54 protein-coding genes and 1 tRNA gene (2 of these 55 cut by a window edge) are annotated in these 57,671 nt (G+C 52.4%); 25 read left to right on the forward strand and 30 right to left on the reverse strand.

Features of this window, described 5'->3' with window-relative positions; genetic code table 11:
- From miaA to MUG09_RS09900, 8 genes are all read right to left on the reverse strand, one after another.
- Positions 1-526, reverse strand: the 5' portion of a protein-coding gene (gene miaA, locus MUG09_RS09865) for a tRNA (adenosine(37)-N6)-dimethylallyltransferase MiaA (RefSeq protein ID WP_244771256.1). The gene continues 299 nt to the left of window position 1, outside the view; only the first 526 of its 825 coding nucleotides appear in the window; the start codon lies at positions 524-526; its stop codon lies beyond the left edge, outside the window.
- Entirely contained in the window at positions 492-695 is a 204-nt protein-coding gene (locus MUG09_RS09870) for a hypothetical protein (RefSeq protein ID WP_244771257.1), read from the reverse strand. Before MUG09_RS09870 ends, miaA begins: the two co-directional genes overlap by 35 nt.
- A 79-nt stretch (positions 696-774) precedes the next feature.
- Positions 775-1,242: a hypothetical protein gene (locus MUG09_RS09875; RefSeq protein WP_244771258.1), complete on the reverse strand. Its 468-nt coding sequence runs from the start codon at positions 1,240-1,242 to the stop codon at positions 775-777.
- Complete coding sequence (gene cmk, locus MUG09_RS09880; RefSeq protein ID WP_244771259.1) at positions 1,229-1,753, reverse strand: (d)CMP kinase; 525 nt, start codon at positions 1,751-1,753, stop codon at positions 1,229-1,231. Before cmk ends, MUG09_RS09875 begins: the two co-directional genes overlap by 14 nt.
- 11 nt (positions 1,754-1,764) lie before the next feature.
- Positions 1,765-2,634, reverse strand: coding sequence for a YicC/YloC family endoribonuclease (locus MUG09_RS09885; protein ID WP_244771260.1), 870 nt, complete (start codon positions 2,632-2,634; stop codon positions 1,765-1,767).
- On the reverse strand, positions 2,631-4,079 hold the full coding sequence (locus tag MUG09_RS09890; protein ID WP_244771261.1) for a glutamate ligase domain-containing protein: 1,449 nt from the start codon (positions 4,077-4,079) through the stop codon (positions 2,631-2,633). The genes MUG09_RS09885 and MUG09_RS09890 overlap by 4 nt, the downstream gene beginning before the upstream one ends.
- A gap of 68 nt (positions 4,080-4,147) precedes the next feature.
- A complete protein-coding gene (locus MUG09_RS09895; protein WP_244771262.1) occupies positions 4,148-4,324 on the reverse strand; it encodes a hypothetical protein in 177 nt (58 codons plus the stop codon).
- A gap of 79 nt (positions 4,325-4,403) precedes the next feature.
- Positions 4,404-5,480: a hypothetical protein gene (locus tag MUG09_RS09900; RefSeq protein WP_244771263.1), complete on the reverse strand. Its 1,077-nt coding sequence runs from the start codon at positions 5,478-5,480 to the stop codon at positions 4,404-4,406.
- Positions 5,481-5,573: 93 nt separating this feature from the next.
- Here MUG09_RS09900 and MUG09_RS09905 point away from each other — a divergent pair, with 93 nt between their 5' ends.
- From MUG09_RS09905 to MUG09_RS09925, 5 genes are all read left to right on the forward strand, one after another.
- A complete protein-coding gene (locus MUG09_RS09905; RefSeq protein WP_244771264.1) occupies positions 5,574-7,055 on the forward strand; it encodes a Mur ligase family protein in 1,482 nt (493 codons plus the stop codon).
- Entirely contained in the window at positions 7,052-8,134 is a 1,083-nt protein-coding gene (locus MUG09_RS09910; protein ID WP_244771265.1) for a D-alanine--D-alanine ligase, read from the forward strand. Before MUG09_RS09905 ends, MUG09_RS09910 begins: the two co-directional genes overlap by 4 nt.
- Before the next feature lie 5 nt (positions 8,135-8,139).
- The gene (gene dinB / locus MUG09_RS09915; protein WP_244771266.1) at positions 8,140-9,336 is read left to right on the forward strand and encodes a DNA polymerase IV; all 1,197 of its coding nucleotides are present in this window, start codon (positions 8,140-8,142) and stop codon (positions 9,334-9,336) included.
- 155 nt (positions 9,337-9,491) lie between these two features.
- Positions 9,492-9,899 (forward strand): YbaN family protein, encoded by a 408-nt coding sequence (locus MUG09_RS09920; RefSeq protein ID WP_244771267.1) that lies wholly within the window; start codon positions 9,492-9,494, stop codon positions 9,897-9,899.
- Positions 9,900-9,932: 33 nt separating this feature from the next.
- On the forward strand, positions 9,933-10,361 hold the full coding sequence (locus MUG09_RS09925) for a YbaN family protein (RefSeq protein ID WP_244771268.1): 429 nt from the start codon (positions 9,933-9,935) through the stop codon (positions 10,359-10,361).
- Here MUG09_RS09925 and MUG09_RS09930 read toward each other — a convergent pair.
- On the reverse strand, positions 10,290-11,438 hold the full coding sequence (locus MUG09_RS09930; RefSeq protein WP_244771269.1) for an MFS transporter: 1,149 nt from the start codon (positions 11,436-11,438) through the stop codon (positions 10,290-10,292). The two genes, MUG09_RS09925 and MUG09_RS09930, sit on opposite strands and share 72 nt — an antisense overlap.
- Position 11,439: 1 nt before the next feature.
- Positions 11,440-12,264 (reverse strand): undecaprenyl-diphosphate phosphatase, encoded by an 825-nt coding sequence (locus tag MUG09_RS09935; protein WP_244771270.1) that lies wholly within the window; start codon positions 12,262-12,264, stop codon positions 11,440-11,442.
- Positions 12,265-12,398: 134 nt separating this feature from the next.
- On the opposite strand from MUG09_RS09935, the gene MUG09_RS09940 reads away from it, so the two are divergent.
- From MUG09_RS09940 to MUG09_RS09955, 4 genes are read left to right on the forward strand one after another with little or no spacing between them, the layout of a single operon-like run.
- Positions 12,399-12,899, forward strand: coding sequence for a tRNA (cytidine(34)-2'-O)-methyltransferase (locus MUG09_RS09940; protein WP_244771271.1), 501 nt, complete (start codon positions 12,399-12,401; stop codon positions 12,897-12,899).
- Positions 12,900-12,901: 2 nt separating this feature from the next.
- Entirely contained in the window at positions 12,902-13,717 is an 816-nt protein-coding gene (proC, locus tag MUG09_RS09945) for a pyrroline-5-carboxylate reductase (protein WP_244771272.1), read from the forward strand.
- Positions 13,718-13,727: 10 nt separating this feature from the next.
- Positions 13,728-15,008, forward strand: coding sequence for a serine--tRNA ligase (serS, locus tag MUG09_RS09950; protein ID WP_244771273.1), 1,281 nt, complete (start codon positions 13,728-13,730; stop codon positions 15,006-15,008).
- An 11-nt stretch (positions 15,009-15,019) separates the two neighbouring features.
- The gene (locus MUG09_RS09955; protein WP_244771274.1) at positions 15,020-16,471 is read left to right on the forward strand and encodes a nicotinate phosphoribosyltransferase; all 1,452 of its coding nucleotides are present in this window, start codon (positions 15,020-15,022) and stop codon (positions 16,469-16,471) included.
- A 1-nt stretch (position 16,472) separates the two neighbouring features.
- On the opposite strand, the gene MUG09_RS09960 is transcribed toward MUG09_RS09955, so the two are convergent.
- The 5 genes from MUG09_RS09960 to MUG09_RS09980 are packed head-to-tail and all read right to left on the reverse strand — an operon-like array spanning position 16,473 to position 21,182.
- A complete protein-coding gene (locus MUG09_RS09960; protein ID WP_244771275.1) occupies positions 16,473-17,069 on the reverse strand; it encodes a GyrI-like domain-containing protein in 597 nt (198 codons plus the stop codon).
- 13 nt (positions 17,070-17,082) lie between these two features.
- The gene (locus MUG09_RS09965; protein ID WP_244771276.1) at positions 17,083-17,826 is read right to left on the reverse strand and encodes an N-acetylmuramoyl-L-alanine amidase family protein; all 744 of its coding nucleotides are present in this window, start codon (positions 17,824-17,826) and stop codon (positions 17,083-17,085) included.
- A complete protein-coding gene (locus MUG09_RS09970) occupies positions 17,823-18,743 on the reverse strand; it encodes a glycosyltransferase family 2 protein (protein ID WP_244771277.1) in 921 nt (306 codons plus the stop codon). The genes MUG09_RS09965 and MUG09_RS09970 overlap by 4 nt, the downstream gene beginning before the upstream one ends.
- A complete protein-coding gene (gene proB / locus MUG09_RS09975) occupies positions 18,733-19,857 on the reverse strand; it encodes a glutamate 5-kinase (protein WP_244771278.1) in 1,125 nt (374 codons plus the stop codon). Before proB ends, MUG09_RS09970 begins: the two co-directional genes overlap by 11 nt.
- Complete coding sequence (locus MUG09_RS09980; RefSeq protein WP_244771279.1) at positions 19,854-21,182, reverse strand: glutamate-5-semialdehyde dehydrogenase; 1,329 nt, start codon at positions 21,180-21,182, stop codon at positions 19,854-19,856. Before MUG09_RS09980 ends, proB begins: the two co-directional genes overlap by 4 nt.
- 152 nt (positions 21,183-21,334) lie before the next feature.
- Here MUG09_RS09980 and MUG09_RS09985 point away from each other — a divergent pair, with 152 nt between their 5' ends.
- From MUG09_RS09985 to MUG09_RS09995, 3 genes are read left to right on the forward strand one after another with little or no spacing between them, the layout of a single operon-like run.
- Complete coding sequence (locus tag MUG09_RS09985) at positions 21,335-22,438, forward strand: ABC transporter substrate-binding protein (protein ID WP_244771280.1); 1,104 nt, start codon at positions 21,335-21,337, stop codon at positions 22,436-22,438.
- Positions 22,435-23,451: a FecCD family ABC transporter permease gene (locus tag MUG09_RS09990; RefSeq protein WP_244771281.1), complete on the forward strand. Its 1,017-nt coding sequence runs from the start codon at positions 22,435-22,437 to the stop codon at positions 23,449-23,451. Before MUG09_RS09985 ends, MUG09_RS09990 begins: the two co-directional genes overlap by 4 nt.
- On the forward strand, positions 23,448-24,203 hold the full coding sequence (locus MUG09_RS09995) for an ABC transporter ATP-binding protein (protein ID WP_244771282.1): 756 nt from the start codon (positions 23,448-23,450) through the stop codon (positions 24,201-24,203). Before MUG09_RS09990 ends, MUG09_RS09995 begins: the two co-directional genes overlap by 4 nt.
- On the opposite strand, the gene ade is transcribed toward MUG09_RS09995, so the two are convergent.
- On the reverse strand, positions 24,193-25,938 hold the full coding sequence (gene ade / locus MUG09_RS10000; RefSeq protein WP_244771283.1) for an adenine deaminase: 1,746 nt from the start codon (positions 25,936-25,938) through the stop codon (positions 24,193-24,195). The genes MUG09_RS09995 and ade overlap by 11 nt on opposite strands.
- Positions 25,939-26,229: 291 nt before the next feature.
- On the opposite strand from ade, the gene MUG09_RS10005 reads away from it, so the two are divergent.
- Entirely contained in the window at positions 26,230-27,516 is a 1,287-nt protein-coding gene (locus MUG09_RS10005; protein ID WP_244771284.1) for an NCS2 family permease, read from the forward strand.
- A gap of 107 nt (positions 27,517-27,623) precedes the next feature.
- Positions 27,624-28,628, forward strand: a complete 1,005-nt coding sequence (locus MUG09_RS10010) for an NAD-dependent epimerase (RefSeq protein WP_244771285.1) — start codon at positions 27,624-27,626, stop codon at positions 28,626-28,628.
- Here MUG09_RS10010 and MUG09_RS10015 read toward each other — a convergent pair.
- Complete coding sequence (locus tag MUG09_RS10015; RefSeq protein WP_244771286.1) at positions 28,616-29,197, reverse strand: hypothetical protein; 582 nt, start codon at positions 29,195-29,197, stop codon at positions 28,616-28,618. The genes MUG09_RS10010 and MUG09_RS10015 overlap by 13 nt on opposite strands.
- Positions 29,198-29,259: 62 nt before the next feature.
- Here MUG09_RS10015 and MUG09_RS10020 point away from each other — a divergent pair, with 62 nt between their 5' ends.
- Entirely contained in the window at positions 29,260-30,465 is a 1,206-nt protein-coding gene (locus MUG09_RS10020; protein ID WP_244771287.1) for a BaiN/RdsA family NAD(P)/FAD-dependent oxidoreductase, read from the forward strand.
- Between the two features lie 9 nt (positions 30,466-30,474).
- Positions 30,475-30,837 carry a VOC family protein gene (locus tag MUG09_RS10025; RefSeq protein ID WP_244771288.1) on the forward strand — a complete coding sequence of 121 codons (363 nt, stop codon included), beginning with the start codon at positions 30,475-30,477 and terminating at the stop codon, positions 30,835-30,837.
- A gap of 58 nt (positions 30,838-30,895) precedes the next feature.
- Here the strand turns inward: MUG09_RS10025 and ygeW are convergent, their stop codons facing one another.
- The 4 genes from ygeW to MUG09_RS10045 form a co-directional block, all read right to left on the reverse strand.
- Positions 30,896-32,095, reverse strand: coding sequence for a knotted carbamoyltransferase YgeW (gene ygeW, locus MUG09_RS10030; RefSeq protein ID WP_244771289.1), 1,200 nt, complete (start codon positions 32,093-32,095; stop codon positions 30,896-30,898).
- A gap of 110 nt (positions 32,096-32,205) precedes the next feature.
- Positions 32,206-35,085 carry a molybdopterin-dependent oxidoreductase Mo/Fe-S-binding subunit gene (locus MUG09_RS10035; protein ID WP_244771290.1) on the reverse strand — a complete coding sequence of 960 codons (2,880 nt, stop codon included), beginning with the start codon at positions 35,083-35,085 and terminating at the stop codon, positions 32,206-32,208.
- A complete protein-coding gene (locus tag MUG09_RS10040) occupies positions 35,082-35,915 on the reverse strand; it encodes an FAD binding domain-containing protein (RefSeq protein ID WP_244771291.1) in 834 nt (277 codons plus the stop codon). Before MUG09_RS10040 ends, MUG09_RS10035 begins: the two co-directional genes overlap by 4 nt.
- Positions 35,912-37,300: an 8-oxoguanine deaminase gene (locus tag MUG09_RS10045; RefSeq protein WP_244771292.1), complete on the reverse strand. Its 1,389-nt coding sequence runs from the start codon at positions 37,298-37,300 to the stop codon at positions 35,912-35,914. The genes MUG09_RS10040 and MUG09_RS10045 overlap by 4 nt, the downstream gene beginning before the upstream one ends.
- Positions 37,301-37,371: 71 nt before the next feature.
- Between MUG09_RS10045 and MUG09_RS16540 the strand changes: the two genes are divergently transcribed.
- On the forward strand, positions 37,372-37,494 hold the full coding sequence (locus tag MUG09_RS16540; protein ID WP_280529362.1) for a hypothetical protein: 123 nt from the start codon (positions 37,372-37,374) through the stop codon (positions 37,492-37,494).
- Positions 37,495-37,618: 124 nt separating this feature from the next.
- On the opposite strand, the gene MUG09_RS10050 is transcribed toward MUG09_RS16540, so the two are convergent.
- Genes MUG09_RS10050 through ygfK form a run of 3 tightly spaced genes read right to left on the reverse strand, consistent with a single transcriptional unit; the run spans position 37,619 to position 43,475 of the window.
- Positions 37,619-38,833 (reverse strand): YgeY family selenium metabolism-linked hydrolase, encoded by a 1,215-nt coding sequence (locus tag MUG09_RS10050; RefSeq protein ID WP_244771293.1) that lies wholly within the window; start codon positions 38,831-38,833, stop codon positions 37,619-37,621.
- A gap of 47 nt (positions 38,834-38,880) precedes the next feature.
- Positions 38,881-40,203: a putative aminohydrolase SsnA gene (gene ssnA, locus MUG09_RS10055; protein WP_244771294.1), complete on the reverse strand. Its 1,323-nt coding sequence runs from the start codon at positions 40,201-40,203 to the stop codon at positions 38,881-38,883.
- Between the two features lie 11 nt (positions 40,204-40,214).
- Positions 40,215-43,475, reverse strand: coding sequence for a putative selenate reductase subunit YgfK (gene ygfK, locus MUG09_RS10060; RefSeq protein ID WP_244771295.1), 3,261 nt, complete (start codon positions 43,473-43,475; stop codon positions 40,215-40,217).
- Between the two features lie 376 nt (positions 43,476-43,851).
- Here ygfK and MUG09_RS10065 point away from each other — a divergent pair, with 376 nt between their 5' ends.
- The 5 genes from MUG09_RS10065 to MUG09_RS10085 all read left to right on the forward strand — a co-directional run bounded on the left by MUG09_RS10065 (position 43,852) and on the right by MUG09_RS10085 (position 48,576).
- On the forward strand, positions 43,852-45,321 hold the full coding sequence (locus MUG09_RS10065; RefSeq protein ID WP_244771296.1) for a pyridoxal-phosphate dependent enzyme: 1,470 nt from the start codon (positions 43,852-43,854) through the stop codon (positions 45,319-45,321).
- 59 nt (positions 45,322-45,380) lie between these two features.
- The gene (locus MUG09_RS10070) at positions 45,381-46,604 is read left to right on the forward strand and encodes a threonine synthase (RefSeq protein WP_244771297.1); all 1,224 of its coding nucleotides are present in this window, start codon (positions 45,381-45,383) and stop codon (positions 46,602-46,604) included.
- Positions 46,605-46,708: 104 nt separating this feature from the next.
- Positions 46,709-47,179 (forward strand): hypothetical protein, encoded by a 471-nt coding sequence (locus MUG09_RS10075; RefSeq protein WP_244771298.1) that lies wholly within the window; start codon positions 46,709-46,711, stop codon positions 47,177-47,179.
- 6 nt (positions 47,180-47,185) lie between these two features.
- Positions 47,186-47,269: transfer RNA gene (locus MUG09_RS10080), tRNA-Leu, on the forward strand.
- A gap of 194 nt (positions 47,270-47,463) precedes the next feature.
- Positions 47,464-48,576 (forward strand): transposase, encoded by a 1,113-nt coding sequence (locus MUG09_RS10085; protein ID WP_244771299.1) that lies wholly within the window; start codon positions 47,464-47,466, stop codon positions 48,574-48,576.
- Positions 48,577-48,834: 258 nt separating this feature from the next.
- Here MUG09_RS10085 and MUG09_RS10090 read toward each other — a convergent pair whose 3' ends face one another.
- On the reverse strand, positions 48,835-49,779 hold the full coding sequence (locus tag MUG09_RS10090) for an SDR family NAD(P)-dependent oxidoreductase (protein WP_244771300.1): 945 nt from the start codon (positions 49,777-49,779) through the stop codon (positions 48,835-48,837).
- Positions 49,780-49,787: 8 nt separating this feature from the next.
- Entirely contained in the window at positions 49,788-50,228 is a 441-nt protein-coding gene (locus MUG09_RS10095; protein WP_244771301.1) for a nuclear transport factor 2 family protein, read from the reverse strand.
- Positions 50,229-50,421: 193 nt separating this feature from the next.
- On the opposite strand from MUG09_RS10095, the gene MUG09_RS10100 reads away from it, so the two are divergent.
- Positions 50,422-52,395 (forward strand): TRAP transporter permease, encoded by a 1,974-nt coding sequence (locus tag MUG09_RS10100; RefSeq protein ID WP_244771302.1) that lies wholly within the window; start codon positions 50,422-50,424, stop codon positions 52,393-52,395.
- Positions 52,392-53,375, forward strand: a complete 984-nt coding sequence (locus MUG09_RS10105; protein ID WP_244771303.1) for a TAXI family TRAP transporter solute-binding subunit — start codon at positions 52,392-52,394, stop codon at positions 53,373-53,375. Before MUG09_RS10100 ends, MUG09_RS10105 begins: the two co-directional genes overlap by 4 nt.
- 29 nt (positions 53,376-53,404) lie before the next feature.
- Here the strand turns inward: MUG09_RS10105 and MUG09_RS10110 are convergent, their stop codons facing one another.
- Genes MUG09_RS10110 through MUG09_RS10120 form a run of 3 tightly spaced genes read right to left on the reverse strand, consistent with a single transcriptional unit; the run spans position 53,405 to position 55,780 of the window.
- Positions 53,405-54,250, reverse strand: a complete 846-nt coding sequence (locus MUG09_RS10110; protein WP_244771304.1) for an ATP-binding cassette domain-containing protein — start codon at positions 54,248-54,250, stop codon at positions 53,405-53,407.
- Positions 54,250-55,131, reverse strand: a complete 882-nt coding sequence (locus MUG09_RS10115; protein WP_244771305.1) for a glycine betaine ABC transporter substrate-binding protein — start codon at positions 55,129-55,131, stop codon at positions 54,250-54,252. Before MUG09_RS10115 ends, MUG09_RS10110 begins: the two co-directional genes overlap by 1 nt.
- Positions 55,124-55,780: an ABC transporter permease gene (locus MUG09_RS10120; RefSeq protein WP_244771306.1), complete on the reverse strand. Its 657-nt coding sequence runs from the start codon at positions 55,778-55,780 to the stop codon at positions 55,124-55,126. Before MUG09_RS10120 ends, MUG09_RS10115 begins: the two co-directional genes overlap by 8 nt.
- A 96-nt stretch (positions 55,781-55,876) precedes the next feature.
- Here MUG09_RS10120 and MUG09_RS10125 point away from each other — a divergent pair, with 96 nt between their 5' ends.
- The gene (locus tag MUG09_RS10125) at positions 55,877-56,908 is read left to right on the forward strand and encodes an acyltransferase domain-containing protein (protein ID WP_244771307.1); all 1,032 of its coding nucleotides are present in this window, start codon (positions 55,877-55,879) and stop codon (positions 56,906-56,908) included.
- A 7-nt stretch (positions 56,909-56,915) separates the two neighbouring features.
- Here MUG09_RS10125 and MUG09_RS10130 read toward each other — a convergent pair whose 3' ends face one another.
- Positions 56,916-57,671, reverse strand: the 3' portion of a protein-coding gene (locus tag MUG09_RS10130) for a phytoene desaturase family protein (RefSeq protein ID WP_244771308.1). The gene runs 1,065 nt beyond the window's last position; the window shows 756 of its 1,821 coding nt (coding positions 1,066-1,821); its start codon lies beyond the right edge, outside the window; it ends in the stop codon at positions 56,916-56,918.

The following is a 57,671-nucleotide window of genomic DNA, read 5'->3' on the forward strand; positions in this document are numbered from 1 at the left end:
GAGCACGGCTTACCCGGTACATATCACTGGGGTGGATGCGCCCGGCACTGACGGGATCGACGTGCTGCAGGTATTGGTACGCCCAGGTCCTGCCTTCCTGTTCAATACGTTGAGCCAATGCATTGCGAATGGTTTCATCACTGGGAGGGGCTTCACTGAGCCCGTAGAGAAAGTGCTTGAAGTAGTAGGCGGTTCCCCCGCTGATCACAGGAATTTTTCCCTGCTCGTGAATCAGAAGACAGGCCTTGTCGGCTTCCTCGATGAAGTTGCCGACCGAGAACTGCTGCCAGGGGTCGCGAATGTCGATCAAGTGGTGTTCAATGGCACAGCGGACCGCCTGGGATGCCTTGGCGGAACCAATATCGAGATAGCGGTAGACTTGAATCGAATCTGCATTGATAACAGAAAACCTCTGCGGATCAAGATCCAGCAGAAGTTCTGTCTTTCCGACCCCCGTGGGGCCGAAGATGAAAATACTGTGTTCGAATGCGTTACTCTTCGTCGGGTGTTTCGAAATGGATTTCACCTTTCAGAGCTCTCGTGAGGACTTCACTGACAATCTTGCCATTGTTCTCCTCGATTTCTTTTCCGCCGCATCCGGGATTGCTCAGGATATTCGCCTCTTTGATCGCCACGCAAGTAATCTGATAGATATTGCCCTCATAATCAATAAGGCTGTTCAATGGAATGCTCACCGTTCAACTCCTTGTCCCTAAAAGACGGTAATAATACAACTCTCTTATCATAGAGATTTTCCCTAAAAATGTACAGACCTTAGAAAACCTGACGGTAGCCGAAGCGTACATACTGCCTGACCATGTCCTGAACCACCGGATCGACTGCCGTTCCTTGAGCGGTTATCCAAGGCAGATACGAGCCCTCCACAAAGACAATTCCCCTGGAGAAGAGGAACTCATAGGAAAGTGAAAGAGCAAACCCCAACCCCAGCTCATAGCCGACGTCCGACTCCCATCCTATGCGGGCCTTCATACCCAGGCCGATCATCACCGGAGAGAGATGTGCGAGCCTGTAGAGCATCGTCGTCTCTACGCTGGGAGTCTTGAAGGACGGCTGGGTCGTCGGCAGACTCAAAGCCAAGTTCTGCTCAAAGGTTCTGCTGAGCATTCCCACCTCCACGCCGGTTGACATCAACGATTGGGAAACTCCTGCATAGGGTCTTGCCCATAGGCTGAAACTTCCCAGAAGGAGGATGATGACAAGCGTAGTTCTAGCGTGCTTCACGGGCCCTGGCCTCCTTGATGATGAGCCGGGCAACTTCCTCGGCTTCCAATGCGGAGGTATCGATCACCATGTCCGCAAACGATGTGTCGCTGTTGTCGATGTCGTACAGCCGCTTGTACCGTGCACTGTCGTTGGCGTCACGACGCCTTGTCTGTTCGAGGCGCTCTTCAAGGGAGCCTCCCTCCCGTTGGGTAATCCTGCGGGCCCGCTCGAGTGAACTTGCAGTGAGGTAGATCTTCAAGTCCGCCTCCTTGAGCATCCAGATGGCCAACCGGCTGCCCAATACACAATTCGGCTGGGCCAAGGCCATCTCAACCTGCCGCCGGTCCACTTCAAGGTCGAACTCATCACTCTCCTCTGCCATTCTGCAGAATGTCCAGAACTCTATGCCCTTCTCTTCGCTGAGTGTACGGAAAGTAAAATTTATCATGGGATACCCCAGTTCTTCAGCCACCATGTGCGAGACCGTGGTATTTCCACAACCGCTCTTTCCACTAATAGCAATACGCACACAATCCCCCGTTACTCAATGTTCCGAATTTGTTCGCGAATATTCTCCAGGCCGTCCTTCATCTTGACCACCTGGATGTTCAGTTCAACCATCTGGCTCTTGCTGCCGATGGTATTGATCTCCCTATTCATCTCCTGACAGAGAAAGTCAAGGCGCTTGCCTACCGGTTCTTCTTTTTCAAGCAACGAGAAGTACTCCTTCAAGTGTACCCCCAGGCGCTTGATCTCCTCATGCACCGAATACTTTACAAGCATGACCGCCACTTCCTGCAGAATCCTGTTCTCGTCATAGTTCTGGTCGCCCAGCATCTCGTTGAACCGAGCACGCAAGGTATCCTTGACCATCTGCTCCAACTCATTCGCATGGCTCTTGACCACTTGAAGACCGTCGTTGACGATGCCTCCCAACCGGGCGAGATCACGCTTGGTGGACTCACCCTCCCGCAGCTTGCTCTCATTGAACTGAGATAAGGCAGTCTCGAGTGTTTGAAAGAGAACCAGGCGATACCGTTCGCTGTCGTTGCCCTTCAAACTTACCAGCACTCCCTCGCTGCCCAGGTAATCGGCAAGTTGGGGTTTGAGAGCCTTGCCCGAGAGAGCGGCAATCGTTGCAAAGGCTTGGGTGTAGTTCTTCACCGCCTGCTCATCCACGTGCAACGCTACATCGCTTGACAGGTTCTTGACACGGATGTTGACTTCCACATGGCCCCTACTGGCGACCTTGGCGATGTATTTGTCGATTTCCATCTCATAGGGGGCAAGCATGTATGGAATATTGTGATTGATATCCAAGTAACGATTGTTGTACGACTTCAGCTCCACGGCAAGCTGGAACTGCTCGCCTACGGATTCACTGTAACCGTACCCGGTCATGCTCTTCATGAAAGACTCCTTCTCTGACGGGCGATACGCTCGCACAGGCTGCGGTTATTGCCCGCACCCATCGTAATACACAACCACCGCTCTTGCAACCAGAGGGAGGCTAGGCTCATGGCTGTATAGTCGTCTTTTGCGTAGGAACTTATACAGGACGCCTGGCAGGCGAGAACCTCGGCGGGGTCCATGCCCGATGGACCATCACCTCGAGCCGAGGCATACGTAGCCTGCACAATGAGGGCATCGCACCGAGACAACGCCCGTGCAAACTCATGTGAAAAAGCAAGCGTCCGGCTTGCGGTATGAGGGCAGAAGATCACCAGGACCTTATGGTCGGGATAGCGTTGGTGAAGCTCATCCAAGGAGGTTCGGATTTCCGTAGGGTGATGGGCGTAATCGTCGATGTAGACCACCCCATCCTGCTGCAATAGCACTTCGGTTCTGCCGGTGCAGGCGGTGTAGGAGCTCAGATGGCGTGAAAGGCTTGCCGCCAAGGTCGGCAGTATCTCATCGGTGATAAGGCTCTGGTCCTGCATGTAGAGCCTGGGCTTAGGACGGTCGAGCAGCATGGCAAGAGAAAGGACCAGAGCCCCGATATGATCGCATACCAGCGCTTTTGCCTTGGCCCTGACAACAAAGGGACGGTCCTGTAGGAGAGCAAGCGTATACAGGTCCGGCCCGTTTTGCATGATCCGAAATGGAGGAGGGGCTGAAAAACCATAGGCAAGAACGGTCAGGTCCCTTCGATGGGTTGCGACATACTCTGACAGGCCGCAAGCTCCCTCATCATCTGCACAGTAGATGAAAATTCCCCCTCCTTTGAGCCTATCGATCAGAGCCTCGAAACTACGCTTGACGTCCTCCAACGAACGGAAGTAGTCAGGATGGTCAAATTCAATGGATGTCACCAAAACCGCCCTCAGATCATAACCAAGGAAGTGGTCTTGATACTCGCAAGCCTCAAAAAGCGCGCATTCGCTGCCGTAATAAGGAAAGTACTGCCCGCCGGTTTGTGATGAACCGTAGACTGCATAGAAAGGAAAATCAGAATCCGAGGCCTCCCTCAATAGATGGGACGCAACCGAACATGTGGTGGTTTTCCCATGGGTGCCCGCAACAGCATAACTGTCTTGAAGGCTGGTGAGTTCCGCTATGAAAGCCGGATACGAATACAGAGGAAGGTTTCTTTTCTTTGCGGCTTGGAGAACGGGGGTGTCAAGCGGATAGGCACTGCTGTAAATAACCAGGGAGGTGTCGCTTTCCAACAGATTCTCAGAGAATCCGATGTCACATATCAGGCGCTCCTGGTCCAGTATGGCATCGGTGAAAAATACTTCATCGCGGTCGCAACCTCGTACACGGCAACCCATGCGGGCGAGCAGGACTGCAAGACTGGCCATACCTGTGCCCTTCATTCCTACCAGATAACAATGCTGTGCATGCAAGTCCATTGCGGCTCCCGGTTCAAAATGAAAAAAAAGACTGCCACACAGGACAGTCTCATTTCCAACAGTTTCCCTTATTTGGATGCAGTTGCCTTGAGGTGTGCATTGCAAGGCTTGCAAATCTTGGTTTTCTGACCGTCAATGGTCACTTCATACATAACCTTGACTTCGGTTCTTTTGCAAACGGGGCACTGACCACGTCCATGGTTCACTTCGCTCCTGATCCCACTGCCTCTATGTGCTTTGGACATATACTCTACTCCTTACAGGTTCAAACGTTCTACCGTTTGACTATATAGTGGTCATACGTGTGTGTCAAGTAGAGTAATTCTACAGAATCAAGGTGGCGCCGACGAGCAAAACAGCCTGCTCTGCTGTCGGAATTTTGGTGTACCACGCAGTGGGCCAGCTGGAGGCAAGCGTGAACTTGAATGTGTCAAGGCGGACATCGAGGGCGATTGTCTGTCTGCCTTGGGCGAATGAGAATTTCAGGAGATCCGAAGGAGTCGGCTTAGTCTCACGATATCCCATCTGCAGGCTGACCGACCAGGTGGGCAGCAACTGCAACTTTGCCGAGACGCCCAGCCTCACCTCTCGATCGATATCGGAACCAAGGTTGACAAAGTCCAACGCTCCCTGGAACTTCAGCAGATGCAGCTGATTGGTTTCATCGTAGGTTGCCGAACTGAATGAGAACCCCCAATCGAGAGTCTTCAGCAAGGAATCCACACTGACCACCAACGATTGTTCAGCGCTGCCATAAGCCAGCTGATCGCTGACCACTCCCATTTTGAACCACTGGTAATCCACCAATATCCCTAAGCCGAAAGTGACGCTGGACACATCGTCCACGGCTTCGTACCGGCCGACGGTGGTCTCGACAAAGTAATCCAGCAGAATCCTGTCATCCTTGATGCTGACCAGGCTTCGTTCACTGGAGGCTACGGCGCGCCCTGTCACGCCGAAGGAGAAAATTGAGCGGGACGTAGCCCAATCGAACTGGAACAGTGTATTTCTTATGCCCGTATATTCAGAAGCATTTGCAAATTGCTGACGATCCTCAAGTGAGTTTCGGTTCTGGATCGAGAAAGCGAGACTCCCCGAGATAAAGGAAATCGCCCAGTCGGCGACAGGCCTCTCCAACCGCAAAGCGAACGGGGAGAGGGTATAGTTGGAAAAGTCGAGAGAATCCTGAAAGCGAAGAGATGTCAAAAAAGATGTTTCCTTGTCCTTCTCCAAACCAAGCAAGGCAGGGTTTGCGAGGAAGGAGTCGCTCTCATAGTCAAGGGAGAGGCCTGCATCGGCCATACCCCAGGCCGAGCCGGAGGCTAAATCCAAAGGGAGCGAAAACGCTTTTGGTATGCACAGCATCATGAAAAGCAGCATAAGCAGCACCTTTTTGGACATCGTCATACCTCACTGTTACCAAGCATAGCAAAAAAAGAAACAACAAGCCACCAGTTGTTTGCAAAGCTTCTGAATGTGAAGTACCATACACTCATGAAAACCCTTGCGAGCCTATTGGAAGTCATCGGCATCGAAGACTCGATGCAAAGCGAATCCATACAAATCCAAACCATAAGCCAACACTCAAAGCAATGTACTCCGAACTCCGTGTTTTTCGCCTTCAACGGTCTACGCACCGATGGGAATCTTTTTATCCAAGAGGCGATCAATCAAGGAGCTGTCTGCATCATCAGCGGGCAGGACCTCTCTCGTCTGCCGCTTCCATCCCACATCCTGTGGTACCAAGTCGAGAAACCCCACACGGCATTCGCCCGGATGTGTTCAGCCCTGTATGACCGGCCGCAGGACAATCTGGGAATCATCGGGGTAAGCGGCACCGACGGCAAGAGCACCACATGCGACTATCTCTACCAGCTTCTTTGGATGAACGGGGTGAAAGCAGGATTGCTCACCACCGTAAGCATGGACGACGGATCGGGCAAGGTCGACTCTCCTTATCGACAAAGCACTCCCGAACCCGACCAATTGCATGCCTTCTTGCATCGCTGCGTACAGAACAACGTAAAAAAGGTTGTTTTGGAATGTACCAGCCATGCCTTGAGCAACACATTCGACCGGTTGGCGGGCATCGAGTTCGAAGCCGCCATCGTCACCAAGGTAACCAGCGAGCATCTGGAGTTCCACCACAGTCTTGAGGAGTACACCCAGGCGAAGGTCAATCTGGTTCGATCGCTGAAGGATGGAGGCTTATTTCTCACCAGTACAGACAATGCCAAACTAGAAGCTTTCACCACTGCACTCCGGCCCACCACACATGCGCTCATACTGGGCAAGGACATACCCCTTCGCATCGAGTCCTTGGGCTATCAGGGGGTGGTGGTCGATGTATCGGGCCAACGCATACAGACGCCCCTGTTGCTTCCCAGTCTTGCAACAAACGCCCTTCTGGCTGTCTTTTGTGCAAGTCATCTGACAGGGCTCGAGACCAAGACCCTGCTTCCCCTGATCAAGTCGCTGAAGCCGGTGAAAGGAAGAATGCATCTCATCGAAAATTCCCTGGGTTTGAGGGTCATCATAGACTTCGCCCATACCGCCGATGCCTACGAAGGAATTTTCTTTTTTGCCAAACGGACGTGTGAGGGCGGAGACCTTATTGCAGTCTTCGGTTGCGCCGGCGAGAGGGATACCTCCAAGCGCTCGCCGATGGGCAGGATTGCAAACAAGTATTGCTCGACCATCATCCTTACCGAGGAGGATCCGCGCAGGGAAGGCAACCAGGCAATCTTCTCCGACTTGCGCTTTCTCATGGACAATCCAAGCTGCAGGGTGTGGGAAATTGAGAGCCGGAGGGAAGCGATCCGAAAGGCCGTTTCAATCGCCCAGAGCGGCGACACCCTGCTCTTCTTGGGGAAAGGTCATGAGAAAACCATCGAGCGAATGGATGAGAAAATCAGCTGGGACGAAGTAGAGGAAGTCAGGGAGGCACTGCGCCTCGCACAGGAGAAGCAACCATGACCATCGCCCTTGTCTATGGAGGAAGGTCAACCGAACATGAGGTTTCCATCTCCAGCGCCAAAGCGATGCATCAAGCCCTCAAACAGGCAGGCTTCTCGGTCCTTCTCATCGCAATCACCCTCGAGGGGCGTTGGTATGTGCAGCATGGAGAGGTCAGCAAACACATTTCAACCGACAAGAGCATTCATGCAGTACCCGGCCTTGGTCTGTTTGTGGATGATGTCAAGCTGCCTATAGACGCGGTATTCGCCACCACCCACGGCTATGGGGGTGAGGACGGCAACCTGCAGGGGCTTTGCATGCTCTGCAAGCTCCCTCTTTGCGGGTGCGATACCGTCTCCAGCGCATTGGGAATGCATAAGCACCTGGCTTCCAGCCTGTTTGCAAACGAACATATTCCTACGGTCCCTACCTTGCTTGTGACTAAAGAGGTACTGCAGCAGGGCAGTTTCGACCAGATATATGCACAAGCTCGCAGTTCTTTTGGGTCCGACCTGTTCGTAAAACCCGAGAACAGCGGATCATCGGTCGGCGTCAGTGCCTTGAAGAACTGTGAAATCGCAGCGTTTGGGCGTGCCGTTGAACTGGCAGGCTGCTACAGCGAACGGGTGTTGGTGCAACCACTCATCCATCCCCTGATGGAGGTCGAAACAGCTGTGCTGAGAACACAGGACAACGACTTGCTCGTCGCCGGACCCGGTTTGGTGGTGGATCCCGGCAAGGAACATGTCGGGTTTCTCAGTTATGAGCATAAATACGGGCAGATCGATACCGCACATTTGAGAATACCCAGCGGCTTGGATGCAGAAACTGAAGAGACCATCAGAGAGTATGCACGCAAAGCCTTCCTTGCCATAAAGGGCGACGGGTATGCCCGCGTAGATTTCTTTGTGTGCGGCACCCGGATATACCTCAATGAGATCAACACATCACCGGGCATGACCGAAACAAGCCATTACCCCGCCCTGATGGCCGGTATAGGGTATGACCTTTCGCAGGTCTGCAGACATTTGGTTGCCGATGCTCTGAAGCGAAGCAAAGAGGAACGGCAACGAATCTACACACCCCCTTCTCCGTAACGCCTATGGAAACCGTAATTTTTCATGTGGACATGGATGCGTTCTATGCAGCGATTGAAGTATTGGACAACCCATCATACCAAGACAAGTGCCTGCTTATCGGGGGGCTCGGCAAACGGTCGGTGGTAGCTACGGCCAGCTATGCAGCCCGGGCGTACGGGGTGCACTCGGCGATGCCCATGGTCCAAGCCCTGCGGCTATGCCCTCAGGCCATCGTGGTGAAACCCCGCATGGAGCGGTACAGCCAGATGAGCAAGCAGGTGATGGAAATCCTGAAATCATTTTCCAGTGATGTCCAGCAGATTTCCATCGATGAGGCATTCTTGGATATGAGTGGAACCTTTCGTCTCTTCGGGCTTCCAAGGGAAGCGGGAAAGCTCCTCAAGGAGAAGGTAAAAAGCCAGACGGGCCTGACCATATCCGTAGGAATAGGACCAAGCAGATTCATCGCTAAAATGGCCAGTGATTTCAACAAACCCGACGGACTGTGCAGGGTTTCGGTCGGCAAGGAGATAGCATTCATCGATGCTGTCGGACTGAAGAAACTGTGGGGTGTGGGCAAGGTAACCCAACAACTTCTGGCAAAGCATCACATTACCACCACACAAGAGCTGAGAACCTACAGCGAACAAACCCTGCAGACATTGTTCGGGCGCAGCATGGGACATTTTCTCTACCTTGCCTGTCGCGGCATAGACCCGGGAATTTTCAAGGAGGAGGCGAAAAGCCACTCCATCTCCACCGAAACAACTTTCATCGAGGATGTCACCACTTCCCAGGTTCTCGAGCAGACGCTCTTGTGGATGAGCCACGAAATCATGTTCCGTTCGCTTGAGGAGAAACAGATGGGCCGTACGGTCGGTTTGAAACTGCGGTTTCCCGACTTCACCACATTGACGGTACAGATAACACCGCAATCGACCATCTACAGCGCCGAGCAGATTTTCCAGTTTGCGAAAATGCTGTTGTTGCAGAAATGGAGTGAAGGCAAGCCGGTGCGCCTCATAGGCCTTGGGCTCCATCAGCTGTACAGCGGTGATCGTCCGTTGCAGGAAGAGCTTTTCGAGGATCCTTTTGAGAAGAAAAGAAAATTGGAACAAGTGGTATTGAAGCTGCAGAAAGAGGGGAAACAAGTGATCAAGGCAACCAATCTGGAACGCAGGAACGAGCTGGAAGACAATTCCTCCAGGTCACAAGAGTAAGTCCTGGATTGCCGGCTGCCTGGCATTCACTCTATCTTGCAAGGAACGTTTGCCATACAGGCACGAATTCTTAATTCTTAGTACTTTACTATTATTAATTATTTCCTATATTATTAGATGAAACTATCCTAAACGTCATATTTGGAGTAATTCACTTGGTTAAGAATAAAGCACTACGAATCTTACTTGCTGCACTGGGCCTTCTCTGTGTCGCCCTTGGATTTCTTGGAATCCTGCTGCCCATCCTGCCCACCACCCCGTTCATTCTGCTTGCGGCCGTTCTCTTCTCGTTCTCCAACCGGGGACTGGGACTCTGGCTTGAAAAGAACAAGACATTCGGACCATACCTGAAGCATTGGAAAGAGGGAACCGGCATACCCAGGGCTGTGAAAGTAAAAGTGTTATCCATGCTTTGGGTAAGTTTGACCATCACATTCTTTCTCTTGCAGAAGCCCCTGCTCATCGCCATGCTTGCGGCCATCGGGACGAGCGTGAGCATCTACATCATCAGCATCAAACCTAAGACAACAGTAAAACCAAGTACAATTTCTTGCAATCCTTAACCTATCATGTTCTACTGGGACAGAGGAGGATGCATGCTGAAACGATGGCTTTTCATTATCCTGGGCCTGCTTTCTCTGGCGGTAGGGGGTATCGGGGTGGTAATCCCCATTCTTCCCACCACCCCGTTCGTCCTTCTCTCAGCCCTGCTCTTTTCAGTTTCAAGTCCCAAGTTGGCCAAAACATTGGAGAACAACCATATGTTCGGTCCCTACATCACCCACTATAGAAACAAGACAGGGGTGCCGATGAGGACAAAAAAGGAAGCTTTGATATGGCTGTGGAGCTCGCTCGGCATTTCTGCAATCCTCATGAGAAGGCCTGTTGTTATGCTCATCCTTCTGGTTGTAGGAATCGGTGTAAGCAGCCACATCCTTCTTTTGAAAACACAATCAGAGGGTATGGACCTTCGTCAGGCGGTCGAGCAGGAGCATGCACAGAAAGAGCAACAGCAGGATGCATAACTGCATCAGCGGCATCCACTGCAAGCCGATCCCAGATCCCAGCAAACCAAACAGTGGAGGAGTCAGCGTACTTCCTGCATATGCCGAGGCCATCTGCAGGCCGATGATGCGTTGACTTGCCTCGATGGAGAATCTTCGGGGTGTCTCGTGTATCATGCTGGGAAAGATCGGAGCGCATCCCAATCCCAGTACCAGGAGTGAATACCCTGCAAACGAGAGAGGAGATATACACAGCAGGAACAAAGCGACCAAACACAGCGCCAAACCAATATAGATCAACTTGGTATTGGAAAGTTGCATCGATACAAACCCGCTGAGAATTCTGCCCCCCGTAATCCCCAGGAAGAAAAACGAGCCGTACAGAGCGGCTTGGGTCGCAGCCAGGCCTTTCACCTCTACGAGATAGCTTACCGCCCAAAGGCCGGTGGACACCTCCAAGGCGCAATACAAGAAGAAACCCAACAGGGCAAACGGTAGGGCCTTGTGCTTGATGCCTTTTGCCTTGCTGCTCTTGTGTACCGTTTCATCGTGTTGTTTCGGTCGTTCAAACAAGGGAATGGAGGCAAGCAAGGCAAAGACCAACAGCATCTGCAACGCAGCAAGGGTACGGTACCCCGCCCTATAGCTCAGATTCAGGGAGAGAACCAGAGCCATCACCATAGGCCCTGAAGTTGCACCCAGTCCCCAGAAGGAGTGCAGCCAATTCATGTGCCGTGCCTCATAGTGCAATGCCACATAGTTGTTCAGCGCCGAGTCAACAGAACCCGCTCCAAGACCTAGCGGAATTGCACAGAGCATGAGAGCCGGCAGTGTCGAGGAAATCGAATATCCGAACAAAGCCAAGGACGTCATCAATACACTGACAAGAGTTACTTTCGCTGTTCCGAATCTGTTTATCAGGCGGTAGCTGAGCAGAGCCGATGCAACCGTCCCAATGGAACCGACGGCACCCAGCAAACCCGCACTCGCCAAGGGAAGCCCCAGTTCAAGACGCATGACCGGCCAGACACTTCCCAGGACACCGTCTGGAAGGCCGAGACTGATGAACGCAAGGTAGATGAGTATGAGCAGCAGCATACTAGGCTCCCACCGTTAGAAAAAAGGCAACAACCACGATGGAAAGGGCTATTCGGTAGATGCCGAAGACCGAGAAGTCGTGCTTGCGCACATAGGCGATCAGGACTTTGATACAGAGTAGAGAGACGATGAACGAACTGACAAAGCCTACGGCGAGCAAGACATACTCCTGTACAGAATAGGAGAAACCGAGCTTGAGCAGCTTCAACAGAGAAGCTCCAGCCATAATCGGGATGGCCATGAAGAAAGAGAATTGGGCCGCTGCCTGCCGTTCCAAGCCAATGACGATCCCGCCCAGTATGGTTGAACCGGAGCGGCTGGTTCCGGGGACCAAGGCAAGCATCTGGAAGCAGCCAAGCATCACAGCATCCCTATACGTAAGCGATGTAAGGTCCGTCACCCGCTTTGAAGCCCTGCCAATGCTGCTCTTTTCCAAAAATAAATAAAGCACCCCGTAGGCAAACAAGGCAGATGCAATCACCGGCCAACGATACAGATGAGCCTCCATGTAGTCGTCCAGCAAAACCCCTGCGATCCCTGCGGGTATGGTAGCAATAAGGACTTTTACCCAAAGCAGGTAGGTTGCGTTGCGCTGCTGCTTGTCCTTATGTGGTGTAAAGGGATTGAGCGTAGAGAAATAGAGCACGACGACAGCTAAAATGGAGGCAAGCTGGATGATGACCATGAAGAGCTCCCTGGCATCGTCGCCAAGACTGATGTGAAGCACCTCGTCCAGCAGCAGCAGATGGCCTGTCGAGCTGATCGGCAGCCACTCGGTTATTCCCTGTACAATACCCAATACCAGTGCTTTCAGCATCTCAGCCATAGCTGCACCTCCAAACTGAAGCAAGTCTAGAACAAACCTCCTTGCTTTACAAGGTTGATAATTGATACAGCTCTAAGTCAGACCACCTTGTACTGATTCCCCGCAAGTGGTAGATTTGCCGTAGGGGGAGGCCCATGGCTCTGCATATCGTCCTGTTTGAACCAGAAATACCACAGAACACCGGCAATATAGCCCGTACCTGCGCAGCAGTCGGGGCGACTTTGCATCTGGTCCATCCTTTGGGCTTCAGTCTCTCCGAGAAACACCTCAGGCGGGCAGGCCTCGACTACTGGCCGCTGTTGACGTTGTGCGAGTATGCTCACATCGATGAGTTCATGGAGCGGAAGGGATCTGAAAACCTTTTCTTCTTCACCACCAAGGCGCGGCATTCCTATACCGATGTCTCATACCCTGAAGAAACCTACCTGGTTTTCGGCAAGGAGAGCGCGGGCATCCCCGAATCCATTCTTGTCAATCACCAAGGCACCTGTGTACGCATTCCCATGCGTTCAGAGGCGCGCAGCTTGAACTTGTCCAACAGTGTGGCCATCGCGACCTACGAATATCTCAGGCAGGCACAGTTTCCCCAACTTAGCGCAACGGGAACGCTGCATCGCCTTTCCTGGAAGGAGTGAGCATGCAGAAGCTCGGAATCATCGGATGCGGGAACATGGGGGGAGCAATCGCCCGAAGCCTTCCCGGCAAAGCGATTGTGTATGACAGCGACCCTCGCAAGGTGGAAGACCTCAACAAGCTCGCCGATATTGAAGCGGCATCCAGCCTAGAGGATCTGCTGGCAAACGTTGAGTGCATCCTGCTCGCCGTAAAGCCGCAGATACTCCCCTCCCTCTATCCCTTGCTGAGGAAGCAGCAAAGCAGTAAAAAGGCATGGATATCCATTGCAGCAGGAGTACCTCTTTCGGTCTTGGCGAAGGAGCTTGAAAGCGAACAGGTTGTTCGATTCATGCCCAATATCGCCGCATCCCAGAAAGCGGCGGTGACTGCATATGCAGCCCATCAAAACTGCTCTGAGGAGCATATCGCCTATGCAAGGAGCATTGCCCAGTCCTTCGGACAAGCCTTTGCACTGAACGAGAACCAGTTCTCCGCCTTCATCGGCATCAGCGGTTCGGCCATCGCCTTCATGCTTCAGTTCTGCCATGCACTGAGCATGGGAGGAGTCAAGGGAGGAATTCCCTATTCCCAGGCCCTCGAGATCGTCAGTGCTACGATGAACAGTACCAATGCCCTGCTCTCAAGCTCAAAGAGCCATCCAGTGGAGCTTGCCACCATGGTGTGCTCGGCCGGAGGAACCACCATCGAGGGCATGCAGGCACTTTCCGAAGGAGCTTTCGACGCGGTGGTCATGCATGCGGTACAATCGAGTTGTGAGAAATCAAAAGCGATGGAAGACAGGGCATTGCTTGCACAAGAAATTTCAGAGAAGAGGTGAAAGAAACAGCATGATTGATTTGAAAGAGCTGAAAAGCAGACGTGATGAGATAGAGCGGAACATCCGTGTACGAAATATGAACGTCGATATCGATGCAATCATCGAGTTGCAGGAGCGACGTTCGGCCTTGATGATGGAAGCGGAGAGTCTGAGGGCGAAGCGCAATGAAAATGCCCAAAAAATGAAGGGTAAGCTTGATCCCCAGGACAGAGCGGTCCTTATCGCTGAAGGGAAAGGCTTGAAGGAGAGCATCGCATCGGTAGAAGAACAGCTGAATGCAGCCGAGCAGGCTTTCAGCGAACAAGCGCGGACCATACCCAACTACGCCCATCCCGATGCCCCGGTTGGAAAAGAGGACAAGGATAACACCGCCATCAAATTCTCAGGCACCATCCCTCGCTTCACCTTCAAGGCCAAGGACCATGTGCAGCTTGGGGAGACGTTGGACCTCATCGATTTCGACACCGCCACCAGGGTTTCCGGACCGAAATTCTATTACCTCAAGCGTGAGGCTGTCATTCTGCAGATGGCCCTGGAGCGATATGCCATGGACATCGTGATAAAACATGGTTTCACCCCTTTCATCACCCCGGATATCGCCAAGGAAGAGATTCTTTCGGGCATTGGTTTCAATCCCCGCGGCGAGGAGAGCAACATCTATACCATTGAAGGCACCGGGTCATGTCTGGTAGGGACTGCCGAGATTACCTTGGGCGGGTACTATGCCGACCAGATTCTCGAACGCGAACAGCTGCCGATCAAAATGGCAGGGCTCTCCCACTGTTTCCGTCGTGAAGCCGGTGGCGCCGGACAGTACTCCAAGGGTTTGTACCGAGTACACCAGTTCTCCAAGCTTGAGATGTTCATCTACTGCCTGCCCGAGCAATCGGATGCATACCACCAGCAGCTGCTGGCCATCGAAGAGGAGATTTTTTCCGGATTGGGACTTGCGTATCGCATCGTCGATACCTGTACCGGAGACCTGGGGGCTCCTGCGTATCGCAAATTTGACATCGAGGCCTGGATGCCTGGTCGCGGTGAGAACGGCGAATATGGCGAAGTAACCTCCACCAGCAACTGCACCGACTACCAAGCCCGCTCCCTCTCCATCCGATACCGTGATGAAAATGGGAAAACGCAGTTCGTCCATATGCTCAACGGAACGGCAATCGCCCTCAGTCGAGCCATGGTCGCCATCCTGGAAAACTACCAAACCGAGGATGGTTCGGTGCTCATTCCCAATTCCTTGGTGCCGTATACCGGTTTCACCAAGATCGAGGCAAGAGCCTGAGGAAAGAAACAATGCATACAAGCGCCTTGATAACCGATTTCTATGAATTGACCATGATGCAAGGGTATTACTTGAACAAGCACAACCCCGAGGTTGTCTTCGACATGTTTTACCGCACCAACCCCTTCGAGGGCGGCTACGTGGTGTTTGCCGGCCTGCACGACCTGGTCGACAAGCTTGAGTCCCTGCAATTCAGTGACACGGATATCGAGTATCTGGGCGGCTTGGGCATGTTCGACCCATCCTTTCTCGAGTATCTGAAGACTTACCGATTCAACGGTGATATTTTCGCCATCGAGGAGGGAACGGTGGTATTTCCCGGCGAGCCCCTGCTCAGGGTGCATACCAACCTCATCGAGGCCCAGCTCATCGAGGGCTTGCTGCTCAACACCTTGAATTTTCAAAGCCTGATAGCCACCAAAGCCTCCCGAATGGCACTGGCCAGCAAGCGCGGCAGCCTGATGGAATTCGGACTGAGGAGGGCGCAGGGAAACGACGGCGCGCTTTCGGCCAGCCGGGCCGCCTTCATCGGTGGCTGTCAGGTCACCAGCAATACGCTTGCGGGCAAGACCTTCAATATTCCGGTGGCCGGGACCATGGCTCACTCATGGATCATGAGCTTCCCCAGTGAATTGGAGTCCTTTCGTACGTATGCAAGACTCTATCCTGACAATGCAGTCCTGCTCATCGACACCTACGATACGCTGGGGTCGGGTATCGACAACGCCATCATCGTCGGTCTTGAGCAACAAAAGAAAGGAAAATCCATCGGAGTGCGCATAGACAGCGGAGACCTCTCCTACCTTCCACGGGTGATCAGGAAGAAACTCGATGACGCCGGCCTTACCGATGCAAGAATCGTGGTGTCAAACGACCTGACCGAAGAAATCGTACAAACATTGGTGCACGACGAAGTACCCATCGACAGCTGGGGAATCGGAACGCATCTGGTCACCGGCGGCAGCCAGGCTTCGCTGAACGGCGTCTACAAGCTTGCTTCCAAGCAGAAAGAGGATGGAAGCATCGTTCCTACGATGAAAATCTCCAACAGCTTCGAGAAAACCACAAACCCCGGAATCAAGCAGGTCTATCGATTCTATGATGCTGAAGGCGGGGCGTTGGCCGACCTTGTCACCCTGGATAACGAGCAAATTACTGCCGGTAGGAAGTACACCTTCTACCATCCTTTCGCCGAAGCCGATTTCTTTGAGATGCAAAGCGATAAATATGCACGGTGTGAACCGTTGCTGAAAATGGTCATGCAGGAAGGCAGGCGATTGGTCGAGAAACCGTCTCTGCAACAAATCCAGGCATACGCCCAGAAGAGCCTTGAAACGTTCCACAAGAGTTACTTGCGCCAGATTAATCCGCATATCTACAAGGTAAGCCTCTCGTCCAAACTTAAAAAGCTGAAAATGGACCTGTTGGTCGCCCAGCGCAGAAAGACCAAGGAAGAACAATAACTTACAGCGCTGCAACGGGAAATCTGATGACCGTCCTCAGCAGTTCGGATTGCGTATGCCTGTTTTTATCCAGATAGATTTCCCTGTGCGAAGTCCCGACCCTTTTCAGGTCGTGTTCATCGCAGAATATTTGCATCCTTTCCATGGTTGCACCTTCATCCTCGTAGGAACCTGTATGCATCGCGGTGACACACAGGCCCTCCTCCAGTAAACCGAGGTAAGCCGAACCTGTATACAGGCCTTGCTTGAAGGCAACCTGATCGCGCACCTGAAGGAAAAGCTCCTCGCTGAGCCACTCGGGTTGGGCGATCATGGCAGACCAACGCCAGGTTTGGCGGTTCTCAACCTCCAATGGCGACCACAGACACTCAAGCGGAGAAATGGTAAAGCTTTGGTACAACCGGTGCCTGCCGAACTGGGCATGCAAGGTGTTGCTCATTGCAAAGAGCAGTTGGACTGCCAGCTCATACGATTCCTCCTCAGCCTTGCCTTCTCCATCGACAATGCAGAAAAGCTGTTGAGGAACCTGAACCAGAGTGGGTTCCTTGTCGGGGGAGTAGAGGGAACCAAGTGTTCTTCTCACATCATAGTCGCGCAAAAGAACCTCCTTTTCAGAGGCAAAGCTCGACGGCTGTTGCCAAAGCCTGTGCTACACGCTGACGGTATTGGGGTGAAACAAGGTTGCGCGCATCCTCCTCGTTCGTCAGGAAACCCACTTCCACCAAGACCGCCGGCATTCTACTGGCATTCAGAACAAAAATGTCCCGCTCCTTTACCCCCCGATTTCGACTGGTGATCAGCCTTTCGGACAAGGTCTTCTCAAAGTTGGAAGCCACTACAAGATTACGATGATTGAGCAATCGGTTGAGCGAGAGCAGTGAATGTGATGAGAAAAGGCTTATGTTCTCAATCGGTGTTTTCTCGTCGAGAAAAGTCACGCGCTTGTTCTGAGCCTTGGTAAGAATCTCAAATCCTGAGGCCTCCCCGGCCTGGGCGCTGTTGACGTGGATGGAAACAAAGAGAGCGCTGCTTTGCGGTCTGAGAGGAAGGGAGTATGCTTTGGCGCAACGTTCTTCCAAGGTGAGGTAGGTATCGTCGGTCCGAGTCATGACTAACTGCAGATCAGGGTGAGAGACGGCCAACAACGCATACAGGCGCTTGGTGATGTCCAGTGTAAGGTCGCGCTCATAGACCGTTCCTCCTGCAAAGCTCCATGCATAGGAGGTTCCCGGATCGTGACCACCATGTCCGGCATCCAGAATGACAGTTTTCACCGGATAGGCAAAGGGATCGGAAGCGGCAGAAAGCAGGGCGCACACCACAAGCAAGCCTATCAACGCTAAAACCTTCTTCACACATCCTCCTTGGGCCAACGGGCGCACAGTCCGGCAAAGTCAAGTTTCTGCAACCAGAGCATCCGTTTCTTCACTTCGGTCTGATAAACATCCTTGTCGACAAAGCCCTTGTACTTCCTTGCTAAATTCTTTGTATTGATTTGTTGTACGGAGAGGGCCTTGGTATAACACCTCAGGTACCCTTCCGCCTCGCTGCGGTCTTCTATGACACTTTCGCGATCGGGAAACTGCATCATCAAGGCACTGTTGATTGCAACCGTGTATCCGAGCAGGTGACAACGAAGCCCCCAATCCAAGGCCTGCCAGTATTCACTGTGAATAGCCTCGTCAAAACCCCGAAGCCGCTGAAACAAGGCCCTGTCGTACAGACCAAGGCACATGAAAGGATAGAGCGAGGGAAGACTTACACTCTCCTCCAGACTGGGAAAACCGGAATCGGGATCCAATTCACGTTCGACCAAGCGCGGCATCCTCCGACACGGGATGATTTCCCGGTAGGCATTGGCAACAACAGCAGCAAACGCAGCCGGATGGTCGCTTTGCGCCATTGCGTCCAACAGAGCGGGACCATCGAATTTCACCAACAGCAAGTCGGACCGAACGATGAGAAAGAGGTTTGTCCTGCACTCATTGGCAACTGCATTGACCTTTTCACCGGTGAATGTATGGCTGGTAAAAACCAGGAAGGTCACATCCTTGTACGCTTCCTGCATACCGGTCAAGTCAAAACGCCCTTCCTGGGTGACGACATGCAGGCTGAAATTCATTTCGCTTGTGTACCAATCCAAGCAGCTGGTCAACTGCTCCAGACTACCTGTATCGAGAATACCGACGGCAAGCTGCTCGGTATTATGCAACCGGGTTATTCGCCTTCCGAGCTCTTGCTTTCTGCGGTAAATCCGATAGTTATTCAACATCGTCGAGCAACACCAAATCCTCAGGACGGAAAATCATGTCCTTGTAACCGGTTCCCAGAATCCGTTGGATATCCTTGCTGCTGTGCCCGGCAACACTTGCAATATCGGTACTGTTCAGATAGGGCACAGCCTTGGCGAACGGCTTCCCGTCAGCAGAGCACACCTGAATCACATCTCCTTCGGAGAAAACCCCATGCACCCGAACCACCCCTTTGGGCAGCAGGCTCTTCTTGGAGAGCAGGGCTTGTTTCGCACCATCATCAACCTCGATGGAGCCCTGGTGGGAGTTGTTGAGAATCCAACGCTCACGTTGGCTGAGCCGTTTGGCCGGATGAATATAGGTTCCCAGCGTTTCCGCCTCCATCAGCCTGAGCAAGGCATTCTTCTCATACCCGCTGGCGATGATGGTTGCACAGCCGGCAACCGCCGCGATTTTGGCGGCGAGCAGCTTGGTCTTCATACCACCGGTTGAATACGTCGAGCCCGCCCCTCCTGCATACGCGAGGATGTCCTCATCCAACACCTCGATCTCCGAGAGAAGTTCAGCCTTGCTGTCCTTTTTCGGATCGGCGGTATACAGCCCCGGGATATCGGTGAGTATGATCAAAAGATCGGCATCAATTTTGCTTGCAACCATGGCGCTCATACGGTCATTGTCCCCGAAGGCCGAACCGATTTCTGCAGTGCTGACCACGTCGTTCTCATTGAAAATGGGTATAACCCCCAGCTCCAAAAGCGTGAAAACACTATTGCGCAGGTTCACATAGGTATGACGGTTGTTCAGATCCTTGCGGGTAAGCAGAATCTGCGAACATACCAGACCATGCTTCTTGAATGCCCTGCGGTAGCTGGACATCAGAAGCAGCTGCCCGATGGAGGCGCAGGCCTGACGCATGGCAACCTGCTTGACCGGGCCCTTCAGATGCAACTCCTTCGCACCCATGCCGATGGCTCCGCTGGTCACCAAGAGCACTTGGTAGTTCTTCTGCATCAAAAGGGCGATCTGCTCGACGATTGAGTCGATGCAGAGCTCGTCGATACCGTCTTTTGAACTGAGCAGGTTGGTACCCACTTTCAGCACTATACGCTTTACATCCTGCAACTCACGGCTCATAGCTGCTCTCCTGTCAGCATGGAGAGACCCTCGCATGAGAGCTCTTCATGCAGAAAAGGCTTGGGAACCGAACCTGCATAGGTGGAAACCACCTGCCCGCATCCGCTTAGTAGATACTTGGTGCTCATCAAACCTTCCAAACCCACCGGGCCGCGGGCGTGTATTTTTGCCGTGCTGATACCTACTTCCGCCCCGAGACCGAATCGATATCCGTCGGAAAATCTGGTCGAGCAGTTTGCAAAAACATCAGCGCTGTCGACTTGGGAGAAGAAGGTCCTGACCGCCTGGGAATCTTCGCTGACGATCACATCGGTATGGTGAGACCCATATGCTTCAATATGATCGATCGCTCGCTCAAGCGAGTCCACAATATGAATATTAACCTCGTTCTGCAGGTACTCCCGCCGCCAATCGCCCTCTTCATATGGAATGGCATGGATGTAGGAGCAGACGGCGCTGTCACCATGGATGACCACATTGCCCTCCGATAATCGCTTTGCCAAACTCTGGAGCACCTTATCGGCTACCTTCTCATGCACAAGGATGGTTTCCACTGCATTACATGCGGCAGGATACTGGGTCTTCGAGTCGAAGGCGATTTCAACAGCCTTCTGAAGATCGGCTTTCTCGTCGATGTAGAGGTGACAAATCCCATCGGCATGGCCGAGAACGGGAATCGATGTGTGCTCCATCACATACTTGACGAATTGGTTGCTGCCTCGGGGGATGAGCAGGTCGATCTCATCGTCCATTCCCAGGATCTGATCCACATCGCTGTGGCTTTCCAGAAGAGTCAACCATGCATCTCCCAGATGTGAGTCTATACAGCTGTGCTTGATGACATCGACCAAAACAGTATTGGTTCGCTGAGCCTCCCTCCCCCCTTTGAGGATAATCCCGTTGCCGCTCTTCAGGCAAAGAGACACTATCTGGATGAGAGCATCGGGTCGTGCTTCAAAAATCATACCGATGACCCCGATGGGGAAGGTGACTTGTTCGAGCAACAGACCGGTATCGAGCAGCCTGCGCAGCTTCACCTTCCCGATGGGATCTGCAAGCTGCGCCACCTGGCGTATGCCGGCAAGCGAAGCTTCCAACTTCTCCTCGGAGAATATGAGGCGTTTGATCAACGACTCTTTTTGTCCGCTTTCCCGTGCAGCCTTGACATCTGCATCGTTTGCGGATGCGATAGCGGGGTATGCTGTTCGCAGATTCTCGGCAATGGTGAGCAAAAGAGCGTTTCTCTCTTGTTCGGAGCTGGCGGCCAAATGCTTGGAACTCGCCCTAAGAGCACGAATCCGCTGATGTAATGCGTGTTTCTCCATTCTTCAGGTCCTTTATATCACTGACTATAACAGTAAACTGAATGGCAAAAGGTATCAAGGTGAAAAGAGCGCGTCATATGGGCGAAATCCGATTGCACTTTTAAAAATACAATGGTAAAATGCAACCATTCGCAACACCAAGGAGTCTTCCCATGAAGAAAAGTTCCCTGCTTCTGCTCGTACTGCTGCTGCCCGCTTTGCTTTTCGCACAAGCCGCCGCTGAGTCGAGCATGCTTAATTCCGACTACTACATGGCCACCGATGCCAATAACAGAACACTTAAGCTCGAAAAAAAACCGTCTCATCTCCTGATTGCCGGCAAGGCGGGAAATATGCCTGCAAATGCCCTGTTCCTGTTCGAAGAAGTACAATCGATGGATCTTACCCTTCCCAAGACCGATCAGGGTCTGGGTGACTTCTTTGCCTTCATCAGACCCGACCTTGACCAGAAACCTCGCATCAGTCAAACTGCCGGCGCCGAGGAGATAGCCAGCAGGAACAGCGACCTGGTACTCATGAAAGCAACCCATTTTGAATCCACAGCTAAAAAACTCGACCAGCTGGGCATCCCCAACTATACCATGAACCTTGAAAGTTATGAGGATTGGAAAGCAGAATTGTCTGAGTTGGGAAAACTGTTGAAGAACACCAGCCGCGCACAGCAGTTGATACAATTGTATGAGACACGGGTGAAATTCATCACCGACAGGGTTGCGTCGCTGAAGCCCCAAGACAAGAAAACCGTCCTGCTGCTGCAGGCGGAGCGTTCAGACGCCGCCTATGCATACAAGATCGCCCCGGATTCCTGGATGCAGACATGGATGGTGGAAACCGCCGGGGCGATACCTGTGTGGAAGGGTTCCAACAAAGCCGCCAACGGCTGGTCTACGGTAAGTTTTGAACAAATTGCGGCCTGGAATCCCGATCTGGTGATTCTGCTCAGTTACAAGGATGCAAGCGATATCTATCTGAAGGCCGTCCAAACATCCGAGCTTTGGTCTCTTTTGGATGCATTCAAGCAAGGAAATGTGAAAGCCAGTCCGCATGATATGATGAACTACATCCAACCGGTAGCCTCATGGATACTGGGCCTGCAATGGTTGGCAAAAGAAGCCTACCCTGCCTTGTTTGCAGACGTGGATATGGAGTATGAGGTACAACGTTTCTACCAAGAGTTCTACAATATCCATGACCGAGCGAAACTGGATGTTCTGCTAGACTTGTACCGCACATCGGTAGCATCCAATACCCTATGAATGCCAGACAGGCCTATGCAGCCGAGCAAAGAAGACGAAGGATTCGATTATCCTTCTTGTTGTTGATCACCTTCCTGCTCTCCACACTCTTTCTCTTCGCCGGCCGCTATCCCAAAGCCGGCTTCACCTTCCCATCCAACCTGGCCGACCCGATGGTCAACACCATACTGCTGCAAATCCGTCTTCCAAGAATCCTGCTGGCACTGCTGGCAGGGGCCATGCTCAGTGCAAGCGGCTTCACATTTCAGATGCTGTTCTCCAACCCTTTGGTTGAACCAGGGTTCTTGGGTGTTAGCCAAGGTTCTGCGTTTGGAGCGGCGTTGATGATCGTGTTGGGCACGGCCAGCAGCGTTCTTGTCCAAGTCAGTGCTACAGTCTTTGGACTGGGCGCCCTGTTGGCTTCCTATCTTTTGGCACAGCGCTTCCGTTTTGGAGGCGCTTTGCTTCGCCTCGTTCTCAGCGGCATTGCCGTTTCAGCCATCTTCTCCAGTGCATTGGGCGTCGTGAAATTGGTGGCCGAACCAACCAAGGACCTGCAGGACATCACCTTTTGGATGATGGGTGGACTTTGGAACGCATCATGGAACCAAATCCTGTCGATTCTCAGTGTCGTCGCTGCGTGTCTGGTCATCCTGTTCTGCTATCGATGGAAACTCAATCTGCTTTCGCTGCAGGAGAAAACATCCTTCAGCGTCGGGTTGAACCCCAAACGTGATCGAGTTCTTTTGCTTGTTGTGGCTACAATCGGAACCACGCTCACCATCTCGATTACCGGGCTTATCGGCTGGGTAGGATTGATCACCCCGCATCTGGGACGAAAACTCTTCGGATCGGACAGTTCCTACAGCTTTCCCGGTTCCATGATTCTCGGCTCCCTCTTTCTGCTGGTTTGTGATACCATCGGCAGAACGTTGCTGCCCACAGAGATCCCGATAGGCTTGTTGACCAGTTTTCTGGGAGCCATCATCTTCATCGTCATTCTCTCCCTCAAGCATCAGGAGGGTAAGGCATGAAAGCACTTGAGCTTGACCGGATAAGCTATACCTATCCAGGAGGGACAAAAGCACTCGATTCAGTCTCCTTCAGTGTCGAAGAAGGAGAGTCGGTCGCCATTCTCGGCTCCAATGGAGCCGGCAAGTCCACACTGCTCGACCTCCTGCTGGGATGGAACAAAGGCAAAGGCATCACGCTCTTCGGCAAGGACCTCGCCGACTACGGACGCAAGGAGTTGGGAAGGAACCTTGCACTGGTCCCCCAAAGCGAACACTACAACTTCTCCTTCACCTTGCTTGAGTACACGCTCTTCGGACGCAGCCCCTATCTCTCGCAGATGGGAACCCCGACAGAAAAGGATGCAGAGATTGCTGTACAAGCGCTGAAAGATGTGGGGCTTGAATCCTATCAGGACCGCCCGATCACCAGTCTCTCGGGAGGAGAGCACCAGCTGTTGCTGCTGGCACGCTCAATCGCCCAGCAGAGTCGCATCCTGTTGTTGGATGAACCGACCAGTGCACTCGACCCTGCCAACCGCATGCGCGTCATCTCCATTCTCAAAGACCTTTCTCAGAAAGGAAAAACGCTTCTTTTCACTACGCACGATGCTAATCTGGCCTATGAGCTGGCCACCCATGTGGCCATGCTCAAGAAGGGACACTTGCTCTGCTACGGGACGAAAGAGGAGACGGTGACGTCTGAAATGCTTACCACCCTCTATGAAACACCCTTATACGTTGGCTCCATAGAGGGAAGAACCCTTATTTATTGAGCTCAAGCTGAACAAACGAGAAGGAGCGGACATCGAAAAGACCCATATCGGTGAGTTTATAGGCGGGTATCACCGGAAGTGACATGAAGCACAGCGTCATGAACGGGTCTACCTTGTTGCTGACGTGCAGCTCTTTGGTGGCGATATGGTGAAGGTTCTCCAGATTCCTGGCGATGGCCGGTCCGTCCTCCATGCTGATCAACCCGGCTACCGGCTGTGCGAAGAAGGCAAGAACGGCTCCGTGCTTGGCGATAACCATTCCCCCTCCACTCTCAATCAAATGGGAGACGCACAAGCTCATATCTTCGTCGTTGTCACCTGCAACGATGATATTGTGTGAGTCATGGGCAACCGAGGTGGCCATCGCCCCACCCTTCAGGCCATACCCGCGAAGCAGAGCGACCGCAACATTCCCGGTCCCCTTGTGCCGCTCGATCACCGCAAGCTTCACAATGTCCTGAGCTGGATCATGCACCCATACCCCATCCTCTACGGTGACCACGGCCTCTCCCGCTTCGGTGACCACCCCACCCGGGACAATGTCGATGACCCGCACATGAGAGTCCGAAAGTTTCAGTCTCAGCCGCTCTTGGGTGAAGTCCTTTACATCCATTCGACCCAGAACCCGCTGATCCGGATGGCTTTCGTCATTGACCAGCATGGCTCCATCCTCGGCCACCAAGCGGCCGCCGATATAGACCTGATGCATCGCAAACTCGGTCAGGTTGTTGCAAAGGCTGAAATCGGCACGAAGCCCTGGAGCAATGGCTCCCCTGTCACCGAGATGATAGCAATCACAGCTGTTGATTGTAGCCATGCAGATTGCCTCGATCGGGTCCAATCCGGCAGCAACGGCGAGCCGGACATTATTGTTGATATGGCCTTCACTGAGAATGCTCATGGGCTGACGGTCATCGGTACAGAAAATGCAGCGTCTGTTGTTACGCCCATTCACCCCTCCCAGGAGGGCGAGTACGTTGTTGCAGGCAGAACCTTCACGCAGCATCACATACATGCCGCGTCTGACCCGCTGCTGCAGCTCTTGTGCTGTTTCACACTCATGGTCGGTCCTGATTCCGGCAGCGCAGTATGCATCCAAATCCGAACCGTGGATGGCGGGACTGTGACCGTCGATGATTTTCTTCGCTTTCTTTGCTTCCCACAACTTGTCCAGAACCAAGGAAGAACCGCTGATCACAGCGGGGTAATCCATCATCTCACCCAACCCGAGCACCCGTTCATGCTGCAAAGGCTTGACCAGGTCGGGAGCGAGCATTACCGCTCCACTGTGTTCGAAAGTGGTTGCTGGAACACAGGAAGGAACAACAAAAAAGGCTTGCAAGGCTGTCTTTTCCGAGGCGTCCAACATATAGGAAAGTCCATCAAGTCCGCAGACGTTGCAAATCTCGTGGGGATCGGCGATGACGGTGGTTGTTCCACAGGGAACAACAAGATTGCTGAACTGCTGCGGGGTTGCATGGCTGGACTCTATGTGGACATGGCTGTCTATGAATCCTGGGACCATATAACGCCCTTTTGCATCCACAATTGTGTGTGCACGCCCCTTTCCAGGCTTGGCATATCCGGTAAAACGCCCTTCACTTACCAGGACATCAGCTTCAAACCACTCTTTGTTATATACATCCAAAACATGGGCATTGGTAATACAGAGTTGGGCTTCTTTTCGCAGTGAGGCAGCAGCGATCACCTCTTTGAGCATATCCAGTGAATCCATTTGCTTTCCTTTGTGCAACATATTGCAACGTATTTTTCTTAGTGTACCACCTCGACAGGATTCTTCAAGCGAAAAATAAAACGTTTATCGCTCTCTTCATATAAGAATTCGTCTCGATAGTAATCCTAGGTATTTTTAAGTATATAGTAAAATATTGGAATTATATTTATCCACATCGCTGAAAATGTACTAGTAAATTGGGTTAAATAACAAATCCGACGATTTTTCTGTACGAGACGCAGCATTTGCGCTAGAATACTCATATTCAAAACATCTGCAAGGAGTGCATCGATGGAAAAGTTTTTCAAGCTCAAGGAACGAAAAACGACCGTCAAGACTGAAGTTATGGCAGGCATCACCACCTTCCTCACCATGGCTTACATTCTTGCCGTCAACCCTGGCATCCTTTCCGACGCCGGAATGGATTTCTCAAAGGTATTCGCAGCAACAGCCATTGCCTCTGCAATTGCCACCCTGCTCATGGCCCTCTTGGCCAACCTGCCGTTCGCCCTCGCCCCAGGCATGGGTCTGAACGCCTTCCTTGCCTACACCGTTGTGTTGGGTATGGGATACAGCTGGCAGTTCGCCCTTACCGCAGTATTCGTGGAAGGTATCATCTTCCTGATTCTTACTGCTGTAAACATCCGCGAAGCCATCGTCAACAGCATCCCTGCAAACTTGAAGCGAGCAATCGGTGTTGGTATCGGCCTCTTCATAGCCTTCATCGGCATGCAGAATGCCGGCATCATCGTTGATGGAGCCACCTTGGTCTCCCTCAATCCCGGCTGGTTCAAGGGAGCCCCCGGTCTTGCCATGATCGGCCTTCTGATCACCGGTATCCTGCTCGCTTACAAGGTAAACGGCGCTCTTTTGATCGGTATTGCCATCACCACCATCATCGGCATTCCTTTCGGAATCACCAAGTATGCAGGCGGTTCGTATATTCCTCCCGCCCCCTACTTCTTCCCCTTCGAATTTTCAAACATCCTGAGCATCGACTTCATCGTCATCATGTTCACCTTCCTCTTTGTCGATATGTTCGACACCGTTGGAACCTTGATCGGATGCGCAACCAAAGCCGACATGATCCAGAAAGACGGCTCAATCCCCAACTGCAAGGAAGCCTTGTTCGCTGACGCAGTCGGTACCACCGTTGGGGCCATCCTTGGTACCTCCACCGTAACGACATTCGTTGAGTCCTCCGCCGGCGTCGTCGAAGGCGGTCGCACCGGACTTACTGCACTGGTTGTGGCAGTTCTGTTCGCTCTCTCACTGTTCCTCGAACCGCTGTTCGGTTCGATCCCCAGTGCTGCCACCGCTCCGGCTTTGATCATCGTCGGTGTCATGATGATGAGCCCGGTCAAGGAGATCGAATGGAACGAGATGACCGAAGCAATCCCTGCCTTCCTCACCATCATTTTCATGATCGTTGCCTACAGCATCGCCGATGGTATCATGTTCGGTATCGTCTCCTACGTGTTGCTCAAGCTGTTGACCAAGAAAACCAACGAGATCCCGAAAATGACTTGGGTTGTATTCGGCTTGTTCGTGCTCAAGATTATTTTTGGCGCTCTCTAAGAGCCTCCGCCCTGTTCTTGACGGACCTCCTGCATGGGAGGTCCTTCCTTTTGCCTCTACCCATCTCGATTCTTCTACGGTACAATACCAAGGCCAAGGAGCAATGCATGCGTACCAACCTTCTCTCACTCGATACAAACAAGACATACCTAGTCACCGGCTCAGCCGGTTTCATCGGCTTTCATTTGACCCGCAGGTTATTGGAACAAGGATGCTCGGTCATCGGGCTTGACAACCTGAATGATTACTACGAAGTGAGTCTCAAGGAGGAAAGACTGCGGCAGCTGGCCTGCGACCACTTCTATTTCTACAAGGCCGATCTCGCCGACAAGAAAGAGTTGGACAATATTTTCGAGACGCATTCGATTGATTATGTCATCAACCTTGCCGCTCAAGCCGGAGTGAGGTACAGCATCGACAATCCGTATGCTTATCTGCAGTCGAATCTGGTTGGTTTTCTCAATATCCTGGAAGCCTGCCGGCACCATCAGGTCAAGCACCTGGTCTATGCTTCCTCCTCCTCGGTATATGGACTGAACAGCAAGATTCCCTACTCCACCACCGACCAGGTGGACCATCCGGTAAGCCTCTATGCAGCAACGAAGAAGTCCAATGAATTGATGGCACATGCATATACCCATCTCTACCAAATTCCTTCCACCGGACTGCGTTTCTTCACCGTCTACGGCCCCTTCGGAAGGCCGGACATGGCCTACTTCTCCTTTGCCAAACGCATCATGGAAGGCAAGAGCATCAAGGTGTTCAACCACGGGGACATGTGGCGTGACTTCACCTATGTCGATGACATCATCGCCGCCATCGAGCGAATCATTCCCAACCCACCGCCGGAGAATAAGGCAAAGGACCGCTACAAGGTATACAACATCGGCAACAACAAGCCGGTCAGGCTGAGCTCATTCATTGAGATTCTTGAATCTTGTCTAGGCCGCGAAGCAGTGAAGGAGTACCTTCCCATGCAAAGCGGTGATGTTTACCAAACCTATGCCGATGTCTCCGACCTCATGGAGGACTTTGATTTCAAGCCGGACACTCCGCTCGAGCAGGGACTGACATCATTTGTGCGCTGGTTCAAGAGCTACTACCAGCTCTGATAGCCTATACCGACAAGAACAGCAAAGGCGGAGCCGGTATAACGGTATTTGACTATGCCAGTATCGGCACTGACTCTTCCCCACAGCGGCTTGGAGTATTCCAAGCCCAAGGAAAACTGTAAACCATCAAAGGAAGTCTGAATGAAACGGAGTCCGATTCGAAGGTGGTCTACCCTGCTTTCATCCCCGTTGTATTGCAGATATGCAGAATCGTAGCCGACACTGACCTCCGCTGCAGATCCATCTGTAAACGGTACTTGGATTGCATTGCCCGCCCCGTAGAACCAGCCCAGCGGAACGGATGAGACATCTATATCAGAGCCATTGCTTGTATAGGAGAGAGCCTTGGTGAAGCCTCCGAAAAAGTTGAAGACATACAAGTCATCCACCACCGTCCTACTGGTAAGCAAGAGCTCCAACTCAGTCCCTTGGTAGTCGGACGTACCAAGATATGAACGTACAGTACCTCTCTTGCTCCGATAGAGCGTCTCCACAGCAAGCCCGCTTCCACCAAAAGCGGAGAATAGGATCATACTCGAGAATAGAAATACCATCACAATTCTCTTCATAGCTTGCTATATACCACCAGGTTGACCAAGACACAAGAGAGCGACTCTGCTAGACTATATATATGTACGATGTAATCATCATTGGAGGAGGAGCTGCAGGGCTCTTCGCCGCAGCAAACCTCAAGACGGAACACGCAATCCTGCTTGATCACTCACACGAAGTGGGTATAAAGCTGTTGATCACTGGAAGTGGTCAGTGCAATCTTACCAACACCCTGCCTGTCGAGGCTTTCCTCTCTCATTTCGGGAACAAGCAACAACGCAACTTCCTCCTGCCGGCCTTGCAAAATCTCACTACTAAAATTCTGTATGAGTGGTTTGAGCAAAGAGGGTTTCCCCTGATTGTCCGTGCAGATGGCAAGGTGTTCCCCAAGAGCCTCGACGCCCACGACGTACGTGACTTCCTGGTCAGCCATTCCATGGCACACATCCGCACCAATATGCAAATCACAGCCATTACAGCCTTGCATCCGGGATTCAGGATAACCACCACCGATGCAGCCTATGATACACGAAACCTCATCATCGCCACCGGTGGGATGAGTTATCCACGAACCGGCAGTGATGGAAGCGGGTATGACTTGGCCAAGACACTCGGACACAGCATAGTGCCGCCAAAACCGGCCTTGGTTGCCCTCAGCATCGAGGAGTATCCATTCAAACACCTGGCAGGAAACTCTGTCCGCGATGCTTGGGTATCCTTGTATCACAACGAGGAAAAAGCCGCGTATGAACAGAGAAAGGGCGATGTGCTGTTTACCCATGACGGGCTCTCAGGCCCTGCTATTCTCAGCTGCTCACGCTTTGTCAGGAAACAGGATGTGATCAGGCTGTCTCTCATTGGAGGTGCGAACCACCACGAAGCTGAAGAAATCCTGCTTCGGGCTCTCAGCGCTCCGAAGAAACTCATAACCACAGCACTGAAGGAGACCGGGATAATTTCCAGCCTTGCCCAAACGCTGGTCGATATGGCAGGCATTGAAAGAGATACAACCACAGCAACCCTGGATAAAACAAAGCGAAAAGCCTTGGCTAATCTGGTAAGCGCCCTGCCCCTGCGGGTGTCCGGATCGAAAGGATTTCAATCGGCAATGGTTACCAGCGGAGGAGTCGCTCTTTCAGAAGTCAACCGAAAAAGCATGGAGTCGAACCTCAATGAAGGGCTCTTCTTCTGCGGCGAGATGCTCGATTATGATGGGGAAAGCGGCGGGTATAACCTGCAGGCAGCCTTTTCGACTGCATATCTTGCAGTGCAGCATATACGGTAGGAGGATACCATGGAATTCTTATGGGCAACGATTACAGTTCGCAACATGAAAGAAAGCTTGGAGTTTTACCAGGAAATAGTAGGCCTTTCACTGAACAGGCGGGTACAGAGTAATGAAACCACCGAACTAGCCTTCCTCGGTGACGGACAAACACAGATCGAGCTGATCCATCACAGTGGCAGGCAGGCGCCGGAGACGGGCAAGGGCATCAGTCTGGGGTTTGCCGTTGAGGATCTTGAACTGATGATGGAAAAAATCAAGGAGAAGGGTCTGACGATGTATGATGGACCCTTCGCTCCCAATCCCCATGTGCGATTCTTTTACGTCCTCGATCCCAACGGTTTGAAAATCCAATTCGTTGAACAACGCTGAAAAACAGTGAGCCGGGATTTCTCCCGGCTCGTTTCATACAGACTCAGCAGCAACTGACTTATTTGATTCTCTTCACTGCAGATTCAAGCAGCTCATCCAGCTTTGCAGAGGGGTTCTGGAACTTGGAGAGGAAGATCATGGAAGCAATGATGTACGGCTTGAAACTGGCTTCCTTGTAGAGGGGCACCAGATAACGGTCGAACACAGAAGCCTCTACCTCGCCTTCCTTGCAGGAAACACCGGTGATGTCGGCAGGCAGGCAGTGCATGTACAGGGCCTTTCCTTCCTTGGTCAACTTCATCAAGTCTTCAGTGCAGGTCCATTCCTTGAATTTGGCATTGTTGGCAAGACAGGTCTTCTCAAGAGCCTTCAGGGCATCCTGATCCCCATGCTCGACAATCTTGGTTCTCTCTTCCATCACGGCAAAAGGAGCCCAGCTCTTCGGATAGACAATATCGGCATCCTTGAAAGCTTCAGCCATGGAATCGACACGCTTGTAGGAACCACCGCTCTTCTTTGCGTTCTCCTTGGCGACTTCCTCGATCTCAGGCATTACATTGTACCCCTCGGGGTGTGCAAGCACGACATCCATGCCAAAACGGGTGAACAGGCCGATGATTCCCTGGGGAACGGAAAGCGGCTTGCCGTAGGAGGGGCTGTAAGCCCAGGTCATGGCAATCTTCTTGCCCTTGAGGTTCTCGACTCCACCGAAATGATTGATGACATGCAGCATGTCTGCCATGCTCTGGGTCGGGTGATCGATATCGCACTGGAGGTTCACCAAGGTGGGTCTCTGCTCAAGAACGCCGTCGTCATAACCATCCTGAACAGCCTCGGCAACAGTCTTCATGTAGGTATAGCCCTTGCCGATATACATATCGTCGCGGATACCGATGACGTCGGCCATAAAACTGACCATATTGGCGGTCTCGCGAACCGTCTCACCGTGGGCGATCTGGCTGGTCTTCTCGTCAAGGTCCTGAACCTCGAGACCAAGGAGATTACAGGCACTGGCGAAACTGAAACGTGTTCTGGTGGAGTTATCGCGGAATACGGAGATTCCAAGGCCACTATCAAACACTTTGGTGGAAATGTTGTTCTCGCGCATGGCACGCAGAACTTCAGCTACCTGGAATACAGCAGCAATTTCGTCATCGGACTCCTTCCAAGTATGGAAAAAGTCATTGAGATACATGTTGTCGGTTTTGAGGGTCTTAAGCTCCTCAATCATCTTCTTAATAGTGGCTTTGTCCTTCATGTTGTGGAACCTCCATTGGTTTTGTTCAAAAAAAAATCCAGACAATGGCACTATACCATGACGGAGTGCCGTTGTCTAGATTTAATGTTGCAGTTTGTTGCAAGAATCCTCTAGATTCTTCCCATCTCCTTCAGGATTTTCTCCGGTGTAAAGGGCCAGTTCCGCATCCAAACACCCACAGCATCATGGATGGCGATGGCAATGGCGGGAGCCGCCCCGTTGGTTGCAATCTCACTGATGGATTTGGCTCCGTAAGGGCCGACCTCATCATTGATGTCGATCAAGACTGCCTTGAAATCCTCCGGCTTCTCACTGATCATGGGTACCCCGTAATCGCTGAGCGTCGGATTGAGACAGACACCGTTCTCATCCAGGATCATCTGCTCATACAGCGTATGACCGATGGATTTGAGAACAGCACCATACATCTGGCAGAGTGCAAGTTCCGGGTTGATCGGAGTGCCTGCATCCTGCAGTGCATAGAATTTCTGCACCTTTATTTGTCCGGTGCGTACATTCACGGCGACCTGGGCAAAGTGAGCACCGTAGGGGATGGAGTTGTGGTTTGTGGTGAAGGAAGCCTTACCCATAACCTGTCCACGGCCTGTACCGGTGAGTGCATCATGACTGAGCTTTGCGTAGCTGAGCGTCTTGCCGGTCTTGGTGCTGTACACCTCCCCGGGAGCTCGAAGCACCAAATCCTCGACGCTTTCCTGCATCTGATATGCAGCTTCATCAAGGAGATTGTTCTTCAAGTCCTGGGCGGCCTTGTAGGATGCTCCGCCGCTGAAGTAGGTCCCGCTGGAAGCATAGGCTCCGGTGTCGAACGTACAGCTGTCGGTATCACCGCTGGTGACGGTCACCTTGTCGAGGGGAACACAGAAGGCCTCGCTGATCATCTTTGCACTGATGGTATCCAAACCGGTTCCAAGGTCTGCACCACCGCTGAAAATCTGGAAGGTGCCATCGGTGAGCAGTTTCGCCCATGCGTTGGAGTGGTCGAGTCCGGGAAGTCCGCTTCCCTGCTGGATCATGGCAAATCCCTTGCCGATTTTCCAATCAGGATCGTCGGAAGTCTCCTTTTTGCCCCATCCAATCATCTCGGCACCCTTGACCAGGGCTTCGTCAAGACCACACGAACCGACCGGCACGACATTGCCTTCCCTTCCCTCTCCGAGGCCCTTGAGAATTTCAAGCATATAGCCTGGTTCGACCTTGTTCTTCATCGCCATCTCGTAGTAATCAACACCCAATTGTTCGGCAAGCTCTGCCATGCATGTCATCAGCGCATAACTGCCCTTGGGAGCACCGTAGCCCTGATAGGCTCCGGTAGGAGCGATATTTGTATAGTAGGTAATGACATCGAACTTCATGTTGTCGACTTTCAGCAGCGGCAGGGTCTTGGAGCATGCATTCATCGGCACGGTCAGGCAGTGGTTGCCGTAAGGACCGGTGTTGGCACGCACGTCCATATAGACGGCGGTAATCGTTCCATCCTTCTTGCCGCCCATCTTCACCGTCACACGCATAGGGTGACGGGTGGAGTTGGCGATGAACTCCTCTTCGCGGGTATTGCGATAGAGAACAGGCTTGCCCGTAATCCAAGTTGCATAGCCGACCAAATCCTCGACCAGGATATCCTGCTTGCTGCCGTATCCGCCACCGACACGCTCCTTGATGACGCGGATCTTGTTCTCGGGAATCTGGCATACCCATGCAACGATACGCCGCACGTGATAGGGAACCTGGGTGGAAGCATGAAGCACCAACCTTCCACCGTCGATCTTGGCATAACAGATATGCGGCTCGAGGGGTGTACATTGGATTTGGCTGGTCTGATACGCCCGTTCAACAACCACATCCGCTTCCTTGAATCCCTTCTCTACATCACCAATCTGGCCATGGGCGGCACTGGCGATGTTGCGCCTGATATCACTATGCAGGGGGAACTGATAAATTACCTTCCCATCCCTTGGATCGGCTTTCTTGTTGTACTCGTCCAAATCCTTGGGAGCTCCTGCGCGATACTCGACAATGCCGTTGTGAATCAGGGGAGCGCCCTCTTCCATCGCCTCCTCAACGGTCAGCACGGGTTTGAGAACTTCATACTCCACCTTGATTGCATCGCGGGCGGCTCTGGCCTGCTCTTCGGTCTCGGCCACGATGGCCGCCACCCGGTCCCCGACGTGGCGGACCTTGCGGTTGAAAAGCCTGCGGTCGTGCGGACTTGGTTCAGGATTTCCCTGACCCGCCTGCATGTAGAAGACATCAGGACAATTTTCGTGGGTGATGATAGAAACTACGCCATCCATCTTCAGAGCTTCACAGGTGTCGATCTTGGTGATGTATGCATGAGCATAGGGGCTGCGCAGCAACACCATTGCATGATATCCGGGAAGCACCCTGTCCTCGACAAAACTCGGCTCGCCGGCTACCAGCTGCGGACCGTCCACCTTAGATTTGGGTTTGCCGACATAGGTAAGCTCCTCTCGGAAGGATGGGGAGATTTCACTCTTGTAGGAACCGGTCTGCATCCGCTCGACAGCCAGCTTGACCGCCAGGTAGTAGTGTTCATACCCAGTATCGCGAATGAAAATTCCGCTGAGCACCTCATCGATCTGTGCCTTGGAAGGATTATCCACCCTCTCAAGCAACCAGGTGAGTAACAAGGCGGCTGCCGGTGCATTGTAGGCGCTCTGCACCACACCTGCATCGATCATGGCCTGTTGGACGATGTTGAGGTTCCTGCTCGTTCCCAGGCCTTCAGCGGTGCGGATGTCCGCCCCGTCTGCCTGTAGAGCCAGCATAAGGTTGGCATACACCGGGACATCATCAACAATGACGGTATCACTTCCTGCAAACCCCTCTCGGTCGTCGCTGTCGCGTACGCTGTTATACCCGAGGCGAACGAGGACCGAACGCAGTGACTCATTAACCTCACAGGTTGTTGTATGCTTTTTTCCGTTTACGGTAAAGACTACCTTGTTCATTTTACGCCTCCCTTCAGAAACTCGGCAAAGAGCTGGCCGATGCCTTCACTGGCGATATAGCGCTTGTAATCTGCGCTGCCGATGCTGTCATCACCAGCTTTAAGGGCGTGCTGCACAGCCAGTTGGACATCTTCGCGGGTTGTCAATTCGCCGTTCTCGATGGCATTCTCTACGTTGCTGAGCCGCTGAACGCCGCTTCCGTGTACTGCGGCGAACACCCGTACATGGTCGATGACCTGCTCGCTGTTCAGGGTCGCCCCGAAGCCCACATGCACCGCACTGCGGTTCTGTACACTGGTGGCATACCTTTTGGAACCGACGAACCGGATATCCTTGGAGAGACTTACCGCCAGCAACAGCGTGCCGCTGAACTGCTGATGATAGGTATGGTATTCCCTGATGGGGATGTTGTCCTCGCTGTACGCACCGCCTTCGGTAAGGTTGGCTGTCAGCAATCGGCAGCGTGAGGCAAGCAAAGCCGGCGCGAGATAGGAGTGGTCGCTCATCAGGGCAAGGTTGCCGCCGATGGTGGCCATGTTTCTGCGGGTGAAAGAACCACAGGTCGATGCTGCGTCCTTGAGCCACTGGGGAATAAGATCCGATTCGATCAGTTGTTGCAGTGTAACCATGCTGCCGATACGGATGGTTGAACCTTCGTCGGTAATGGTATCCAAGCCTAGCTTCGCCAGGCTGATGGCACACTTTACCTCGACAGTGGAATTGAGCCTATTGATCTCCGTTCCTCCGGCGTACCATACACTCTTCACTTTATTACGCTTCAGTCTGAGGGCTTCCTCGGTATCCGTAGCAATGAGAAATTCCTGAATCATACAATCTCTCCTCTGGCAGCCATTTCCATCATCCGCTTGCTGATCGCATTCGCTTTCTGGGCAAGCTCCTGTTCGTCGAAGCCGACCAGCTGCCCGCGGTCGACTACAACCTTCCCATTGATGATCGTATAGTCGGTATTGTGATTGGTTCCGCAGAAAAGCAGACTGGCCACCGGGTCGCTCTGGCTTCCTGCATACGGAAGTGTCGATACATCGAAAATTGCCAGGTCTGCAGCCCATCCCTTCTCAAGTCTTCCGACCTTTCCAAAGTTGAGCAGTTTTGCTCCCCCCTCGGTTGCCATCGAGAAGGCCTGGCTTGCAGTAAGTGCGTCAGATCCGTAGCGGACGCGCTGCAGCAACATTGCCTGACGAACTTCCGCAAGCATGTCGGAACTGTCGTTGCTTGCACTGCCATCGACGGCAACAGCAACGTTGATCCCCATGCCAAGCATCTCCTTGACCCTGCAGATGCCGCTTCCCAATCTCATGTTGGAGGAAGGACAGTGTGCAATGTGAGTCTTGGTCTGTTGAAGAATCTTCAGTTCCTCGTCATTGAAGTGGATGCCATGGGCGTACCATACATCCTCACCGATAAGTCCGCACTCCTGCATCAAGGCGACCGGACGCATGCCGTACATCTCCTGGCAGAAATCGGCTTCGTCGTATGTCTCGCAGAGGTGGGTATGGAGCCGCACCCCGTACTTGCGGCCAAGTGCTGCAGTCTCCTTCATCAAGCCCTTGGTTACGCTGAACGGACTGCAGGGGGCTAGTGCAATTTTATGCATGGCATCCGGGGCGTTGTCATGATAGGTCTTGATGCACCGCTCACTGTCCATAAGAATCTCATCTTCGGTCTGTACGACGCTATCGGGAGGCAGCCCTCCATCCTTTTTACTCAAGCTCATCGAGCCTCGGGTGGGACTGAAACGCATGCCAAGGGTATCGGCCGCTTCAAACTGCAGACCCATCAGATCCCCTTTGAATGAGCGGGGATAGAGGTAGTGATGATCGGTGGTAAGCGTGCAACCGGTCTTCATCAGCTCTGCCATAGCCAAGAGCGATGAATGATACACGGCGTCTTCGTCGACGTATTTCCAAACCTCATAGAGAAATTTCAGCCAATCAAAAAGCTTTGCATTCTGCACAGCGGGATGGTTGCGGGTAAGCGTTTGGTAAAAATGGTGATGGGTGTTTACCAGGCCCGGGATGACCACATGCTTGGAACAATCAATCGTACGAACTTTCCCTATGGCTTGCAGGTTCCCGGTGGGAGCGATGGCCTCCACCTTGTTCCCAACAATCAAAAGGTCGGCACCATGATACTGGGGACCGTCGAATGTGGGTTGGAGGCAGTAGATGTTTTTCAATAGAAGCGAGGAACTCATGCCTTCGAATCTCCTTTGATAGGCAGGATGCGGCTGTATCCAATGCTTTGTGAAACCATGGAGAGCCGATCATGCTGTTACTCGGCTTCGGCATGCGGGCGTTCCGCAAGGAAGGAGTGGAGAGTAAGGGGTCCAATCCACTACCTTGGTTCTCTCGATACCGCCACATCAGGCAGAGCCCCTTCTGCGTCTGAACGGCGTTCCCCATTGTCTCTTGTAAAATACAACGGAGAGACTCAAACTTCAATCAGCCACAAGGTGCGTACCTTGTGGCTGTAGTATACCATATCAAGCTTTCCGGTTATACCGTCGAGCTTGCTACTTCTCCAACGAGTAAGGAAGCATGGCGTAGAAAGCGGCACAAATCTCCAGGTCGTCGACACGGTTGATCTCGTTCGGCGCATGAGCCTGGGCCTCATCACCAGGGCCGAAACCAATGGCGGGAATCTTATGTCGACCGGTGGTTGCAACCAAGTTGGTCGAGAAGGTCCACTTATCCACGACCGGTTTCTTGCCGAACAGTGCTTCGTGTCCTGCCACGCCGGCGACTACCAACGGATGGTCGGCATCGATTTTCCAGGTCGGGAAGTACAACTCCTGGGAGTACTCCTTCTTGGTCCAACCGATCTTCTCATAGTTGGGCATCTCAACGACGATGGCCGATGGATCGTCACCGGTTGCCTTGCTGATATAGTCGCGGACCTGGCTGATGGCCAAATCTGCATCCTCACCCCAGGTCAAACGACGGTCGAGGTAGAGCATGGCATAGTCGGCAACCGCGCACTGGCTGGGCCCCTTCACATCCATCTGGCTGACAGTGATGGTTCCCTTGCCGAGGAACTTCTCGGCATCCGGCTGCAGGTCCTTGTTAAGCTGCTCGATGGCCAAGGCTGCCTTTGCCGCCTTGTAGGCTGCGCTGACTCCGCGTTCCGGGGCGCTGCCGTGGCAGGAGATGCCCTTGAGGATGGCACGGATTTCCATACGACCGCGGTGTCCGCGATAGAGGCGGCAGCTGGTAGGCTCGGTGGAAACCACCAAGTCGGGGCGGAAGTTCTCCTCTTCAATCAGGTACTTCCAGCACATGCCGTCACAATCCTCTTCCATGACGGTGAAGGTGAAATAGACACTATACTCACCACCATAGCCGAGTTCCTTGAGGATTCGTCCGGCGGTGATCATGGAAGCTGCACCACCCTTCTGATCGCTTGATCCACGTCCCCACACCTTTCCGTCCTTGATCTCTCCACTGAACGGATCGAAATCCCAGTTCTTCAGGTTGCCGACTTCAACGGTATCGATATGCGCATCGAAGGCGAGTTTCTTCGGACCGTTGCCCACGCGGCCGATCACCGAACCAAGTCCATCAATACGAACTTCGTCAAACCCAGCTTCTTCACAGAGGGTGACGATAAGGCGGCAGACATCCTCTTCCTGGGAGCTATAGCTCTTGGTCTGTACCATTTTCGAGAGATTGAGAGCCGTGTAATCACGATACTCGGCAGCTTTTGCCCTGATCTGTTCCTGAATTGTCATCTTGCATTTCCCCTTTGACCATAGGTCATATCATCATCCTCGCCCGCTCAGGGAGCGATTTTATCCACTTTTTCCCATACCCGCTTGGCAACCTTGGCAGCCTCGGCGTAGATTCTCGGTACATCCAGATGCGGAAACTGACGGTTTTCCATCACCAGCTTCCCATTCACCATAACACTCTCGACACAATTGCTGCTCATTCCCCACACAAAATGGCTTGCTGCATTTCCCGCCACCAAGGGGGTGGGAGCATGGTAGTCGCAGATGGTGAGGTCGGCCTTGTATCCGGCTTCCACTTTTCCAAAACTCCCATCAAAATATGCTTCCACCAATTGGTTGCCACGATTCAGGGCCGCAACGTAATCACTTGGCCACCATGAACCGCCGCCGTCCTTGTGCTTGAAGAAGGCAAGCTTCAGCTCCTCGAACATATTGCCGCCGCAGCCATCGGTACCGATGACCAGGTTCTTCACCTTCTGGATGTTCTTGCAGTACCCCACATTGTTGTTCATGTTGCTGCGACCGTTGTGGGCGAAGAAACAGTTGTGCTCGTTGAGCTTAACAATCTCTCGCTCGTTGAGATGCAGGCCGTGTACCAAAAGCGTGTTGTCGGTGAGCAGGTCGAACTTTTCAAGTCGGTCTATGATATCCATATTGTACTTGTGATGGCTGAATACCACATCGTACTTGTCTTCGGCGACATGCAGATGCATGCCGGCCTTTGATTCGCGCATGGCATCGCCCATCATCCTCAATCCCTCATCGGGAATGGTGAAGGGAGCGTGACCGCCGATCATACCGCGTACAAGCGGCTTGTTTTTGGCGGCCATGGCAAATCGGAGGTTCTCTTGCACCCCGGCTTCCACTTCCGCCATGCCGCCGTTGCGATCGGTCACCTCGTAACAAGTGCTGCCACGAACCCCGACTTCCTCCATGCCGTTGGCAATCGTATCAAGACTGCCTGCGATGTAGGAAGGGCTTGCATGGTGGTCGATGCAGGTGGTGGTCCCGCTTGCGATTGCATCGATGGAGCAGATCAGGGAGCTGTAGTAGCAAGCTTCCTCATCAAGACCTCGGTCGAGGCGCCACCACCACTCCTTCAGGACCTGGATGAAATCCTCCTGCGGTCCTGCTGAAATCAACATGCCTCTTGAAAGCCCACTATAGTAGTGGTGATGTGAACATACATTGCCTGGGATTACAGTCTTGTTCTTCCCGTCGATTACCTTGTCAGCCTTCAGATTCAATGCAGCATCCTTACCCACCTTGGTGATGACATCGTCAACTATGACAATATCAACACCTTCAGACACGGTAAAAGGGCTCTGGGTCTGCATGACTGTCGTATTGGTTATTACCGTTGTTGCCAAAGCATTCTCCTTTATGCTTCCACATACCCGAGCAGGTAGCTGTAGGAAGTATAGATTTCTTCGATCAGGGCGGCCACCTCATCAGTGATGCCTTCCTCATCGCCTGTCAGAATTCCATCCCCGTCCAAAGAGCAGTTGAAGATCCTGCCATCGAGACGGATGAGAATATCCTCACCCTCGGCATAGAAACCGCTGTTCGTTGAATTATCGAAGTCTTCTTTCAGGCTGAAGAGTGTGAACTTCTTGCGATACGGGCCGCCGTCATAAGGGCAGAATGTTTCACAGTTTCCGCACTCATTGCAGTAGGCGTCGAGGTGAAGAATCTGGAACGGGTCGGCAAATACGCCTGTATTCCGGACATCAATGGCGACGTTTGCTCGGTTCGGACAGACATCGACACACTTGTTGCACAGATATGAGCATTCAAGGCATCGAGCAGCCTCGGTGGCGGCGAACTCGGCGTCTCCGAACTGCTTGGAAACAAGGATCTTGCTCTTCTTGCCGGCGACCTCGGCGAAGAACTCGTTCTCATCGTTCTCCAATTCAACACGCTCCTCGTCTGTCATGTCGTCCTCGTCGTCACAATCGCAGCCGTCTTCGCAGGTGCACTCGTGATCGTGATCGTGATCGTGATCGTGATCGTGATCGTGATCGTGGTCGTGGTCGTGGCCGCAACCGCAGCCGTCTTCCTCTTCCTCCTCAGGACCCAGAACTTTATCGATGGCAGCCTCGACTGCACTTCTCGCACTGGCAATACAACGTACAACCGTGGAAGGACCGCTTTGGGCATCCCCAATGACATAGACATTCTCGACCTCGGACTCCTTGGTCTCATCATCAGCCTTCGGCCAACCCTTCTCGTTCACCGGTACACCATACCAAGTGAGTTGTGCAGTATCTGCGTGCTCACCGATTGCAGTGATCATGGTATCGGCTTCGATGGTGAAAACCTCGTCGGTCGCCACCGGGCGTCTTCTACCGCTTGAATCCTTCTCACCCAGTTCCATTTTTCTGACGGTAAGAACGTTGTCGTCAAACCGTTCGGGATTGGCAAGAAAGATGAACTGGATGTTCTCTTTTTTGGCAAGGCCGTACTCTTCGTGGTCGGCAGGCATCTCGGCCTCGGTTCGTCGATAAATTACCGAAACCTTCTCAACTCCTGGAATACGAAGGGCTGCACGGGCGCTGTCCATGGCGGTATTGCCGCCACCTACAACCACTACATTTTTACCCAAACTCAAGGAGGAGGGATCCTTACGGAACGCCGAGAGGAACGAGAGTGACTGTCGCACCCGGCTTCTGTCACCTACCAGGGGAATATCGTTGTCCACCTCGCTGCCGATGGCATAGAAGATGTATGAGTAACCCTGATCCTTGAGGGCCTGGACAGTCATTGCCTGGGTGTCAACACCGAAGTTGAACTCGACTCCATGGGCCTTGATGAACTCTACATCGCTCTCAATGGCCTCGACAGGAAGCCTGAAACCGGGGATGACATGCCTGACAACTCCTCCAGCGCTCTCTTCCCGTTCGAAGACCGCTGTATCGAACCCTGCACGGGCGAGAAAATAGGCAGCCGAGAGCCCTGCAGGACCGGCACCGACAACCGCGGCCTTGACCGCTGTCTTCTCAGTCGCCCCTTCCCAAAGCTGCTTGAACTCCTCAAATCCATTCTCCACGGCGATACGCTTCATATCACGGATTTTCACAGCCCCCTCGTAATCCATACGAGTGCAATGCAACTGGCACTGGTGGTCGCAGATGTGACCGGTTATGGCAGGAAGAGCGTTCTTGTCATAGATGAGGGCGAGAGCTTCGCCGTAGCGGCCTTGGCCGACCAGCTGAACATACTCAGGAACATCCTGATGAATGGGGCATGCCACCTGACACGGCGCTACATAACAGTCGAACATAGGAAGCTTTTCACCGATCTTGATTGTATCGTCGCCTCTGAACTCCTTGTCTATTTCGCTGAAAGAGCCTCTGCGTGCATCTGTCGACAGTTTCTCTAGCTTTGCCACGTCGATTTCGGCCATATCCCAAGCCTTGCTTTTCTCCAGGGTCTGCACCATCTGGGTGAGGCGGGTGTACCCACCGGGCTTGAGCATATCTGTTGCCAATGTGATTGGTCTGATGCCGCTCTCAAAGAGCTGCTTTACGGTGAAAGCTGTCGCACCACCGCTGTAGGAGATGGGCAGTTTTCCAGCAAACTCCTTGCTTAAAAGCGTCGCCACCGTAGTGGAGATTGGGAGAAGTGAGCGACCGGACATATACATCTCATTGCCTGGCAGAACGCCTTGGTCGTTTACCGAGCCCAGCGTATTGGTCAACTTCACACCGAATCCGCGGCCTTCCTTCTTGGCAAAGTCGACAAGCCGATGAAGCATGGCGATTGCATCGCCGTACTGCAGGTCGTGTTCAAAGTTCTCCCGCGTCAAGGTGATGTACGTATATCCAAGGTCGTCAAGAATCTTGCGGACTTGGTCGTAGCCGAGAAGCGTCGGGTTGAGCTTTACAAACGTGTCGACCTTCTTCTCGGTAAGCATGTAGGTGCAGATGGCCTCGATTTCCTTGGGAGGACAACCATGCATGGTGCTCAGTGTTGTCGAAGGACTGATGTTGGCACTGATTTTGGTGCTCAGGCCCTTGAGCTTCTTTTCCAAGCCCTCCCAGGGGGTGCCTTCGAACAAGCCTTCATCGAGCATTGCTTCCATTTCAGAGAGATACTGATTGAACCGCTCGTCCTTATGAGCGTCGATCATACTGTCGATGTACTGCTGCATCTTCGCCGTCTTTATGCCTTCCAGGTTGTAACCGACGGACATATTGAAGATGAACGAGGGCTTTTCGAACTTGCCCTTATGCATAGCAGCTTCCAGCATATGCAGAATGATCCATGCCTTTGCATACTCATCCCAAGCCTTGGGGAGGGTGAACTCGGTCGACCACTCAACGTTGTAGGCTTCATCACGGGCATCGATGCAGGGCTTGTCGATCTCCAGGGTATCCATGACCTGAACGGTCTTCAGCTCCATGAACCGGCCACCGACGAGATAGCTGGCGATGATGTTCTGGGCAAGCTGGGTATGGGGGCCGGCGGCGGGACCGAGCGCTGTGGTGCAGCTTTGGCCGAATACCCTGAAACTCTTTTTCCCCGAATCCTGATAGAATTGCTCTTGTGCAATACCAAAAATGGAATGATGATTTCGGTACTCACCGATAATACGACTGATAAGTTCCGAGAAGGGAACGGGGCGCATGATATCTCCCATATTGACTCCTTCCTATAGGGTTGGTCGGGCATGCGGCCCGACCCTTATTCATTCTAATCCAGATTGGAGAGAAGTCAATAAAAAATGCAACATTTCGCAACAAATATTAAGCTCCACACATCGGAAACACCGCATGACAGAGAACCCGTCTACCCTCCAATTTTTGCCTGAACGCGTATAGTCTCTGGAGAAAAGAGCATGATCCACTCGCTATAAAATCGTACTTTTCGATAAAAATATTATTCCATACTACTACTTAACGCAAATTATATTCCTAAAATTCAACTTTCACGAATTATAGCTTTACATTTTACTTCTTTACGGTATACTTGACTAATCTGAAAAAGCAACAAAGTGTCACCACGGAGGATAAGACATGCTGATCAATTTGAATGTCAATGAAGAAGTACGGGCAAAGAACATCAAACGCTGCAAGGAAAAGGGCATTGTGCTCCCTACATTCAAGCAGATGGTGGACCCTTCTACCGTACCTGAGGATATCAAGGCAAAGCTTGCCCATGTTGGATTGTGGGATTTGGATAACTCCAACCTCTTCAGAATCACTTGGAAAAACGAGCCCACCAAGACCGGCGGAACCTTCGGTGGTGTAAACTATATTGAAGTTCCTCATGAACTTACCGGCGTCAAGGCACGCATCCTAGCCCTTGTCGGCAAATGGTTTCCCACCGGTGCACACAAGGTCGGAGCTACCTATGGGTGTCTCGCTCCGGCTTTGGTCAGCGGAAACTTCGACTCGGTGAACCAACAGGCTGTATGGCCGTCCACCGGCAACTACTGCCGCGGCGGAGCCTACAACAGTGCACTGCTGGGCTGTCAGTCCATCGCAATTCTTCCTGAAGAGATGAGCCAGGAACGTTTCACCTGGCTGAAGACTGTTGCCGGCGAAATCATCGCAACTCCTGGTTGCGAGTCCAACGTCAAGGAAATCTTCGACAAGTGCCATGAGCTCGATGCAGAACGCGGGGCACACATTGTCATCTTCAATCAGTTCGAGGAGTTCGGTAATTACCTGTGGCACTATACGGTGACAGGAGGATCGATTCTCGAGGTACTGGAGAAAGATGAAGAGGTCGCAGCAGAGAATGTCCGAGGTTTTGTCTCTGCAACCGGCTCAGGCGGCACCCTCGCAGCCGGCGATGCGATGAAGGATAAGTATCCCCACCTCAAGATTGCAGCCAGCGAAGCTGTCCAGTGCCCCACCCTGCTGCGCAACGGTTTCGGCGGCCATAGAATCGAGGGCATCGGCGACAAGCATGTGCCTTGGGTTCACAATGTGAAGAACACCGACATGGTCATTGCCGTCGACGATCAGGACTGTATGGATGTATACCGCCTCTTCAACGAGCCGGCCGGCATCGAGTACTTGAAAAAGATGGGTGTGAGTGAAGAGGACATCCAGAATCTTCCCTTGTACGGCATCAGTGGCATCGGCAACGTGCTGGCCGCCATCAAGATGGCCAAGTACTATGAAATGGAAGCCGACGATGTAATCTTCACTGTTTTGACCGACAGTTCGGAGATGTACACCTCACGCCTTGCAGAGCAGAATGAGATTCAAGGCGCTTTTGACGAGTATGCTGCAGTGCGTGCCCTTGCCGGCTGCCTGCATCACCAGTCGATCGATGGAGCTCTTGAGCTTACCTATTACGAAAGACTTCGCGTACACAACCTCAAGTACTACACCTGGGTCGAGCAACAGGGCAAGACGTACGAGGAGATCAATGCCCAGTGGTACGACAAGAACTATTGGAAGCAGATTCCTGCCTACGCCGAGCAGATTGATGCTATGATTGAGGCATTCAACAAGGAAGTACTGGCAAAATAAGCCAGGATGGATAATTAATGCCGGGCCTTGTGTCCGGCATTTTTTCTTACGGAGGATGTATGCGTTTTACCTACGAATGTTGTGATTGTCACGCTGTCTACGAAACCGATGAAGTTTTCTACCAGTGTCCGAAATGTGCTGGAGAAAATGACGGGAAATCCTTTCCAAAGGGCAATGTGATCGTCAAGCTCAACGACGAGGACCTGAAGGAATTGAGCAAACAGAGTCATGTGAACATGTATGATTTCTTTCCCTACCCTGTCCCTACGCCGGAAGTCTATCCGGTCGGCGGCACCCCGTTGGCCAGACCGCTTCGCCTGGGTGCACAATACGGACTCACCAATGTAAGCTGCAAGCTTGACAGCTCCTTGCCTTCCGGTTCCTTCAAGGACAGGGCCAGCCAGCTGATAGCCGCCCAGGCCATTGCCCACAAGCAGAACAAGATTGCGCTGGCATCAACGGGCAATGCAGGGGCTGCGATGAGTTGTGCAGGGGCTGCCTACGGCCTTCAGATCATTCTGTTTGTTCCCGCAACCGCCCCGATCAACAAACTGATGCAGAGCGTGCTGTATGGTGCTACCGTGGTTCCGGTAAAAGGATCGTATGATGACGCCTTTGCACTGTCCATTGCTTATACCAAGAAGTTCGGGGGAATCAACCGCAATACGGCGTACAACCCGATGACCATCGAGGGAAAGAAGAGCATCTCCATCGAGTTGTTTGAACAGATGGGACGCACGGTGCCTGATGTCGTCTATGTTTCCGTTGGGGATGGCTGCATCTATGCAGGTGTTTACAAAGGATTCTACGACTTGAAACAAGCCGGGCTCATCAAGAAAATCCCGCACATAGTATGTGCACAGAGCAAACAAAGCAATGCCATCAGCAGGGCATGGAGAACCGGTGACTTCTCCAACCTGGAAAAGGCCACCACCCGTGCCGACTCGATCAGCGTTGAAAGCCCGGCCAATGGTCGAATGGCGGTGCGCTACATCAATGAGAGCGATGGTTGGGCGACCGAGGTGGACGACAAGCAGATTCTTGCCGCCCAGCTTGAGCTTGCCAAGGAAGCGGGCATTTTTGTTGAGCCGGCGGCAGCATGCGCATGGGCGGCCTTGACAGCAGACAGCGGGATGCTCATCGAACGCTTCGGCTCCGATGTACATGTTTGCACCTTGCTCACCGGCAGCGGTTTCAAGGATATGGCTGTTTTCCAAGGCACGGTTTCCATTCCCGAGGCGATTGAGAACAGTGTTGAAGCTGTAGAAAAGCGATTCGGGTAATAAAACAATGAAAGCAAGCGGCATCCGGCGGTGCTGCTTGCGCTTTCACCTTTGACAAAAAGCCATGCTTAGAGTACCTTTTGAGCTGTGATGAGGAGATTCGCATGCAGAACTTTCTAATCGGTCTTGGAATTGGAGTAGTACTGGCCATCGTCCTCGTGGTGATCATGTCCGCAAAACGACATCAGGAAATTCTTGCAACCAACAAGGAAACCGAGCGTTTGAAGAGGATGCTGACCGACCGCATGGATCTGGAAAGTGAGGGACTTGCCAAGCTGAAGGAACAGAATGAAGAGCTGAAAAAGCAGAACGAGAATCTACGCATCAGTCTGAGCACGTACTCACAGAAACCCGGACGCAAGGAAGTCGCTCGGCTTCAGATCTACCAACTTGCTGTCGACCGTCTTACGATCAACAGTCCCGGTTTCGGAGCGGCCTGGCAGGCAGCCTTGAAGGAAAGTGAGGACGAGTTCCAGAAGACGTATGTTGGCGTACAGCCGTTCATCAAGCGCTTGATTCCGATCAAGACTGATGCAGCCGTCCTGCCTCAGACCGTGGAGACCAAAGACAAATAGACATCAGCCGAAATGGTGGAACAGGTAGACACAAGGGACTTAAAATCCCTTGCTCGCAAGGGCGTACGGGTTCGATTCCCGTTTTCGGCAAAACTTTTTATTACATAGAGGCTCTTGCAAAATAGCAAAAGCCTGACATTTCCATGCTTCCGGGCTGCCTGAGGCAGCTTCAGAAGCCCAGCCTAGATGAAAACAAGCATGTAATTTGAAGATTTGTATAGAAATGGACCTGACAATCCTTTATAATATGATTAACTACAAACAATTAGAAGGAGAGCAGGTCCATGAAAAGCATAGCAGAAATCCTCGGCGGTTGCCAGATGGTATTCGGTATTTCTTTCGACATCCAAGAGGTTTTCGAAGGGTATGTGACCGCCGAACACCGTACGTTCATCCAGATGCTGCAGGTGATAGAGGAATTTATGCCTGCATGCGAACGCAAGGAAAGCCTGCTCGGACGCAAGGGCTATGATGAGACGGCGATGATCCGTTCAGCCTTGGCCAAACAGTTTTTCAAGATTCCCACCGTCACCTCGCTTCGCAACCGCCTGCTCAGCGATCCGTCGCTGCGGCAGGTCTGCGGGTTCACCTCCGTACCCAGCGAGGCCACCTTCAGCAGGAAATTTGCATCCCATGCACGCCAAAGACTCATGGAGAAGGCGCTGGGCCCCTTGGTAAGCTCCTATCTGGACGGCCGCATCGTGGGTCATGTCAGCCGGGACTCCACGGCCATCGAGGCGCGCGAGAAGGCCGTGAACAAGAAGAAGGAAGTGATCCCGAGGGGGAAACCCGGCAGGCCCAGGAAAGGCTCTGAGTCGAAAACCAAGAAGCAAAACGTTCTGCAGAAGCAACTTGGCCAGACTGCCGAACAGGCAGTCGAGGAATTGAACTCCCAGTGCAGCTGGGGATGCAAGCGCAACAGCCAGGGCAACCGCAACTATTGGAAGGGCTACAAGCTTCACCTGGATGTCACCGACAGCGGCATTCCCGTCAGCACCATCGTCACGGGTGCCAACGTACATGACAGCCAAGCGGCGATTCCCTTGGAGCGGATGACCGGGCAGCGGATCAAACACCTGTACTCGCTGATGGACAGCGCCTACGATGCAAAGCCCATCAAGGACTTCATCATCGGAAACGGCAGGATGCCCATCATCGACCCGAACAAGCGGCGCAAGCAGCAACGGGTCCTCTCCCCCTCTGAAAAGCAGCGGTTCAGGATCCGTTCGACCGTCGAACGATCCAACTCCCACCTCAAGGATTGGCTTATTCCGCCGAAGATCATGGTCAGGGGGACGGAGAAGGTCTCCCACTGCCTGATGACCGGCGTGCTGTGCCTTGCTGCAATCAAGATACTGCAGTATTGCATCCTGCCGGGCATCCAGAAAACTGCGTAACACCACAAAGAGCAATGATGCATTCGCCTATCGTGGGGTAGGTGTGTCTTCTTGCACTCGATTATCGATGGACCGGGCGTATTTACTCGTTTGAAGCCCTTGATTGGACGGTTCGCTCCTCTTAATCAATGGTATTAGTGTCGTCGGATGGATTCAAATTCTCAATGAATCCTCATTTTGCAAGAGCCTCACATAATCTTATATTATAATGAATTAATAATGTACATAATGTACGCTTGTACCTATATGTACATTCTTTCATTCTGAGAGGCGCCCCAATTCCAAGCTTTTTTGCCACAGCTTCTCTGCTATGGTTTGGTCAAGCGCATGCGGTGCAGGTATTTCCAGCGTAGTGAAATTGAAAAACTTCCCGGTCAACCCCTCCACCTCTTCCGATACCCCCAGATAGTAGAGCGCCTGGGCCGACAGAAGCGGAGATCGGGATGAGGGGTTGATAACGCGGTGCTTGAAGAACTTGTACAACCGCCCGTTGTTCTCCCCCATGTTGGTCAGGACATCGCCGGGATGCATGGCATTGATGGTGACATTGCTACCGGCAAAATTTCGGCTGAAGGGAAACAGTGAGAGCAACTGGGCTGTCTTGGCCGAGCCGTAGCTTTTAAGCCCTGTGTAATGCTGCTTATCCCAGCGAAGGTCGTCAAGTTTGAGGCCTGCGAGTGCAAAGCGGTGGCCTTCAGAGTTCACATAGAGAATCCTCGCATGGTGCTGTCCCATCAGCTTGTCCTGCAGCTTGTAGGTGATGATGAACGGGGCGAGGTAGTTCACTTGGAACACTTCCTCGATGCCGTCGCCTGTAAAACGCTTGTGCGTATTGTACACCCCTGCATTGTGGATCAACACAGTGATGTCCTGTTCAAGGGAAGCCAGATGATCGGCTGCGGCATGGATATCACTCAACTTGGAGAAATCGGCAATGAAATAAGAGTAAACACCCTTGAATTCTTGCTCGAGCTCTGCCTTCAGCTTCTCCGACTTCTCCTTGCTCCGGTTGATCAACAGAAGAGCTGCACCATGACTTGCATAGAGTCTGGCTGTCTCATACCCGATTCCCGAAGTAGCTCCGGTTATGACCACCAATTTGCCCTCAAAATCCTTTGATTCCTGCTTGGGTATGGCTTTGTTGTTCCTCAGCATGGCACTGATGTTCGACCATTGATACTGTTTCCAATAGGGATTACTCATACCATTCCTCAACCAAACTTCTTATGCATGAATTTTCGATACATCTTGTTGAACCTGGGGATATTATCGAAGATATCACCCCATAAGTCGTAGTAATCGCGTTGTTCGATGATCTTCCCCTCATCGTTCAAGGTTACCCTGCTGCAGCCAAAAACTGATGAGTTCGGGTACTTCTTGAAACTCAGGCTCATCTCCCACTCCATGAACAGCACATTGCCGTTGGAAGCCGTATTCTTCACGTCCATCTTCAAGTTGTTCGAACGGGCGATCAAGCGCTCGGTCATGGCCTTGAAGTCGTCAATTCCGTTGATTTTTTGGACACTGTCACAAAAATAGATGGCTTGGTCATAATAAGGTAGAATATGGGACCAGTCAGGTTTGCCCTCGGTATTGTAGATGTTAGTCCATAAGTCCTTCAGCTGTTCTTTGCTCTGAATCACAAAATCCATGGCATGCGGTCCCCTCTTGAGCTTCATTTATAGCATGGATGCAACCAATCTTCATTAAAAAAGGATTTCGATATTATATGTAAATTTACATACATATGTATGTTTTTCTCATTTTTATGCATTAAAATGCATATCCAAATTGACAAATGCGCAAACAACCTCTAGATTGAAGGGAACGTTTGGGGTAGGTAGCATGGAGCACAGTTCAACAGAGAAAACGTTCACCAAAGAAGAGCTCATTGCCCAGGAGTTGCTGGACAAGAAGGAATCGGATAGCAAGCTCCGGGTATACTCGGGTCCGCTTGGAACCGTCATTACTGCATTATTTCTTATATGGTCGGTATTTCAAGTATATGCGAATACCATAGGCATCATCGATGCCATGTCGTTGCGGACGTGGCACCTTTTCTTTCTCATGCTTTTCACCTTTCTATTATTTCCAACCTATCCTTCAGAAAACCGAAAGAGAACACTTCCCCCTGTCTGGGACATCGTGCTGTTGGGTGTGTTGATCTTCACGTTCTGGTATCTCTTGAAAAATTACATCGTAGTAGCCAAACGTGGTGGATACCTGATCAATGCCGACCTTTGGCTTGCAGGCATCACCATGGTCCTGATCTTCGAGGCGGGGCGAAGGGCGTGCAAGAATCTTGCCGTCCTGGGTTTGATATTCCTGCTCTACAACTTTTTGGGGATGTGGATTCCCGGCGAGCTCGGCCATGTAGGGTTCAGCGTCAAACGTGTACTCAACCACATGATATGGGGCAGCCAGGGAATCTTCGGTGTTGGAATCGGTGTCAGCGCCACCTATATTTTTCTGTTCGTCCTCTTTGGCGCATACCTGAAATACAGTGGATTCAGTCAATTCATCAACGATATCTCCCTGACTCTGGTTGGCAGGACTGCCGGAGGCCCTGCAAAGGTTGCTGTACTGGCCAGTGCACTTTTAGGCATGATCAACGGTTCGGCCATCGCCAATGTCGCTACCACAGGAACCATAACCATCCCTATGATGAAGAAAACCGGCTACAAGAAGGAGTTTGCCGCCGCAGTGGAGGCTGTTGCTTCCACCGGAGGTCAGTTCGCCCCACCCATCATGGGAGCCGTCGGCTTTGTCATGGCAGAATTCATGGGGGTAAGCTACACAAAAGTCTTGCTTGCTGCCTGCATCCCGGCATTCTTGTACTATCTTACCCTTCTGTTTGCCGTACACTTTGAAGCGAAACGGCTCGGTCTCTCCGGCTTGAGCAAGGAGAACATACCCAACGCCTTGGTGGTTATGAAAAAGCAGGGGCATCTGATCATTCCCTTGGTGGTACTTATCGGGATGCTCAGTTTCGGCTATACACCCTTGTTCGCCGCGGTTGTTGCGATTTTTGCCACCATCGGGGCATCCTGGCTGAGAAAAGAGACACGCATGACGTGGGCCGTCATCGTGCAGGCTACCGTCGAAGGAGCACGATCGGCAGTAGCGGTGGGGATGAGCTGTGCGATCATCGGGGTGATCATCGGAACGGTCTCCTTGACCGGGCTGGGCCTAAGTTTTGGATACATCATCCTCAAGGTTGTCGGTGAAGGACAACTGTACCTCGGGGGCTTGATGGTCATGCTCATGAGCATCGTGCTCGGCATGGGAGTTCCCGGAGTTGCCGCGTATGTCATCGTATCGACGGTCTCTGTTCCAGTTCTTATCCAGACCGGAGCGATTCCCATGGCCGCCCACATGTTCTGCCTCATCTATGCATGCCTTTCCAACATTACGCCCCCTGTGGCAATGAGCAGTTACGTAGCAAGCGGCATTGCCGACTCCGACCAAACAAAAACCAGTCTCATTGCCGTGAAACTCGGACTGACCGGGTTCATCCTCCCCTTCTTCTTCTTGGATAATCCAATACTCCTGCTGGGAAGCACCGAGGGGGTCCCCTTGCTCATCACCATCAGGGCGCTCATTACCTCATCCATCGGAGTCATCGCTCTCTCATCAGGCCTTCAGGGGTACTTATTAGGCAAGCTGAATATTCTTGAACGCCTGGTGATGGTTGCAGCCGGTCTCTTATTCATAGAAACAGGACTGGTAACCGATCTAGCCGCACTCATGCTCGTTGGAGTCATTATGGCTATCCAATATACACAGAAGAAAGCACACAACAAGGAGAGAATCGCATGAAAAAGTCTGTAGGAGTATTGCTGGTTATCACCATGCTCATTTCGGGCCAACTGTTTGCCGCAGGAGCCCAGGAGGGAGCGGCCGAACCTGTTAAAAAGACAGTCATCAACTTCCCGACCGCTGCAACCACAGGGGCTGTGTATCCTCTTGGGTCGGCAATGGCCAACCTGTGGAATACCAAGCTTGATACCGTCAGGGCTAGTGCACAGGCAAGCGCCGGCGGTATCGCCAACCTCAACATGATTGCCGACGGAGAAGCCCAGTTGGGAGTCGCCGTCACCTCGATCATGTATGAATCCTTCAACGGCATCGGAGCTTTCGAGGGAAGACCCAACCCCAATCTCAGGGTTATGATCGGCTTGTATGCCAACCCCAACCAGGTCGTTGTTACACAGAACAGCGGTATTAATTCACTTGCCGATCTCAGCGGCAAGCGCTTCGCATCCGGTGCTCCGGGTTCGACTACGGAAGTGGAGACCAGCCTGCACCTCAAGACCAGCGGAGTCAACTATCCTGATGGATTGAGAGTCCAGTATGTCGGATTCACCGAAGCGATCGACTTGATGCGCAACAAGCAACTTGACGGGGCTTGGATCATGGCTGGCATTCCCAATGCTGCAGTAACCGAGATGCTTTCAACAGCCGGCGGAAAATTGCTCAGTCTCGACATGGACCTGATCAAGAAGCTGCAAAAGGCCTATCCCTGGTACGGTGCCTACACCATTCCCGCCAATACCTATCCAGGCCAGACAACCGACGTCCTGACTTCGGCGATCAAAATCACCGTCTGTACTGATGCCCGTGTCGATGCCGATGTTGTATACGACATGACCAAGACGTTCTGGGAAAACTTTGAGGAATTGAAGGCCACTCAGGCTCCGCTGAAGCAGGTCAATCCTAAGGAAGCAGTAAAGGATCTGGCAGGCCTGCCCTTGCATGAAGGTGCTGCACGCTACTACAAAGAGATTGGATTGCTGTAAAGATTCCCGTATCCAGAAGCCAGGGTTGTTCAACTCTGGCTTTTTTTCTGCTCCAACAACGCAAGACATGCCTGCATATCCTGCTTGCCTTGCCCGACGCGTTCATACAGCTTATCGAGGACAGCCTCATCGAAGAGAGCGGAGAAGCCCTGCCGACCGAGAAACGACCGTACAAAAGGAGTCTTCGGCCTGAACACCAAGTCCTCGGCCGTTCCTTCCTGGACGATGCTTCCATGGTGAATGAGCACGATCCTGGTTCCCAAACGAAAAGCTTCACGGATGTCATGAGTGACAAAAACAATGGTCTGCCCAAGTTTTCGGTGAATCTGCTTGAGCTGGTCCTGCAGTTGCGTTCTGGTCTGTTCGTCCACAGCCCCGAACGGCTCATCCATGAGCATGATGGATGGATTTGCAGCCAAAGCACGAGCGACCCCCACCCGCTGTTTCTGCCCTCCGCTCAGTTGGCGTGGATAGCGCATCAACAGCTCACGTTTCAGACCTACCAATTCCAGCAACCGCTCTGCACGTTCTTTGCGCTGCTGGATATCCACACCCTGCAGCTTCAACACATAGCTGACATTCTCCCACACACGCATGTGCGGAAACAAACCTACTTGTTGGATTGCATACCCGATAGAACGCCTGAGCTCCTCAATGTTGTAGTCGCTGAGCTTTTTCCCATGGATACGCAGATACCCTGCATCAAAATCGAGCAGATTGTTGACCAACTTGAGCAAGGTGGTCTTGCCGCAGCCCGATTGGCCGAGCAGGACCACAAACTCCCCTTGCTGTATAGCCAGGTTGATATCGCTGAGGACCACCTCCTCAGGGGTATAGGACTTGCTGATGTGCTCGAACTCGATTGCATACTCCATCAGAGCAATCCCTTTTGCTGGAGGAACGTCTTGGCAACAACCTTGGGATCCTGCTTCTCAATTTCCACCTGATAGTTAAGCGCTATCATCTCCTCGTTGCTGATGTTTCCGCTCAGTTTTTCCAAAACCTGTTCCAATTTGGGATGCTTTTTGAGTGTTTCTTCGCGGACCACGGTGGCTGCATGGTAGCTGGTGAAATACCCGCGATCATCATCCAGCACCATGACCGGCTCCTCCTTGAGCCTTCCGTCCGTGGAGAATACGGTAATGACATCGACACCCTCACTGTTCACCGCTTCATACCGCAGGCCGATGTCTATTTCCTTAATCGCTTTAAAGGTGAGACCATACGTCTTGGTCAGTCCGATAAAGCCGTCATCGCGTTCCAGAAAATCAGGGTTGGCGGCAAACACAAGCTTGTCGCTCACCTGTGCCAAATCGGAAACGGTTTTCAGGTTGTACTGCCGGGCTACGCTCTCGGCAACCGCCACACCGTAGGTGTTGTTGAAACCGTACAAGCCGCTCCAATGCAGCTGCATCTGCTCGTGATACGCCTTCTTAACCTGTTCGTAGAGCATAGCAGCGTCCTGGATCGGAGCTTGTTTGAGCACGAACAGCCAACCGGTTCCTGTATACTCAGGATAGAGGTCGATCTCACCTTTGAGCAAGGCCGGATGTATATTCGAAGTCCCTCCTCCGATGCCGAGCGTCTGTTTGACAGACAAATCCGTGTGCTCCTCGATGAGGAACGTCAGCATCTCGGCAAGGATGAACTGCTCGGTGACCGGCTTGCTTGCAATGACTACAACCTCTTCCGATTTCTTTGTACATCCAGCCAATAGGGATGCAACCATCAAGAGACAGAGCATGTACTTACGCATGAGATTCCTCCTCACCCATATATCGCTTTCGCACCTGTTTTTCCACCACTTCCAAAATCAAATCGGTAATGATTGCAAACAGCGCGATCAAGAGGCTTCCTGCTATGGTCATCTCAGGAAAGTTTGTGGAAATCCCCCGCCAAATAGCCCTTCCCAAGCCCCCCGCCCCAATGAAGGAAGCGATGCCACCCAAGGCGATGGTCATGACAACCATCGTACGGAATCCGCTGAAAATTATGGGAAGAGCCAAGGGAAACCTGATGATCCAAAGCAATTGCCAGCCGGATGTGCCCATGCCGATTGCTGCTTCCAGAATATCAGGATTCACTTCCTTCAAACCTGTATACGTATTTCTGACCATGGGGAGCAGCCCATACAACACAATGGCAATTACCGCACTCTTCAGCCCTATACCGGAGATGGAGACCAGAATTCCAAACAGTGCGATGGACGGTATGGTGTAGAGAAAGCTGGTAAGACGGAGAACAATTCCTGCAAGCAGCACATGCTTGGTCATGAGGATACCGAGGCATAACCCGACCACGGTGATGATGAACACACAGATAAGCGTAATTGCGATGTGTTGGCCCATCAGCTCCAGGAAAAAGGGAAACCGATCCATGTAGAGCGAGAAAATCCTACCAAGCATTGCACATCCTTCTTCCTTCCGATTCTAACACCGCCGCAGACAACCTTCCAGCGAAAAGAACTTGACCCAAGGCGGGCGGATGTGCATGCTCAAAGCATGTACCACAAATTCTTTGAAGAGCTTGCGTTTACAGATAAACAGAAACTTGACATCCAGCAAGCTGCCAAGCAGGCTGACAAACGTTCCCTAACACTAGAGCTTGAGAGAGCAATCAAATTGCGCGACGTGCAGAAGGTTGGGACGATTCTACTGCAAGGCTTCCAAACCTTCGGTCCTGTCTGTCCGTTGGTTCTCATACAAAGTTGTTACGAACAGGTCTGCAATCTGTATCGGGACCTCTGTATTGAAGAGTCGGTCAGGGTTGCCACGTTATCGGATATCAGTCTTTGGACGGAGGTCTACGCACACGATCACCGACAGGAGACGGGCTTTGCCCAGGTTTTCTGGATTGCACGACATTTGTGTGCAAAAATTCTGCGGTTGGGCCGATTGCAGTTTGAGCAAAAAAGCATGAACTCACCCTTGCGCATCTATCAGCAAGAACGCAGCGAACAATGTATTACGCTTGCAGAAGCCGATATCGCCTGTGATAGTGCAGGGTATTTAATCAATCCCGAGCAGGCAGCTTTCATGACGACGCTCAGAGAAGAAGGGACCTCTCTGATCGCCCATGCGGTTGACGGAGCAAGCGGCAGCATCGCTCGAAAACCTTCCTTGTATGACACCTCAAAGTTGCGCCTGCTAGCCGATTCTGCCACCAATGTGCTGCACATCCATATTCCTGCAGGTGAAAAACTTTCCGAGCAGTCGGTTGCCGATTCCCTGTTGCAGGCACCTCGATATTTTCCAAACCACAGTCTGGCCGTCTGTGCATCCTGGCTACTCGATCCCGCCCTCTTGAGCGTCGCCGAGCCTTCAAGCAATATCGGCTTATTCATGCAACGCTTTTCAAAGTTTCCCGTACCGTTCCAGACTCCTCAGATTTTTGAGCGGGTCTTTGGTTTCACTGCAACAGAAGATGACATCCCCCGATGGAAAGCGACAACAACCTTGCAACGCTCCATACAACGAGCACTTTCCGAAGGAGTCGTCTTTCGAACCATGGGGGGATATTTGTTGCTTGGTTGACAACCACTTAACAATCCTTCAAATACTCGCACACCTTCCCTATCGCCACCTTCTCCTCTCTGATGCAGTTCGGCTCCAGGGTTTCTGGATTCTGAACCGAGGATTCACCAAGCTTGCGTTTCGCTCCGACAAAGTTCCCTACCGTCACCCTTCTCATGATGCCGCGTACATCCAAGTCGGTGCCTTGACTGCAGGATGGATGTTCACACAGCTGGCAACGCCTTGCAAGCAGTTGGACCTCGCGCTGTTGTGCATTCGATGAGGCATACAGCTGGTCGCTTGTAAATGGGGCTTTGATCAAATGCACATACTCTTTTCTATCTGGTTGATAGAGATACGGCTCAAGACCCCGTTTGGAGAGTATGGCATTTGCAGCTGCAATGCCGCTGGTGGTGACGGTGGGGGTTCCGGTGCCCATCATGGTCGACTCGCCGCAGCAGAACAGGGTATCCCAGGCGGTCCTGATGTGCTGGCGTTTGAACATGTGGTTGCCCAGCTTCTGCTTGGGGCCGGCTACCGCCCCTCCGTTTTTCATCGTAAATCGTTCAATGGTTCGTGGCGTTGCGAGCTCGGCATGTCGGAGGTGCTCCTTGATGGTGGGAAACCGCTTGGCTAGCACGCCTAGCAATCGCTTGGTTTCGCGCTCCTTCCTTTGCCGATATGCATCCGGGTCAAGAGAAGCCCAATCTCCAAATGAAGGTCCGATGGCCAGAACGATATGCTCATCATCGGCACAGAGGGTTTTATCATCAACGCTTGGAAT

It is taken from the genome of Sphaerochaeta associata, assembly GCF_022869165.1.
Classification (GTDB): domain Bacteria; phylum Spirochaetota; class Spirochaetia; order Sphaerochaetales; family Sphaerochaetaceae; genus Sphaerochaeta; species Sphaerochaeta associata.

What these genes read in the sequence shown, in the direction of transcription:
- MUG09_RS09885 (WP_244771260.1), bottom strand. Translation starts at nt 2,634, where the DNA reads ATGAAGAGCATGACCGGGTACGGTTACAGTGAATCCGTAGGCGAGCAG.
- MUG09_RS09890 (WP_244771261.1), bottom strand. Translation starts at nt 4,079, where the DNA reads ATGGACTTGCATGCACAGCATTGTTATCTGGTAGGAATGAAGGGCACA.
- MUG09_RS09895 (WP_244771262.1), bottom strand. Translation starts at nt 4,324, where the DNA reads ATGTCCAAAGCACATAGAGGCAGTGGGATCAGGAGCGAAGTGAACCAT.
- MUG09_RS09900 (WP_244771263.1), bottom strand. Translation starts at nt 5,480, where the DNA reads ATGTCCAAAAAGGTGCTGCTTATGCTGCTTTTCATGATGCTGTGCATA.
- MUG09_RS09905 (WP_244771264.1), top strand. Translation starts at nt 5,574, where the DNA reads ATGAAAACCCTTGCGAGCCTATTGGAAGTCATCGGCATCGAAGACTCG.
- MUG09_RS09910 (WP_244771265.1), top strand. Translation starts at nt 7,052, where the DNA reads ATGACCATCGCCCTTGTCTATGGAGGAAGGTCAACCGAACATGAGGTT.
- dinB (WP_244771266.1), top strand. Translation starts at nt 8,140, where the DNA reads ATGGAAACCGTAATTTTTCATGTGGACATGGATGCGTTCTATGCAGCG.
- MUG09_RS09925 (WP_244771268.1), top strand. Translation starts at nt 9,933, where the DNA reads ATGCTGAAACGATGGCTTTTCATTATCCTGGGCCTGCTTTCTCTGGCG.
- MUG09_RS09930 (WP_244771269.1), bottom strand. Translation starts at nt 11,438, where the DNA reads ATGCTGCTGCTCATACTCATCTACCTTGCGTTCATCAGTCTCGGCCTT.
- MUG09_RS09935 (WP_244771270.1), bottom strand. Translation starts at nt 12,264, where the DNA reads ATGGCTGAGATGCTGAAAGCACTGGTATTGGGTATTGTACAGGGAATA.
- MUG09_RS09940 (WP_244771271.1), top strand. Translation starts at nt 12,399, where the DNA reads ATGGCTCTGCATATCGTCCTGTTTGAACCAGAAATACCACAGAACACC.
- proC (WP_244771272.1), top strand. Translation starts at nt 12,902, where the DNA reads ATGCAGAAGCTCGGAATCATCGGATGCGGGAACATGGGGGGAGCAATC.
- serS (WP_244771273.1), top strand. Translation starts at nt 13,728, where the DNA reads ATGATTGATTTGAAAGAGCTGAAAAGCAGACGTGATGAGATAGAGCGG.
- MUG09_RS09955 (WP_244771274.1), top strand. Translation starts at nt 15,020, where the DNA reads ATGCATACAAGCGCCTTGATAACCGATTTCTATGAATTGACCATGATG.
- MUG09_RS09970 (WP_244771277.1), bottom strand. Translation starts at nt 18,743, where the DNA reads ATGTTGAATAACTATCGGATTTACCGCAGAAAGCAAGAGCTCGGAAGG.
- proB (WP_244771278.1), bottom strand. Translation starts at nt 19,857, where the DNA reads ATGAGCCGTGAGTTGCAGGATGTAAAGCGTATAGTGCTGAAAGTGGGT.
- MUG09_RS09980 (WP_244771279.1), bottom strand. Translation starts at nt 21,182, where the DNA reads ATGGAGAAACACGCATTACATCAGCGGATTCGTGCTCTTAGGGCGAGT.
- MUG09_RS09985 (WP_244771280.1), top strand. Translation starts at nt 21,335, where the DNA reads ATGAAGAAAAGTTCCCTGCTTCTGCTCGTACTGCTGCTGCCCGCTTTG.
- MUG09_RS09990 (WP_244771281.1), top strand. Translation starts at nt 22,435, where the DNA reads ATGAATGCCAGACAGGCCTATGCAGCCGAGCAAAGAAGACGAAGGATT.
- MUG09_RS09995 (WP_244771282.1), top strand. Translation starts at nt 23,448, where the DNA reads ATGAAAGCACTTGAGCTTGACCGGATAAGCTATACCTATCCAGGAGGG.
- ade (WP_244771283.1), bottom strand. Translation starts at nt 25,938, where the DNA reads ATGGATTCACTGGATATGCTCAAAGAGGTGATCGCTGCTGCCTCACTG.
- MUG09_RS10005 (WP_244771284.1), top strand. Translation starts at nt 26,230, where the DNA reads ATGGAAAAGTTTTTCAAGCTCAAGGAACGAAAAACGACCGTCAAGACT.
- MUG09_RS10010 (WP_244771285.1), top strand. Translation starts at nt 27,624, where the DNA reads ATGCGTACCAACCTTCTCTCACTCGATACAAACAAGACATACCTAGTC.
- MUG09_RS10015 (WP_244771286.1), bottom strand. Translation starts at nt 29,197, where the DNA reads ATGAAGAGAATTGTGATGGTATTTCTATTCTCGAGTATGATCCTATTC.
- MUG09_RS10020 (WP_244771287.1), top strand. Translation starts at nt 29,260, where the DNA reads ATGTACGATGTAATCATCATTGGAGGAGGAGCTGCAGGGCTCTTCGCC.
- MUG09_RS10025 (WP_244771288.1), top strand. Translation starts at nt 30,475, where the DNA reads ATGGAATTCTTATGGGCAACGATTACAGTTCGCAACATGAAAGAAAGC.
- ygeW (WP_244771289.1), bottom strand. Translation starts at nt 32,095, where the DNA reads ATGAAGGACAAAGCCACTATTAAGAAGATGATTGAGGAGCTTAAGACC.
- MUG09_RS10035 (WP_244771290.1), bottom strand. Translation starts at nt 35,085, where the DNA reads ATGAACAAGGTAGTCTTTACCGTAAACGGAAAAAAGCATACAACAACC.
- MUG09_RS10040 (WP_244771291.1), bottom strand. Translation starts at nt 35,915, where the DNA reads ATGATTCAGGAATTTCTCATTGCTACGGATACCGAGGAAGCCCTCAGA.
- MUG09_RS10045 (WP_244771292.1), bottom strand. Translation starts at nt 37,300, where the DNA reads ATGAGTTCCTCGCTTCTATTGAAAAACATCTACTGCCTCCAACCCACA.
- MUG09_RS16540 (WP_280529362.1), top strand. Translation starts at nt 37,372, where the DNA reads ATGCTGTTACTCGGCTTCGGCATGCGGGCGTTCCGCAAGGAAGGAGTG.
- MUG09_RS10050 (WP_244771293.1), bottom strand. Translation starts at nt 38,833, where the DNA reads ATGACAATTCAGGAACAGATCAGGGCAAAAGCTGCCGAGTATCGTGAT.
- ygfK (WP_244771295.1), bottom strand. Translation starts at nt 43,475, where the DNA reads ATGGGAGATATCATGCGCCCCGTTCCCTTCTCGGAACTTATCAGTCGT.
- MUG09_RS10065 (WP_244771296.1), top strand. Translation starts at nt 43,852, where the DNA reads ATGCTGATCAATTTGAATGTCAATGAAGAAGTACGGGCAAAGAACATC.
- MUG09_RS10070 (WP_244771297.1), top strand. Translation starts at nt 45,381, where the DNA reads ATGCGTTTTACCTACGAATGTTGTGATTGTCACGCTGTCTACGAAACC.
- MUG09_RS10075 (WP_244771298.1), top strand. Translation starts at nt 46,709, where the DNA reads ATGCAGAACTTTCTAATCGGTCTTGGAATTGGAGTAGTACTGGCCATC.
- MUG09_RS10085 (WP_244771299.1), top strand. Translation starts at nt 47,464, where the DNA reads ATGAAAAGCATAGCAGAAATCCTCGGCGGTTGCCAGATGGTATTCGGT.
- MUG09_RS10090 (WP_244771300.1), bottom strand. Translation starts at nt 49,779, where the DNA reads ATGAGTAATCCCTATTGGAAACAGTATCAATGGTCGAACATCAGTGCC.
- MUG09_RS10095 (WP_244771301.1), bottom strand. Translation starts at nt 50,228, where the DNA reads ATGGATTTTGTGATTCAGAGCAAAGAACAGCTGAAGGACTTATGGACT.
- MUG09_RS10100 (WP_244771302.1), top strand. Translation starts at nt 50,422, where the DNA reads ATGGAGCACAGTTCAACAGAGAAAACGTTCACCAAAGAAGAGCTCATT.
- MUG09_RS10105 (WP_244771303.1), top strand. Translation starts at nt 52,392, where the DNA reads ATGAAAAAGTCTGTAGGAGTATTGCTGGTTATCACCATGCTCATTTCG.
- MUG09_RS10110 (WP_244771304.1), bottom strand. Translation starts at nt 54,250, where the DNA reads ATGGAGTATGCAATCGAGTTCGAGCACATCAGCAAGTCCTATACCCCT.
- MUG09_RS10115 (WP_244771305.1), bottom strand. Translation starts at nt 55,131, where the DNA reads ATGCGTAAGTACATGCTCTGTCTCTTGATGGTTGCATCCCTATTGGCT.
- MUG09_RS10120 (WP_244771306.1), bottom strand. Translation starts at nt 55,780, where the DNA reads ATGCTTGGTAGGATTTTCTCGCTCTACATGGATCGGTTTCCCTTTTTC.
- MUG09_RS10125 (WP_244771307.1), top strand. Translation starts at nt 55,877, where the DNA reads ATGTACCACAAATTCTTTGAAGAGCTTGCGTTTACAGATAAACAGAAA.